Below are 56,516 nucleotides of genomic sequence, written 5' to 3'. Positions count from 1 at the left end.
GCATTGGCGAGAAGAATGTTACCTTCGACTTCGCCAAGGCCAAATGGGCGGAGAAGAATGGCGATCGCTGGTTGATCGCCGAGACGACGAAGGAAGAACTGGAGGCCCAGCCGGACTTCAACCGCAAGGCTTATGATCCGGCGCCGGCCGCAGCCACCACGGCTTCGAACACTGCTCCGGCAACTACCACCCCTGCCGTGACCTCGTCCGACACCACGGCCGACAAGGAGGCCAAACCGGCTCAGCCGGCCCAGACGACGGCTGAGACCAAGCCCGCGGCGCCGGCTGCGAATACGACGGCTGAGAACAAGCCGGCCGATACCGGCACAGCCGCCACCGACACGACCAAGACAGCCTCGATCGACAAATCGACGTTGAACGAAATGCCGATGGGCAACATCAGAGTCGACGACCTGAAGGGCACCACGGTATACGGCGCCAACGATGTCGAGATCGGCGAGATTGGCGATGTCGTGCTGACGCCCGACAACAAGCCGGATGCGGTGGTTATCGATGTCGGCGGTTTCCTCGGCATCGGCGAGAAGGAAGTCGCCCTCGGCATGGATAAGCTGAAGTTCATGACCGACAAGGACGGCAACAAGTATCTCTACACCAACTTCACCAAGGAGCAGTTGGAGGCGCAGGCAGCCTACGACAAGAGCTCCTATGCCGCAAACCGCGACAAGCAGAGGATGGTCCTGCAGTAAGGGACCAGGCAGCGGGCAGCAGGCAGCAGGGAATACGCGTTTCGCTATTCCCTGCTGCCTGCTGTCTTGCTCACGTGGCCGGCCACTCCGTCCTTTGTCAGCTCCGCCAGCGCGAGTGATTGGTCGAGATGGTTGGCGCGCCAGGTGAGCATCTTCTCGGCGAGTTCCACGCGCACCGGCAGATAGGCGGGGTCGTGCGCGACGTTGCTCAACTCGTCTGGATCGCTAGCCAGGTCGAAGAGAAGCGGCGGCAGGCCGCCGCCGAAATGGACATATTTGAAAGCCTCGGTGCGAAGGACGGCAAGGTTGCAGTCGCGTGATCCGATGCCGAAATGCCGCTCGGCTTCGCCGTCGGCGACCGAGCGGAAATCGAATTCCCAGTGCGCCGCGTCGCGCCAGTCGGCCGGCTCCTCGCCGTCGAGCCAGGACGCCAGCGACCTGCCGTCGAGGTGCGGTTCGGGTGCTGCGCCGATGAGGTCGAGCAAGGTCGGGAAGACGTCCACCGCCTCGGTGAAACGATCGATGGAAGCGCCGGCCGCATTTGTCCGGCGCGGATCGCGCACGATCAGCGGAATGTGGTAGCTGGCGTCGAAGAAGCCGCCTTTGCCAAGCATGAAGTGGTCGCCCATCATCTCGGCATGGTCGGAGGTGAGCACAACCACAGTGTCATCCCAACTGCCGGCCGCCTTCAGCGCTTCCCAGATGCGGCCGAGCTGCGCGTCGAGCTCGGAGATCATGCCGTAGTAAAGCGCACGGATCCGGCGGAAATTCTCCTCGCTCCAATCCCGCACCTTGCCCTCGGCGCCGGGAACGAACTTCGTCCGCTTCTGCAGGCCAAGATCGTATGCGAGGTAGGGGTGGCTTTGCGCCTCGGCCTGCCAGTTCGCCGCGCGGCGGAAAGCGGGGCCGTCGGCCGGGTCGTACATGGTGTTGTAGGGCTGCGGCACGATGAAAGGCGGGTGCGGGCTGATGAAGGAGATGTGCCCGAACCACGGCGCCGCCTGCTCCTGTTCGCCAAGCCAGCGGATGAATTCGCCGGCCAGGAAAGCCGCCGGCGTCTGGTCCTTCGAATAGACCGGCGGCGCGTTGCTTACATCATCGCCGACCTTGCCCTGCTTGCCAGCCGGACGATGGATGCCCGATATCCCGGTGCTCGTGTCGATGCCTTGCGTCCGCAGCCAGGACAGCCACTGCTTCTGATGTTCGGGCAGCAACTGCCGGACGCTGAAGCCGGGCAGCACGCCTTCATAACTCCTCAGCCGCGGATCGTCGGCCGCAAGCCGGCGCGGATCCGGCGCGACATCGGTATAACCGAACAGCGTGGGGTCATAACCCACCGCGCGTGCGGAAAGCGCGATGTTACCGTGGCGGGCGTCGAGCGGCGAGCCGTTGCGGCAGACCCGGTTGTTCATCTGATAGAGGCCGGTGTAGAGGCAGGCGCGCGCCGGCGAGCAGGGCGCCGCTCCACCGTAGTGGCGCCGGAACAGCACGCCCTCGGCCGCGAGCGCATCCACATGCGGCGTTTTCACCACCGGATGTCCCGCCGCCGACAGACAATCGCCGCGCCACTGGTCGCAGGTGATGAGAAGAACATTCGGGCGACTCACTCGGTTGTCCAAACTCTTCTCCTCAAGACGGTGCGCCCGCTCATGGAGCCGAATTTCCCGATCGGCGCAAGGAGGCAGCTTCATCAATTGGTGAACATCGGTCTTCTGGCCGTTCACTTTTGTGATACAGTCCATTCTGAGTTTGGTCGCTTTGCCGGGCCAGGCGCTATCCTCATATTGCGGTGGACAGCGGCAAGGGCCGCAGCAAGGATAGGGAAGGAGCAAGACCATGCTCAATCAGATCAAGGGCCTGCATCACGTTACCTCGATGGCAAGCGATGCGCGCCGCAACAATGAGTTCTTTACCAAGAAGCTCGGCCTGCGCCGGGTGAAGAAGACCGTCAATTTCGACGCACCGGACGTCTATCACCTCTACTATGCCGACGAGTTCGGCACGCCGGGCTCGGTGATGACCTATTTCCCGTTCCCCGACATCGGCAAGGGCCGGCATGGGGTGGGTGAGGTCGGCACCACCGTCTTCTCAGTGCCGGAAGGCACGCTCGGCTATTGGGAAAAGCGCTTCGCCGACGAGGGCGTCAGCGGTGTTGGCCGCAGCGAAAGCTTCGGCGAGAAGCGGCTTGCCTTCACGGGCCCCGACGGCGACAGTTTTGCGCTGGTCGAAGACAAGGCCGACGGCAGAGCGCCCTGGGTGAAGGGCGGCGTCCCCGTCGATGAGGCGATTCGCGGCTTCCACTCGGTCGCGCTGAGACTGAAGGACGGCGGCGCCACCGAGGAGCTGCTGAAGTTCATGGGCTATGAAGAGGTCGACAAGTCCGGCAACGTCCGCCGGATGGCGATCAAGAACGGCAACGGCGCCGACGTCGTCGACATCGAATCGCTGCCGGGCGCCGGCTTTGCCAATCTCGGCGCCGGCTCGGTGCACCATGTCGCCTTCGCGGTCGAGAATCGCGCGCGGCAGCTCGAAGTGCGCAAGGCACTTGTCGACACGGGTTACGGCGTGACGCCGGTCATCGATCGCGACTATTTCTGGGCGATCTATTTCCGCACGCCGGGCGGCGTGCTGTTCGAGGTGTCGACCAACGAGCCGGGCTTCAACCGCGACGAGGACACCGCGCATCTCGGCGAGGCGCTGAAGCTGCCGACGCAGCATCAGCATCTGAGACCCTATCTCGAACAGCATCTCCAGAAGCTGGAAGACTGACGCCATGAGCAAGGACGCCTACATCCACAAAGTGCTGCCCGGTTCGCCGGGCAGCGCGCTGTTGTTCGTCTTCCACGGCACCGGAGCTGACGAGAACCAGCTTCTGTCCTTCGGTCGCGAGCTCGCGCCTTCGGCGACGTTAGTCTCGCCGCGCGGCGATGTGTCGGAGCAAGGTGCCGCCCGTTTCTTCCGCCGCACCGGCGAAGGCGTCTACGACATGGACGACCTCGCGCGGGCGACGGCCAAGATGGCCGGCTTCGTCAAGGCGCATGTCGAGGCGGCAAAGCCCTCGGCAGTGTTCGGCCTCGGCTATTCCAACGGCGCCAACATCCTGGCCTCGGTGGTGTTCGCCGAGCCAGGACTGTTCGATGCCGCGGCGCTGATGCATCCGCTGATCCCGTTCGAGCCGCAGGTGCAGGGCAGCCTTGCCGGGCGCCGCATCCTGATCACGGCCGGCAGGCGCGACCCGATCTGCCCGCCGAACCTGACAACGCGGCTGGAGGCCTATTTGCGCGCCGACGGGGCCAATGTCACAGTGGAATGGCACGACGGCGGGCACGAGGTGCGGCCGAATGAAATCGAAGCCGCGCGGCGGCTGTTCGCCCTCACGCCCGCCAGCGAAGGAGGCGCAAAAAATGGCTGACCAACTGCCCGAGATTGAACTGGAAGATCGCGACTCCAAGGGTCGCTACCTGCTGCGCGGACCGGGCGGCGCCGAGGCCGAAATGACCTTCACCAAGATCGGCGAGCACCAGCTCATCATCGATCACACCGAGGTGCCGGATGTCTTTCGCGGCCAGGGCGCCGGGCTTCGCCTGGTAACCCGCGCCGTCGAGGACGCGCGCGCGGCGGGCAAGAAGATAATCCCGCTCTGCCCCTTCGCCAACGCCCAGTTCCGCCGCCATCCGGAATGGGCCGACGTGCTGAAGCGGTAAGCGCGGCGCTCCCTTCTCCCTTGTGGGAGAAGGTGTCGCCGAAGGCGACGGATGAGGGGAGTTCCGGGGGAAAACCGACGTCTCACTCCGCTGCAGCGCCCTAAACCGTCTCGGCGCTGCGCGCCGATCCACCGCCCGGGGGCGAGCGACGCGTCTCGCCCCGTCCTTCGGAGCCCGTAAGGGGAGAAGGAAGAGAGCCGCCCAGCCATAAATGCGAACACGCGTCTGGCATTTGCGCAGTTCGGCCATCTTGCCTAATTAGACAGATCACCTGAGATTCTCCCGCCCTGATCCGCCACCTCAAAAAGCGAATGGCCTGATGACCGAATCCGACCTCATTCCCGTTTTCGACGGCCACAACGACACGCTGCTGAGGCTCTACCAGTCGAACGAAGCGGATGTCGAAAAGCTGTTCATCGAGGGCACGCCGGGCGGTCACATCGACATGCCGCGCGCAAAAAAGGGCGGTTTTGCCGGCGGCATGTTCGCGATCTTTCCGCCGCCGATCGAAAAGACCAAGCGCAGCGCCGTGCCGCCGGCGCCGAGCGACAATGAACCACTGCCACCGGAACTGCCGCGCGCCGAGGCGGTCACTTCGACCATCGGCATGGCCTCGATCCTGTTCAGGCTGGAGCGCGCCGGCGCGCTCACCGTCTGCCGCAGCGCCGGTGATGTGCGCGAGGCGATGGCGAATGGCTCGCTCGCCGCGGTGTTCCATATCGAAGGCGTCGAGGCGATCGATCCCGAGCTTGCCATGCTCGACGTGCTCCATGCCGCCGGGCTCCGCTCGCTGGGGATCGTCTGGAGCCGGCCGAACGCCTTCGGCAACGGCGTCCCGTTCCGCTTTCCCTCGTCGCCCGATACCGGGCCGGGCCTGACCGACGCCGGCAAGGCGCTGGTCAAGGCGTGCAACCGGCTCAGGATCATGATCGACCTCTCGCATCTCAACGAGAAGGGTTTTCGCGATGTCGCCGCGCTCAGCGATGCGCCGCTGGTCGCGACCCACTCCAACGTGCATGCGATCTGCGGCCATTCGCGCAACCTCACCGACTGGCAGCTCGGCGCGATCCGCGAAACGGGCGGCATGGTGGGCCTGAACTTCGCCACCGGCTTCCTACGCGAGGACGGCCGTATGAATGCCGACACCAGCCTCGACATCATGCTGCGCCACATCGAGTCGCTGTTGCAGGCGCTGGGCGAGGACGGTGTGGGTCTCGGATCCGATTTCGACGGTGCCATGATCCCGGCGGTGATCGGCGACGTGGCAGGCCTGCCGAAGCTCCTCGACGCGCTCGCCGCTCGCGGCTTCGGGCGCGCGCTGATCGAGAAGATCGCTTTTCGGAACTGGCTGCGTGTCCTTGAAAGGACGATCGGATAAAGTGACAATCTTGGACGTTCGGAATTGGGCCAGAACGCTCCCCCAACGTCGTCATCTTAGGGCGAAGCAGGAGCGCAGCTCCGTCGCGCTGCGGGCTGACGCACCCAAGCGCTTTAGCCATTCCTTGCCGACACCGCGGTCGCGGATGATCGGCAAGGGGTCTTCATGGTCGAGCCGGGCGCAGATGCGGTAGACTTCCAGCGTCTCGGCATCCATCTCGCCGCGCTTGAAGAAGAACATCGCCGCCGCATAGCGGGTGCGGCCGGACCACATCTCGCCGAGCGGCGTGTTGACCAGCTGCCACTGCTCGGCCGCTTCCGCCTCCGCGTCCAGCCTGTCCGCATCCCCTTCCACGTCAAAAGTCCGCCGGCGGGTTGGCGGTGCGGCGATCGAGCTTGATGAACGGCCGCGGCACTACTTTCGCCCGCTTCATCAGCTTCTGGTATCGCAGCTCGCGCAAGGCGTAGATCTCGACCCAGAGGTCGTCGACGACCGTATCGCCATAAGGCCGTTGCAAGGAGGCGATGGCGATGTTGCGCTTGGCCATGGGCGACCACATCGCCGCGCTGACGAGCCCAACCTCCCGGCTCTTCTTCCAGTAGACGATGGCGTGCTCGGCCGGGAGGTTGCCTTCGATCTCCAGCCCGACCAGCACATGGCGCAGCTGCTTCTTCGCCCGCGCTTCGAAGATGGGGCGGCGGCCGTTGAAGTGGCCTTTGTCCGGATCGACCATGAAGCCGAGGCCGATCTCGTCCGGCATGCGCAGGCGGTCGGCACGGATGGCGTGCTCGGCAGTGGTGAAGTCGGCATTGGCGACGATCAGCCCGGCTTCGAGCCGCGCCCGGTTCAGCGCCGTGTAGCCGATGGCGCGGATGCCGCGCACCTCGCCCGCCGCCATCAGCCGGTCCCATAGGCTCAACGCCTTGTCCGCCGGCACGAACAGCTCGTAGCCGAGATCGCCGGTGAAGCCGGTGCGCGAGACGGTGACGGCAGCGCCGTCATGCGCGAAGTCGGCGAGGTCGAAAACCTTCAGCCGCTCGATGCCGGCAAAGCCGGCGTCGCGCAGGATGGCGAAGGAGGTTGGGCCTTGCAGCGCGAGCCCGGCGACCGCTTCGGTTTCTTCCTCGACGCTCACCTGATAGCCGATGGCACTGTCGAGCAGCCAGGGCAGATGCCGCTCCTGCGAGCACAGCCGAAAGCGCGTCGGCGACAGCCGGAACAGCGTGCCGTCATCGAGGACGGAACCCTCGTCGTCGCACCAGGCGGTGTAGTGGACGCGGCCCGGCTTCAGCCTAGTCACGTCGCGCAGCGTCACACGGTCGAGATAGGCTTCAGCGTCCGGACCCTCGATCCGGTATTTCGTCATCGGCGAGATGTCGAAGAGTGCCGCCTGGCTGCGAATGGCAAAATATTCCAGCTCCTCGTCCCAGAGCGAATGCGGCGCGCGGTAGCCGGCCCAATTGTACCAGTCGTTTGTCAGCGCCAGCGCGTCGATGCGCGGCTGGAAAGGTGTGCCAAGCCGAAGCGTGCGGAAGTGGGATTGCGCAAGGGTGCGAGCGGAATTGATTTTCACATGACGGTTCATGTCGGCCCGTAGAGCGCTGCGTTTGTGAATGGCGAAATCATCTCATGCCCTTATCGCGATGATGCGGCGTGCGGCGTTGAGGCCGGGGGCGCCGGAGATGCCGCCGCCGGGATGCGAGCCGGCGCCGGCAAGGAATAGCCCTTCGAGCGGCGTGTCGTAGCCCGACCAGCCGGAGATGGGCCGCGACATCAGCATCTGGTCGGCCTGCAACTCGCCGTGGTGCCAGTGACCGCCGGGCATGCGGTAGCGTGCCTCGATGTCGGCCGGAGTCAGCAACTCGGCATGACGCACCGTGGCGCCGATGCCAGGCGCATAGGCTTCGAGCTGCGCCATGATCGCCTTGAGGAATTGCGGCTTGCCGGCGGTCCAGCCCTGTTTCAGCGCATAGGGCGCGTACTGCACCACCGCGGACAGCACGCAGGCGCCGGAGGGTGCCAGCGAAGGATCGACCAGGCTGGGCAGCGTGATCTCCATCACCGGCTCGGGCGAGAACTCGCCATATTTCGACGGGTTGAAGGCGCCCTCGACATGGTCCGGCGAAGGCGCGATGACGAGTCGGCCCTTGTGGCCAGCGGCGTCGACGCCGGCAAATTGCGGCGGCCGGTCGAGCGCGAGATGAAGCTTCGCCGCATCGCCCTTCATGCGGATGTTCTTCATCTTGCGCACGAAACCGGTGTCGACCTCGCGCGGCCCGGCCAGATCGAGGATCGTGGTTGCGGGATTGATGGCCGAGACGACGGCTTTTGCGCGCAGCGCTTCGCCGCCCTGCGTGACGACACCGACGGCGCGGCCCTTCTCGACGACGACCTTGGCGACCGGCGAAGCCAGACGGATCGAAACCCCCGCTTGCTCGGCCGCCGAGCGGATGGCGGCAACGACCGCGCCCATGCCACCCTTGGGCTGTATCTGCGCGCCGGCGAGCCCGCCGATCTCGCCAGCGAGCCGATAGTAGAGGCCGAGCAGCGATGTCGGCGAGCGCGGACCGAGATGGCAGCCCAGTGTCGCGTCGAAAGCGAGCAGGCCTTTCAGCCTGTCGTCGGAAAGCTGCTCGTCGAGCAAGTCGTAGACGTTCATCAAGAGCACGCGCAGGAAGTCGCGCATATCCTCCTTGCCGAGCTTTTTCAGCGCCAGCGCCGTCTGGCCGAGCCCGGTCATTTCGGCGAGCGACATGCCGGCGAGGTCCGGCGGGCGGCGCGACAGGAAGGGTTTCAGCACGCCGGCGTAGCGCAACAGCTGCGCGCGCAGGTCGCGCCAAGCCGACTGCTCCGACGGGCTGGCGCCCGTCAGCGCCTCGCCATAGGCGCCGTGCAGCACCAGCGGGCCGTCTTTCGACAATGCGATCGACGGCACCAAATCGCCGCGCTCGATCTTCAGCCCGTGGCGCTCGAGCTCCAGCGTCTTCACCACATCGGGATGCAGGCGGTTGAGCAGATGAGCGACCGAGGAGACGCGAAACCCCGGCGCGAATTCCTCGGTGCGCGCCGCGCCGCCGACCTCCTTGCCGGCCTCGAGCAGCAGCACCTTGCGTCCCGATTTCGCCAGCGTGGCGGCGGCGACCAGGCCGTTGTGCCCGCCGCCGATGACGATCGCGTCCCAATTCGTTTCAGATGACGTCATGGGCCGGGCTCATATGCAGGGTTGGCTTGGCGAGATCGCGCAGGATCTCGGCGGCGGCGTTGCGTCCGGGCGCGCCCATGACGCCGCCGCCCGGATGCGCGGAGGAACCGCACATATAGAGCCCGCCGACCGGCGAACGGTATTGCGCGTAGCCCGGCACCGGGCGATTGAACAGCAGCTGGTCGAAGGTCAGTTCGCCTTGGAAGATGTTGCCTTCGGTGAGCCCGACCTCGGCCTCGATCTCGCGCGGCGTGCGCACCTCCATATGGACGATGCGGTCGCGGAAGCCGGGCGAATATTCGGCGATCTGCGCAACCACGCTCTCGGCGAAGCCGTCGCGGTCGGCGTCCGTCCAGTCTCGGCCGCCAATTTTGGGCGGCGCGTATTGCACGAAGCAGCTCATGAAATGTTTTCCCGGCGGCGCCATGGTCGGGTCGAGTGTGGTCGGGATCACCATGTCGAGGAAGGGATCGGCCGACCAGCGCCCGGCCTTCCAGTCGTCATAGGCGCGCTCCATGCGCTCGATTGAATCGGTGAAGTGCATGTCGGCGCGATAGACCGGCGAATCCTTCGGCAGAGCCGGGAATTGGGGAAGTGAATCCAGCGCGATGTTGACCTTGCCGGACGAGCCGCGGATCTTGAAGTTCCTGACCCGCCGAAGGAAGATGTCGGGCAGCTCCTTCTCCTCGACCAGCTTCAGGAAGGTGCGCTTCACGTCGGCGTTTGAGACGACGAGCTTGCCGTGGATCTCTTCGCCGCCTGCCAGCACGACGCCGTTGGCCCTGCCGTTCCTGATCAGCACGCGCTCGACCTCGGCGCCGGTGCGGATCGTGCCGCCGGAGGCCTTGAATGAGGCGGCGAGCGCCTTGGTCACGGCACCCATGCCGCCACGCGCATAGCCCCAGGCGCCCACCGAGCCATCGACCTCGCCCATATAGTGGTGGAGCAGGACATAGGCCGTGCCGGGCGACATGGGCCCAAGCGCCGTGCCGATGATGCCGGAGAGCGCAAAGTTCGCCTTGATGACGTCGGTCTCGAAATACTCGTCGAGGAAGTCGGAGATCGACATCGTCCAGAAGCGCAAGGTCAGCGCCATTTCCTCAGCAGTGAGACCGGCGAATTTCTTGCCGAGATAGAGCAGCTCGCCAAGATCGCGCGGCTTGAAGCTGGTGGGATCGGGCGCGGTGCGCATCAACAGCGGCTGGATGAAGCGGCACTGCCTTGTGACGTCGCGCGAATAGCGGTCGTAGGCCTCGGCGTCGCGCTTGGAGAAGCGGGCGAATTCGCGGCGATGCGCGTCGTGGTCGCGGTAGTTGGCGAGATAGTCGCCGTCGCGCGTGAACACCGCGCCGCCTTCATAGGAGATCACCTGCAGGCCGAAGCGCGGCAGCTCCAGATCGCGCATGATCTCGGGCCGGAACAGCGAGCAGACATAGGAGCAGTTGGAGTAGAGAAAACCCGGCGTCAGCTCGCGGCTGGTGGCCGCACCGCCGACCCAGTCGTTCTTCTCGACCACCAGCACGTCGAGCCCGGCGCGTTGCAGATAGCCGGCGTTGACCAGCCCGTTGTGGCCGCCGCCGATGACGATCGCGTCCCATGCCTTCATGTGCGCTCAACCTCCCTCTGGCCGTCCGTTGTTGGGTGCGATTTGTTCCCTGATCAGCCGAATTTGGCACGGGTCACGGTTTTTTGTCCAGCCATTTTGAATGAATGTTCAACAAATGGTGTTGCGTTTCTGCGTTGATGCGCTAGGCTTTGCCCCGCATTTCTGGTGTTCCGCTAGCGCGAAGGTGACTTCGGCATTTGAGGCTCAGTCCGATGATCGAAACGGCTAACGCAGAGCCGGAATATGACGACGCGGCCATTCGCTTCCTCGAGGCGCTCTGGGGCGATGGCTACCTCTCCCCGGGCGGCCCGGACGAAGTGGACCGCGTGGTCGAAGGCCTCTCGCTCAAGGTCAAGACGATCCTCGATCTCGGCTGCGGCGCCGGCGGCGTCACGCTGGATCTGGTCGCGCGCCATGGTGCGGCGCATGCGACCGGTTTCGATGTCGAGAGGCCGGTGATCGAGACGGCAAAGCGAAAGGCGGCTGCGCAGGGTCTCCAGGACCGCGTGAGCTTCGTCCAGGCGCCGCCGGGACCGCTGCCTTTCACCGATGCTTCCTTCGACGTCGTCTTCTCCAAGGACGCACTGTTGCATGTCCGGGACAAGGATGCCCTGTTCGCCGAGATCTTCCGCGTGCTGAAGCCCGGCGGCGTCTTCGCCGCGTCGAACTGGATGATCTCGCATGACGGCGAGCCGTCTGCGGACATGAAGGCCTATCTCGCGGCGGAAGGCTTGTCCTTTGCCATGGCTTCGCCGGCGCGCTACGCCGAAGCGATGCGTCGTGCTGGCTTCCGCGACATCAGCGTCCGCGACCGCAACGCATGGTACCGCGAGGTGGCGCGGGAGGAACTGGCGCGCCTGAAGGGGCCACTCTATCAAGCGCTCGCCGCCGCGGTCGGCGGGGGCTATGTCGACAAGAACATCCGGACCTGGGAGGCGATGCAGAAGGTGCTTGACAGTGGTGAGCACCGCCCCACTCATCTGCGCGGTTGGAAGCCGGTCGGATAGCCGGCAATGCTGGAGACCGTCACGCTCATGAAGAATGCAGAGGCCAGGGATGCCTTGCCCGAACCGGCACGAAAAGGAGAGGCCGAGAAGCGCGGCCGCAAGGCTTCGAAAGAAGTCAGGCAGCTCCAGTTGATCGAGGCGACGATCGATTCACTGGCCAAGCGCGGCTATGCGGAAACGACGACGGCCGATGTGGCCGACGGCGCGGGCCTGTCCCGCGGCATCGTCAACTTCCATTTCGAAAGCAAGGAGAAGCTGCTCGTAGCCACGCTGCAATATATGTATGACGAGTATTCGGCGCATTGGCGCGCGGCCTTGCAGAAGGCAGGCGACGATCCGGCGCGGCAGCTGCAGGCGCTGGTGTGGGCCGACTTCGATCGCTCGATCTGCAACAAGCGCAAGCTCGCCGCCTGGTGCGCCTTCTGGGGCGAGGCCAAATCGCGGCCGACCTACCAGGCGCTGAGCAGCTCGCGCGACGCTTACTACCAGCAGGTGTTCATCGATCTCTGCGCGACGCTCAAGCAAAGCGGCGGCTATGCCTATGAGCCGCAGGTCATGGCGCTGGCGCTATCGGCCATGCTCGAGGGCCTGTGGCTGCGGTTGATGATGGGCACCCAGGACACCACGCGCGAGACCGCGCTGCAGGCCGCCAACGCGTTCCTGGCCGCGGCCTTTCCGAAACACTACGGTTAACGACGGCCCGGGGTTAGCAACAGCCGGCCAGCAAGACCGGCAAGACCAAAAGAGGATGGAACAGCATGAAGAAACTCAGCCGACGCTTGACACTTACTTTGGCGCTCGCCGGCGCGCTGGCATCTTCGGCGGCAGCGTTCGCCGTTGCCGCCGACAAGGACCTCATCGTGTTCGACTGGTCCGGCTATGAGGACCCCAGCTTCCACGGCAAATATGTCGAGAAGGACGGCGACTCGCCGACCTTCGCTTTCTTCGGCGATGAGGACGAGGCATTCGAGAAGATCCGCTCCGGCTTCAAGGCCGACCTCGGACATCCGTGTTCGCAAAGCGTGGTGAAGTGGCGCGAGGCGGGGCTGTTGCAGCCGCTCGACACCTCCAAGATCGCCGGCTGGAAGGATCTCAACCCCGGCATCATGGCGATGAAGGACCTTGCCACCACCCCCGACGGCAAAGCCTGGTTCATGCCTTGGGACTGGGGTGACACGCAGCTCACCTTCAACTCCGACAAGATCGCCGAGAAGGACGTGCAGTCGCTGAAGGCCTTCGCCGATCCCAAGTATAAGGGACGCGTCTCGATCGGCGACAATGTCGACGACGCCTATGCGCTGGCCAGCCTCGCCATCGGGCTGAAGGACTGGACAAAGATGACGGACGAGCAGTTCAAGCAGGCGTCCGATTTCCTGCGCCAGGTGCACAAGAACGTGCGCTCCTACTGGACCGACACCACCGACATCGTGCAGCTGCTCTCAGGCGGCGAGGTCGATCTCGCCTGGGCCTGGAACGACGCGGCGGTGCAATCGCAGGCCGCCGGCGTGCCGATCAAGTCCAAGAAGGATACCGACGAGGGCATCTCGACCTGGGTGTGCGGCTATGTGCTGTTCAAGGACGCGCCCGGCAACATTGACAAGGCCTATGACTATCTCAATGCCGTCAACGATCCGGAAGTCGCCAAGGTGCTGGTCAAGGACTGGGGCTACGGCCAAGCCAACGCCAAGGGCATGGCCGGTGTCGACCAGGCGGTGCTCAAGGAAAAGGGCTACGACAACGTGGAAAAATGGGTCGACAAGACGCTGTTCCAGCAGCCGCTGCCTTCCGAGCTCAAGCTGAAGATGATCGCCGAGTTCGAGAAGATCAAGGCCGGCTATTGAACAGCAAGATCGAAAGAACCGACGTTGCAATCGTCGGCGCCGGCTTCACCGGCCTGTCGGCCGCGCTCGAATTGAAGCGTGCCGGCGTCGATTTCCTTGTCCTGGAAGCACGCGACCGCGTCGGCGGTCGTGTGGAAGGTATGCGAAACGGGCTTGGCGAGCTGATCGACAGCGGCGGCCAGTTCCTGTGCGAGGACATGCCGGAGCTGATGGCGCTGGCCAGGGCGCGCGGCAAGACCTTCGTCAAAACCTTTGTCGATGGCGATTTCATCACCCATCCACCGATGTCGGTCGACCAGGCCGGACAGACCTATGTGACCGCGATGGCGATCCGCGACCGCATGAACTGGATCGAGCCTGACGATCCCGCGATCGCCAGGCTGACAGTCGCCTCCTGGCTCGAACGCCAGACCGATCCGGTAGATGCCAAAGCCGCCTTCCGCTCGATGATCGAGGGACTGTGGTGCCTGGCGCTGGAAAAGGTGCCGCTCTGGTACCTGATCGACAATGATCGCCGCATCACCAACGAAGTGCCGGAACTGCAATATTCTCTGCGCGAGACCATGCAGTCGCTGGCCGCGGACCTGGCGGGCGATCTCGGTGACCGGCTGCGGCTGAACGAGCCGGCCATTCGCATCGAGCGCGGGCCGTCAGGCGTTCGTGTCGTTGCCGGCAGCGGCGCCGTCGAGGCGCGCGAGGTCCTGCTCGCCCTGCCGCCAGCGACGGCCAACAGGCTCGACTTTCGGCCTGCCTTGTCAACGGCCTTAAAGAAGGCGCTTGGCGTCTGGGAAAGCGGCGCGGTGGTCAAGATCCTCGTCCGCTATGCCAGGCCGTTCTGGCGCGAGCGCGATCTGAGCGGCATGGTGATGTGGCGCGACATGCCGGGCCTGTTTGCCTGCGATGCCAGCAGGGACGCGGAGCATGCAGCGCTCGTCGTCTTCATCGGTGGGCCGCTGGCGCTGCGCTGCCGCAAGCTGGGTGCTGCGGCGTTGCGCGCCGAGGTCATTGCGAAGCTCGCGGATGCGCTCGGTCCGGACGCGGCCGATATTCTCGATTTCAGCCAGCGCGACTGGACGCATGACCGCTGGAGCGGCGGCGCCTATAGCGATCTCATCGTCGACGTGACGGCAAGAGATGCCGAGCGCACGATTCTTGCCGGCGCGCCGCCGATCCATTTTGCGTCGTCGGAAGTGTCGCCGTCCTTCCCCGCCTATGTCGAGGGCGCGATCGTGGCCGGGCACATCGCCGCCGGGAAGATTTTGGCGCGGCTTCAGTCCGCCATCGCCACCAGGGCCTCTGGGTCGTAGGCGAGACGGATCGGCGCGCCGACCGGAATGTCGTCGGCGCCGAAATCATTGGTCTCGGTCACCGAGAGCGGCTTTTCCAGCCCCGGGATCTCGACGATCAGATGCGTGATCTCGCCGAAATAGTGGCGCTCGACCACCTTGCCGGCGACCTCGAACTTGGCCGTCGCATTGTCCCAGAGCACGCGCAGCCGCTCCGGCCGGATGCCAAGCGTCGCCGCGCCGGCGTTGCGCACGAAGGTCTTCGGCTTGTCGGTCCTCACACGCCCAAAGCTAAGCGTGTCGACAACCAAGGACACGCCGTTCTCCTCGACGATCTCGGCCTTGACGAAATTCATGCCGCCGAGGAAGTCGGCGACCTGGCGGTTGACCGGGCGCTGGTAGATTTCCTTGGGCGAGGCGACCTGCGCGACACGGCCGCCGAACATCACGGCGATGCGGTCCGACATGGCCAAAGCCTCGTACTGGTCGTGCGTGACCAGCACGAAGGTGATGCCTACCGCCTGCTGCAGCCGGCGCAACTCGACCTGCATCTGCTCGCGCAGCTTCTTGTCGAGAGCCGATAGCGGCTCGTCGAGCAGCAGCACCTTGGGACGCATGACCAGCGCGCGGGCCAGCGCCACGCGCTGACGCTGGCCGCCGGAGAGTTCGGTGGCGCGGCGCTTGCCAAGGCCGGTCAGCGACACCTGCGCCAGCGCCTCCTCGACGCGGCGCTGTTCTTCGCCGCCCTGCAGTTTCAGCCGCTTCAGCCCGTAGGCGACGTTCTGCTCGACATTGAGATGCGGGAAGATCGCGTAGCTCTGGAAGACCATGTTGGTCGGCCGCCGGTTGGCGGGAATGCCGTCCATCGGCTGGCCGTCGACCGCGATCGAGCCGCTGGTCGGCGTGTCGAAGCCGGCGATCATGCGCAAAAGCGTGGTCTTGCCGCAGCCGGACGGCCCGAGCAGCGAGAAGAACTCGCCCTCCCTGATCACGAGCGATGCATTATCCAACGCCTTGAACGCGCCGTAGCTGCGCGTGACGTCGCGGATCTCGATCATGGCGCGATCGGAAATCGTTCGCTCGGACTGGACCTGCTCAAGCATAGAGGCCTCCCTCGTTCTGGGTGCGTCTCGCCGCGCGGCGGCGCAGGATCTCGGCAACGGTCATCAGCACGAAGGACGCCGCCAACAACAAGGTACCGAGCGCCAGCACGCCGGGGAGCTTGGCCGCGAAGCGCAGCTGTCCCCAGATGTAGATCGGCAGCGTCGCCTCGGTGCCGGTGAGGAAGAAGGCGATGATGAACTCGTCGAGCGAGATGGTGAAGCAGACCAGCAGGCTGGAGATGATCGCCGGCGCCACCATCGGCAGCGTCACGCGCCGGAAGGTGCCGAAGGCGCTTTCGCCGAGATCGGCGGAGGCTTCCTCGAGGCTGCGGTCGAAGCCTTCGAAGCCGGAGGTCAGCACCGTCATCGAATAGGGAATGCAGACCAGCACATGCCCAAGCACGACCGTGAACAGCGACAGGCTCAAGCCCAGTTGCAGCATCACCAGCAGCATCGAGATGGCAACGATGACCTCGGGCAGCACCAGCGGGGCCATGATCAGCCCGTTGACGGTGCGTCGGCCGGGATAGCGGTAGCGGGTGATCGAACGGGCGGCGAGAATGCCGAACACGGTCGACAGGATAGCGGCCGAGGCGCCGACAACCAAGCTGTTCCAGGTGGCGTCGATCAGTGCCGGCGTGCGCGGCAGGTCCTGGTACCAATGCAGCGTGACGCCTGAGAGCGGGAATTTCGGCGTCGCCGCGGTGTTGATCGAGAAGATCGGCAGGAAGATCACCGGCAGATAGAGGAAGAGAATGTAGAGCGCGGCGTAGCTCGACAGCCAGCTTGGCAGGTAACGCCTGATCGCCGTCATCGCGCCAGCCTCTGCAGCGCGCGGATGACCAGCACCGCGGCGCCTGCCATCAGCGAGACGATGACCATGGTGGTGACGGAGAGTGCTGCGCCGAGCGGCCAGTTCGACGCCTTGCCGAATTGCGCCTGGATGGCGTTGGCAATCATCACGCCGTCTTTGCCGCCGACCAGCTTCGGCGTGACGTAGTCGCCGACGGTCGGGATCATGACGATCAGCGCCGCCGAGATGACGCCTGGCGCCGACAGCGGCAAGGTCACGCGCAGAAAGGAGCGCAGCGGCCCGTCGCCGAGATCGGCCGCCGCTTCGACCAGGGTGCGGTCGACCTTCTCCAGCGAAACGAAGATCGGCAGGATGGCGAAGGTCGCCCAGGCGTGGGTCAGCGTGATGATGACGGCGCTGGAATTATAGAGCAGCGCAGTCGACGGCTCGTCGATGAGCCCGAGGCCCATCAGGCCGGAATTGAGCACGCCGTTGTAGCCGAGGATCACCTTCCACGACATCACGCGCAGCAGGTAGCTGGTCCAGAACGGGATGGTGATGAGGAACAGCCAGAGGCTCTTCTGGCGGCCGCCATGGAAGGAAATGAAATAGGCGATCGGATAGGCGAGCAGCACGGTGAGCAGGCTAACCGTCAGCGAGATGTAGAGCGAGCGCCAGAGCAGGTCGCGGTAGATCGGCTCGGTCAGCGCGATCCGATAATTCTCCAGCGTGAATATGTGGTCGATGGTCAGGTAGTCCTGCGTCCAGAAGGAATGGGCTATAACAACCAGGATCGGCAGGACGAGAAGGATGAGCGCGTAAACGAAGGTCGGGCTGATCAGCGCAATGCCCTGGACGGCTTCCGACTGCAGAAGGGGACTTCGTCTGGCTCTCGCCATGCGCAGCGGGGGCGACCCTTCCGCGGCGGCGGTCATTGCAGCGCTCCGGGCGTGATTGCAGTTGCCGGCTCGGACTGTCCCGCCATACGGCCTTCCCATTGATCAGCGCCGACTGCCTGGTCCCAATTTATGTGCCCGGAGCGATCACTCCAGACTTGCCGGCTTTCTTTCATCATGAGCGCATCCGCCGATTGAAATCAAGCGCTATTTCTGCAATATTGATTGAATGGACATTCAAAATGAAGTGACGAAAAGCCGAATTTCCATGGCTTTCCGCTTCGTTTCATGTCTCTGGAAATCACCGCAACGGACCATGCGAGGCTAAGATGGCGGCTGCACGAGAGATCAAGGCGAGGGAAGTTGTCGAGCCCGGGGACGACGATGCGGTCGAGCTGGCCAAGCGCCATCTGGTCCAGCCCTGGCCCTATGCCGGTTCGGTCGGCGCCGAGGCACGGGCGCTGATCGGCGAGGGCGAGGGCATCTACATCACCGACGCATCCGGCAAGCGGCTGATCGACGGTCCGGCCGGCATGTGGTGCATCAATGTCGGGCATCGCCGCGAGGAACTGGCAAGGGTGATGTACGACCAGGCGATGGCGCTGTCCTACAACACGCCTTGGTATACGATGAATGCGCCCTCAGCCGAGCTTGCGAGACGCATCGCCGATGCCGCTCCCGGCGATCTCAGTCACACCTTCTTCACCACCGGCGGCTCGTCGGCGGTGGAGACGGCGCTGCGCTTCATGCAATTCTACAACAATGTGCGCGGCAGGCCGGAGAAGAAGCTGATCATCAGCCGCGGCGGCGCCTATCACGGCTCGACCTACCTGTCGGCTTCGCTCAACGGCCGCCCGCGCGACCGGCACTGGATGGATGGTGCCGACGAGCTGGTGATCAAGCTCTCCTCGCCCGATCCGTTCCGACGGCCGAAGGAGATGAGCATCGACGCCTTCACCGATTTCCTCGTCGACCAATTCCGCGACACGGTCGCGCGCGTCGGCGCCGGTCGCATCGGCGCCTTTGTCGGCGAACCGGTGCAAGCTTCGGGCGGCGTCGTCGTGCCGCCGGACGGATACCTGAAGCGCATCCGTGAGATCTGCCGCGAGAACGACATCCTCTATGTCTCGGACGAGGTGGTGACCGGCTTCGGACGGCTCGGCCATGTCTTTGCCTCGGGCGAGGTGTTCGGCCTCGACCCGGACATGATCACCTTCGCCAAGGGGGTTACCTCGGGGTATTTCCCGCTTGGCGGCGTGATCATCTCGGAGCGGCTGCTGGAGAAACTGCGCCGCTCCAACCATCCCGATGCGCTGTTTGGCCATGGCCTCACCTACACCAGCCATCCGATCGGCTGCGCCGTCGCGCTGAAGAACCTCGATCTTTTGGAAGAGGGCGTGCTTCAGCATGCGCGCGAGATCGCGCCCTATTTCCAGGCGCGCCTGAAAACGCTCGAGGAACTGCCGCTGGTCGGCGAGGTACGCGGCGCCGGCCTGATGGCTTGCGTCGAATGCGTCGCCGACCGCGAGAGCAAGGATCCGCTGCAGCTCGACAAGGATGTGGGAAAGCGTATCGACGCGCATTGCCATGAGCTCGGTCTCTTGGTGCGGCCGCTGATCAACATGTGCGTGATGTCGCCGCCGCTCATCATCAGCCGCGAGCAGATCGACGACATGGTCGCGATCCTGCGCGAAGGCATCTCGCGCACGATGGATGATCTGAGGAAGGAAGGCGTCTGGCGGGGGTGAGAGAGCGCCCCTCTCCCCGTTCTACGGGGAGTGTAGCCGGCGGGTGAGGGGCAGCGCCAGCTTGCGAGATTTAGTTCAGACGCTCCCTGAGGTTCGGGAGCCAGAGCCAATTGTGAGGCGCTTGCACTGCCCCGCCCTTCGGGCACCTTCTCCCCGTGTAACAGGGAGAAGGGAAGACGCTCACCCCTTCGACCGCAGCGCGTCGTTCAATCCCCACATGTCCTTTTCCTCCGGTGCGGTCTCCAAGTTCAGCACCGGCACCTGCCTGCGCAGATGGTCGTGGTGGGTGCGCACGCCATATTCGAGGTCGGAGAGGTAGAAGCCCCCGAACGCCTCGGAGAGCATGGATTCGTTCGACCAGACGGAGAGCTGGACATCCTCGTTCATGGTGTCGCGGTCGATGCGGTAGGCAAGGTAGCGCGCCGCCGCCTGCTCCCGCGTCTCGTCCTTGTAGCGATAGATCGCGCCGCGCAGCAGCGTCTCGCCGGTGGACAGCGGGAACTCCTGATAGAACTGCACCGATTCCGGCATGATCGACAGCGCGTTGTTGGGGAAGATGCCGTAATAGATCCAGGCTTTGCGCAGATGCTCCGGCAGGTGCGTCGGCTCGGGCGCTATTTTGATGTACTGGTTGACGCTCCAGCGCCGCCCGGCATGCGGGTTGTAGGTGGCGAAGGACCGCGACACGCCGTTGACGAAGGGTTCGTCGAAATAGGTCGCGCCGTAGAGGTCCTGCAGCGCCGGATGCGCCATGGCGACGTGATAGCCCTCATTGTCGACGTCGCGCACCGATTTCCAGTTGACCGGTGATTTCTGGGTCCAAATGCCCAGGCACGGCACCATGTCGGCAACATTGTAATGGGCGATCTCCGCCTCGATCGGCTTCAAGAGTTCAGCCACGGAAGGCTGCGGGCCACCGTTACGGAAGCGGATGAAGATGAAGCCCATCCAGACTTCGAGATCGAGCGGCATCAGCCCGAACTCGGTCTTGTCGAGTTCCGGGAAGGAGCGCGGACGGGCAGCCCCCCGCAGCGTGCCGTCGAGATTGTAGACCCAGCCGTGGAACGGGCAGATCAGCGCGTTCTTGCAGGTGCCCTGGCTGTCGGCGACGACGCGGCTGCCCCGATGACGGCACATGTTGTTGAAGGCACGCACGACGCCGTCCTTGCCGCGCACGATCAGCGCCCGCTCGCCGATGACGTCCATCGTCAGATAGTCGCCCGGATTTGGCACGTCGGAGACATGGCCGGCGATCTGCCAGTGATTGCGGAAGACGTATTCCTTCTCAAGCTCGAGAAGGGCGTTGGAGTGGTAACTCCACCCCGGCAAACCCCGCCGGTCCCAATCGTTGGGGATCGCCACGTCACGCAGGTGCGGGTTCATGAAAATGCTCTCGTTTTGTTGAATGCTCGTTCAATAAAAACACATTTTGCGTTAAAATGCAATGGCTTGTGAAAGTATGGAAATTTCATGCCGACCGGCTTGCAGCCATCCGAGCCGAGAAAATCCCGGAAAATCCGAGCCTTAACCAGGAGTGCAAAACGGCGGTTCCAGCTTCGGATCCGCAGTTTGTGAGGGCACCGTTTCGACGCGCTTCGCGTATCGGACGATCGCGACAGCCATGCCAATTCTGCGCCTGTGTGAGGTCGCTTACAGTCCGCCGCATCCGACAGGAGCAAAAGGAACAGAAGCGATCCCCGTTTCAGTCCTGTTACATGGGCCATCCCGCCCTATCATCCGGCTGTTACGTGGTGCGGTTAAGTTCGTTTCAAGGAAAAAAGAAAGATAACGAAGGGAACAGCCGATGTTTGCCAAAGTCCGGATCGCCGATGCCAGCCGCCGCTCTTATGGTCCCGAGCGCAATGATCGCCGTCCGAAGCTGGCGTTGCGCCAACGCGCCAGCGACCATCCGATGACGATGTTCATGCTGCTGGGCGTTGCCGCCTTCGCCAGCATGGTGCTTGCGCCAGCCGCGGGTCCCGCTTTCGCCTCGATCAATCCTCCGGCCAATGTCGTGGAGGGCGCGCCGACGACGCTCAAAACCGCGCGCCTGCCGCAGTCGCAAGTCGAATTCGCCTGCAAAGGGCAGAGCTGGGGCGCCGAGAACGCCGAATGCCTGCGTGCCATTGCCGAGCAGTCCGGTCAGCACCGGGCCCGAGCTGTGCGTATGATCGCCAATGCCGCGCCGCTGACCGACACCCCGAACGTGTTTTAGGCTCCCCTGAGCGCACCCTCCGCGCTCCAGTCAGGCTCCCGCCGCAAAGTCGGTCGGGAGCCTCTTTTTTCGAATCCGACGATATCCAGGTGAAGCCGCAGAGGGAGCAATTTCAGATGTCGGCGCCGTTGTCGGCCGCCGCGACATCGGCAACGGTCGCAAGGATGCCGCGGACGTCGAGCGTCGAGAAGGGCTTCTCCAGGATCTGCGGCCGCTGCTGCGGCGGCAGTGCCTCAATCTCGGCCTTGGCGCCGATGAGGTCGCCGGTGACCAGCACGAAACGCTGCGCCAGCCCCGGCCGTTCGGCCAGCAATTCACGGTAGATCGAGATGCCGCTGGTGCCCGGCATGCGCAGGTCGGAAAACACGATGTCCGGCGGCATGTGCCCGCTCAGAACCTCGCCGGCGGACGTCCAGCTTGGCACGAGACGCGACTTGAGCCCCATGAGCTCCAATATGTCGGACAGCGAAGCGGCGACGTCGGGCTCGTCGTCGATGATCAGCGCATGGCGCAACCCGCTCGACCGCGCCGGACCCTCGCCGTCCTTTGCCGCATTGCCGGCAATCGCCGGCAACTGGACGACGAAGCGCGCGCCGTGCGGCTGCACCTCTTCGAACCAGATGTTGCCGTTGTGGCGCTCGACGATCGATTTCGAGATCGACAGGCCGATGCCGGTACCGACGCCGACCGGCTTGGTGGTGAAGTAGGATTCGAAGATGCGTGAGCGGATCGCATCGGGAATGCCGGGTCCGTTGTCTTCGACCGAGAAGCCCGGATTGCCGCGCTCGCTGCGAAAGGTCCGCACCTTGATGCGCCGCTCGCCGGTGAAGCCGGCAAGCGCATGCTGGCTGTTGATGAGGAAGTTGGCCGCGACCTGCGTGACATGGTCGGCGTCGGCCATGGCGAGCAGCGGGCCGTTGGCGAAGTCGGTGTCGATGATGATGCCGCTGGAGCGCGCACCATAGGCGGTCACTTCGAGCGCCGAGCGCATCACCTGGTTGAGGTCGGTTTCGGCCTGCTCGGTCGGATGCAGGCGCACCATCGACAGGAAGCTCTTGACGATGCGCCCGCAGCGTTCGGCGGCCGCGCGCACCTTTTCGGCGCGCACCTTGGTCTGCGGGTCGGCCGCGAATTCATGCAGCAGGGTCGATTGCGCGACCACAACCGCCAGCGGGTTGTTGAGCTCATGCGAGACGCCGGCGAGCAGCGAGCCCATTGCCGCCATCTTTTCATTCTGGTGCAGCTTCTCGCGCTGGCGGTTGATCTCTTCTTCGGCGTGCAGCTTCTCGCGCAGGTCGCGGATCGAGCCGAAGATGAGCCGGCGGTCGGCAACCCTCATCTCCGTCGCGGTCAGCTCGATCGGAAAGATCTCGCCGGCCGCGTTCTGGGTCACTGTCTCAAGCCGCTGGCCAACCATCGGCGCGCCCCGTCCGGCCATGTACTCGGCGCCCGACGAATAACCCTTGCGGTAATAATGCGGCACGATCGTGTCGATCAGATCCTTGCCGAGGATGTCGCTACGCTTGAAGCCGAACATCTTCTCGGCGGCCGGATTGAATTCGATGATGGAGCCGGCCTCGTCGATGACGATGATGGCGTCGAGCGAAGCCTGCAGCATGGTGCGGCGGATAACCTCGCTGGCATGCGCCTCTGAGGGCGAGCGCTCGATGGCGTCGCCGATGGCGAGCGCGATGATGTGAAGCGTCGCCTCCTCTTCATCCGTCCATTCGCGTTCGGCCGCGCAGTCATTGACCGCCAGAGTGCCCCAGAGATGGCCGTGGGCGAAGACCGACACCGAAATGAAGGATTTTATGTTCTGCTTCTCGAAGTCGGCCCGCAGGAAACCATCGAGGTCGCGCGTGTGGCCGGCGAAGACCTTGCCCTGGCGCTCATCCTCCTGCAACTGCTCCAGGAGCGGATCGGAGTTGATGATCGACTGCATGATCACGGTAGGCGATGCGAGCTCGCCGCCAAAAGCAGGGTCGATCCAATAGGAGGCCACGGACTGGGCGAAGCCCTCGCCCGGCAACTCGCGCAAACGGAAGAGAATGCCGCGCTGGCAGTCCAACGAACGGCACAGTGCCTCCAGTATGCTGTCCATCTCGCGCTGCCAGTCGCCTGCTTCGCGCAAGCGGCGAACGACATGGACGGCCGCCATCGCGGCGCCCTGGCGGGAGCCGTGCATTTCTGTCCGTGCGGCCTCAGCTGTCATCGTCGAACGTCATCTCCGGGGCCATATCGGTAAACCATGAAATCCAGCACACAAGCCCGAAAATCGACAACGGTTTTCTGGGGGCATGCCGCCGGACCGGAATGCTACAGCGTCGATTGCGTATCCGGAAGGTGCGCGGCGCCGGAGTCAGTTGCCGTCGCCAGCCGGCAGCGAGAAGATGTAGCCTTCGCCGCGCACCGTGCGCAGGAATTTCGGATTGGCGGGGTCCGCCTCGATCTTCTTTCTCAGACGCATGATGCGGATGTCGACAGCGCGCGACGATTCCGGGTCTTCCACGAAGCCGATCGCCTCCGAGATCGCCGCCCGCGTCAGAAGCCGGTTGGCGCGGGTGAGGAAAACTTCCAGCACGTCGAACTCGCTCTTGGCCATCTCGATGACCGCGCCATTGGCGCCGGTCACCAGCCTGCCGTCGAAATCGGCCTGGAAGCTGCCGAAATTCATGAAGCGGCGCGTGCCGGCCTCGGTCTTCGCGGCCTGGGGGGCAACCGGCTGCGGCACGCGGCGCAGCACACTGCGGACCCTCGCCAGCACTTCGCGCAACTCATAGGGCTTGACGATGTAGTCGTCGGCGCCGAGCTCCAGGCCGACGATGCGGTCGAGCGCGGTGCCGGCGGCGGTGGCGTAGATGATGCCGATCTGCGTCTTGGAACGCAGCCAGCGGCCGAGCGACAGGCCGTCCTCGCCGGGCATGGCGATGTCGAGGATGGCGAGGTGGAAGGGTTGCGCCTCGAGCAGGCTGCGCGCCGCCGCGGCATTCTCGGCCGTGGCAACGTCATAGCCGCTGGCGCCGAGATACTCGGCAACCGCTTCCCTCAGATCCGGCTCGTCCTCGACGACAATGATGCGCGCCTTCACAATGGTCTCGCTCCCGCTTTCAGCGGAAAGTAGATTGGGTATAAACATGATGTCCAGCGCTCATCTCGAGTTGTCTGTGGCGGAGTGGAGAAAATGGCAGCACGATCCGTCGTCGCGCTTGTGTCCGTTGCCGAAGTGGTGGCCGGCGACCTGGCCGACCATCTCGAGCGTCGGGGGCACGACGTGCGTCAGGCGCGCCAGCCCTGGGAGGCGGAGTCGCTGCTTTCGGCAGGCGGCATCGACGTCGTGGTCGTCGGTGACGACGTGACCCAGGCGGAGGGGCGCGAACTGCTCAAGCGCTATAGTAGCCAAGGCGGGGGCGGCGAGGGTGGCTGCGACTTCATCCTGATCTGCCGGCCCGCCGATCTCGTCGACAAGGTGCTGGCGCTGGAGCTCGGCGCTGCCGACGTGATCGAAAGCCCGCTCAATGTGCGCGAGCTGGCGGCGCGCATCGGCCGCCTGCTGACGCGGCGCGGCCGCAACCCCCAGGAACTGATCGTGCTCGAGAATGCGACCGTCGACTTGAGGTCGGCCATGGTCATGCATCGTTCCGGCGCCGAGGATCAGCTGTCGCCGGGGCAGGTGGCGCTGTTGAGATTGTTTCTGGCGAGCCCGCGAAAGGTGCTGACGCGCGACGACATCATTGCCGCCGCGCCCGCCGAGAATGCCGACGCTTTCGACCGCTCGATCGATTCGCGCATCGTGAGGCTGCGCCGTAAGCTCGATACGGAGACCATCACCACGATCAGGGGTGCCGGTTACCGGTTCGATCCGCCGACGCCGCGCACCGACTGAGGCGAGGGCCACCAGGTCTTTTCCTCGATCTTGCATCGGATTTCCAAAACCGCTTCGCACTTTTGGATCCGACGCCGGCGCCTAGCGCACCACGAGGATCGAGGGGCCGGACGGCAATTCGGCGCTGGCGGCGATCTCGGCGTGGGCGCGCTCCTTGAGCAGCACCGTTGCAAGCGCGGCAAAGCCAAGCAGCCCCTGGGCATAAAGCAGTGCGGACAGCACCGAAGCGGCAAATTTCGTCTTCATAACTCAATCCCCAATTCGATAGTCGTCGATGCTTCAGGAAACTCCCGAAGCGCCCGCGCCGCCTACGGAGCCCCCCGCTGCGGCGCGGGCCTTCGGTCCTCTCGGCAGCAAGTAGCCGGAGGGGCCGCGCATCCCTATCAGCCGAAGACCGACCCGCCAGAGGGCCCTCAGCCGGTTGACGCGCAGGCTGGAGATGATCCAGACCGTGGCGATGAACATTGCAGTGTGCAGTGTCGAAACCTCGCCGGAATTCATGGCGCCAAGCGCCGTCACAGGGTTGCCGGCGACAGAGCCGACAGCACCGAGGATGACTGCCGAGACGCCGATCCTGAGAAACCAGGTGCGAACTTTCGATTTCCTGCCCATTTTCGTTTGCTGATGTCTGTTCCCGTGACTCGACATTGCTGCGGGCCTGTATCCGCATCATGCCGCGCAAGTCGCGCTTTGTTGCAATTCGGTTTCGAGATTCGGAGAAAGGCTTTCATATCAAAGCCATATACGCTTTGCCCGCCGGTTTCGGCCTGCTTGATATTGCCGGCAGCCGGTCTAGGGGGAGCGTGTTCTCTGGAATTAGGCCGTCAACTTAGAGAAACGAATTCGAAACATTAACGCATATTAAGCGAAATAGACCTGAAACAGGTGATCCCGATAAGACGATCCATCGAAATTGCAGCCGGCCCGACCGGCATAAGAGAGAGAGAGAGAGAGGGATCGTCATGCATACCGCCATTTCAGCCAAGCTCATCCACGTCACCGCCGCCGCGCTCACCGGCGCGGCTCTGCTCTTCGGCAGCAACGCCGCTCATGCCAACCAGCTCGTCGCCCGGGTTTCGCTGTCGCAGCAGATCATGGAAGTCACGGTCGACGGCCGGCCGACGTTCACCTGGAAAGTGTCGACGGGCGACAGGGGGCACATCACGCCGACAGGGTCATTCAAGCCGACCCGCATGCATGAGATGTGGTATTCGAAGAAATACGACAATGCGCCGATGCCGCATTCGGTCTTCTTCAGCGGCGGCTATGCGGTGCATGCGACCTATGCCATCAAGCATCTTGGCCGGCCAGCTTCGCATGGCTGCGTGCGTTTGCATCCCGATGCCGCGGCCGACTTCTATCAGCTCGTCGAGGCCTTCGGCCCGGGCAACACCAGCATCCTCATCGTAAAGTAACGGGTCAAGTAGCGGGCGGATTGCCGCCTTCAAGCCAGGTTCGACGCAATTCCGGACGGAAGGCCACGGCGAAGTCGCCGAGCAACCGTTCCACACTTTTCTTGGAATTGCTCTGGCGCCGAAGCCGTGGGGTGACCGCCTAAAAAAGAGGCCGGGATTTTCCGGCCTCTTTTTTGTTTTGGAGCAGTCCTGGATTGCTTCAGGTGGGCAGCGCCGGCATCAGCTTCGGATCGGGCTTCTCGGCGAGATGCGGCAGATCCTTGCTGGCGATGAAGGTGTAGAACATCGGCACGACGAACAGCGTGAACATCGTGCCGACCAGAATGCCGGTGAAGATGACGAGGCCCATCGAGTAGCGCGCCGCGGCGCCGGCGCCGCTGGAGATGATCAGCGGCACGACGCCGAGCGCCATCGCGGCCGTCGTCATCAGGATCGGCCGCAGGCGCACCTTGGCCGAGGCGATGATGGCATCGCGGCGCCGCATGCCATGGATTTCGCGCTGCTGGTTGGCGAATTCCACCAAAAGGATGCCGTGCTTGGTGATGAGGCCGATCAGGGTGATCAGTCCGACCTGCGTGTAGATGTTGAGCGTTCCGAGGCCGATATTGAGCGGCACGATGGCACCGAAGATCGAAAGCGGCACCGCCATCATGATGATCAGCGGATCGCGGAAGCTCTCGAACTGAGCGGCCAGAACCAAGTAGATCACGATCACGGCGGCCGCGAAGGCGATCAGGATGGTGTTGCCCTGCTCCTTTTCCTGCCGCGATTGGCCGGAATAGTCGATGAAGAACGTGTCGGGCAGCGTTTCCCTGGCGAGATCCTCCAGCACTTTCAATCCGTCGCCGGTGGTCACGCCGGGCAAGGGCAGGGCGGAGATCGTGGCCGAGTTCAGCTGGTTGAACTGCTCGATCGCTGCCGGCGAGGCGTTGGTCGAGATATGCACCACCGCCGACAGCGGCACCATCTTGCCGTCGACGCTGCGCACGAAATACTCGCCGAGCTTCGCCGGATTGTCGCGGAACTCCTGCGGCACCTGTGGGATGATGTCATAGCTGTTGGAGTCGCGATCGAACTGCGCCACTTCGGCGCCGCCGACCAGCAGCGTCAGCGTGTTGCCGATGTCGGCGATGGGCAGGTTCAGTGCCGCCGCGCGCTCGCGGTCGATGGTGACGGTCACCTGCGGGGCGTCATAGGACATCGAGTTCTGCACGACGATGAAGCGGCCGGAAGCCTGCGCCTTGTTCTTGATCTTCTCGGCCTGGTCGAAGACTTCCGAGGGATCGCCGGTCGAGCGAACCACCATCGAGATCGGCAGGCCGCCGCCCGAGCCGGGCAGCGTCGGCGGCGCGAAGACGAAAGCCTCGACGCCGGCGACCTTGGCCAAGCGACCGGTGATGTCGGTCTGGATCTCCTTCGAACTGCGCTGCCGTTCGGCCCAATCCTTGAAGGCAAAGCCGACAAAAGCGCCGTTGGTGGCGCCGCCGAAGGCGACCGCCGAGAACTGCGCCCGCGTTTCCGGAATGTCCTTAACAAGACCGAGGATCTGGTTGACGTAGGTCTCGGTGTAGTCCGAGGTAGCGTAGCGCGGGGCGGTTACGATCGAAAGCAGGAAGCCCTGGTCTTCTTCCGGCGCTAGTTCGGTCGAGGTCTTGGTGAACATGAAGCCGGTGAGCGCAACCAGCGCGACGACGATGATAAAGGTAACCGGCCTGTTTCTGAGCGAAGCGGTCACCGCCCGCTCGTAGACGCGCTCGACACGGCTGAAGGTGCCGTCGACGATGCGCTGGAAGCGGCCGTGCGCGCCGGCCTTCAAGAGGCGAGCCGACATCATCGGCGTGATGGTCACCGCAATCAGGCCGGACAGCACCACGGAGCCGGCCAACGTGACCGCGAACTCGCGGAACAGCGCGCCGGTCAGACCGCCGGTGAAGGCAAGCGGCGCAAACACGGCGGCCAGCGTAATGGTCATGGCGACGATTGCCGAGAAGATCTCGCGCATGCCGTTGAAAGCCGCCTGCATCGGCGACATGCCGTCTTCCTCCATATGGCGGTGGATGTTCTCCACCACGACAATGGCGTCGTCGACGACAAGGCCGATCGCCAGCACCATGGCAAGCAGCGACAGAAGGTTGATCGAATAGCCTACCGCAAACAGAATGAAACAGACGCCGATCAGCGACAGAGGGATGGTCACGATCGGCATCATCACCGAGCGGAAGGATCCGAGGAAGAGCAGGATGACGAGAATGACGATGGCGACAGCCTCACCGATGGTCTTGAACACCTCCTCGATCGAGGCGCTGATCTGCTCGGTGGAATCGTAGACGATCTCGATCGTCATGCCCTTCGGCAACGTATCCTGGATCACCGGCACGATCTTGTGGATCGCCTCGGCAGTCGTCAGCGGATTGGCGGCAGGCGTCGGGAAGATGGCCAGGAAGGTGCCCGGCTTGCCGTTGAAGCTCACCCTCGTGTCGGTGCTGGCGGCGCCAAGCTCGACCCGCGCCACATCGCGCAGCCGCACCACCTGGCCGTCGGTCGAGCGGATGGGGAGCTGCGCGAAGGCTTCCGGCGTCTGCAGGGTCGAGTGAACCGCGATCGAGGAAACCACATACTCGTTCTGTGTGTTGCCGGGCGCGGACAGGAAATTGGAATTGTTGATCGCAGTCAGCACGTCGGCGGCCGTGGCGCCGCGGGCGGCGAGCCTGACCGGGTCGATCCAGACCCGCATCGAATATTCCTCGGCGCCGAAGATCTGGACGTCGGCGACGCCTTCCACGGTCGAGATGCGCGGCCGCACGACGCGCTCGATGTACTCGGTCAACTGCTCCTTCGACATGTTCGGATTCTGCATCGAGATATACATCATCGCGAACTGCTGGCCGGTGCCCTTGACGATCACCGGATCCTTGGCGGCATCCGGCAAGGTGCCGCGCACGCCTTGAACCTTGGACAGCACCTCGGTCAACGCAACATCGGGGTTGGAGCCGAGCTTCATCTGCACGGTCACCGTGCTCGAAGACGGGCGGCTCGACGAGGTGACGTAGTCGATGTTTTCCGTCGAGGCGACGGCGCGCGCGATCGGCGCAGAGATGAAGCCCTGAATCAGGTCGGCGCTGGCTCCGGGATAGGCCGTGGTGATGGTGATCGCCGTCTCGTCAACCTTCGGATACTGCCGGATCGACAGGTTGAAGATGGCCTGGAAACCCAGGAGCAGGATCATGCAGGCCAGCACCGTCGAGAGGACGGGGCGGCGAATGAAGATATCGGAAAAGCTCATTGCTGAACCTGCTTGTTTGCCGATTTGCTGGGATCAACGGTGTTGTCGACCGCAACGGACATGCCGTTGAAGAGCCGGTTCTGACCGGCGGTCACGACCTGGTCGCCGGCCTTCAGGCCTTCGACGATCTCGACCATGCCGTTGTTGCGGCGGCCGAGCTTGACGAAGACCTGCGATAGAACGAGCGCCGGTTGCTGCCCGGTTTCGGCCGGCTTTTGAGCGTTCTCAGCCGGCTTCGCGGCGCTGTCGGCGGCGTTTGCCGTATCGGAGGCCGGCTTCGAGGCATCGGCTTGCGGCTTGGCTGCATCGCCGGCAGGCTTCTCCGCGCCGGACTTCTGGTCTTCCGATTTTGCTGGCGCGGCAGCGCCGGCCTCAGGGGGCTTGGGCGGCACCACCACGAAGACATAGTCGCCGTACAGGCTTGAGGTCACCGCCGTCTGCGGCACCGAGATGACGTTGCTTTCCTCCGGCAACTCGACGCGGATTTGCACGAACTGGCCCGGGGTCAGCTTGCCCTCCGGGTTGGCGACCTCGCCGCGGATCGACACCAGCCGGCTTGCCGGGTCGATCTTGGGATCGATGCCGCGGATCGAGCCGGCAAAGGACATGTCGGCAGCATTGCTGCCGATCCGCACCGTCTGGCCGATCTTCAGCAGCGGCAGCTGCTGTTCGGGCACGGTGAAGTCGACCCGCATCGTGTCCAGATCCTGGATCGTGACGACTGAGTTGCCGGGCGCCAGATACTGGCCAATGTCGATCTTCGGAATGCCGACCGTGCCGGTAAAGGGAGCTGCGAGTTGCTTTTGGTCGAGCACGGCTTGCAGCTTGTTCACTTGCGCGGCCGATGCGGTCGCCGCCGCGCGCGCGGCATCAAGCGTAGCGTCGGTGCCGACGCCACGCCGCTGCAATTCCAGCGCGCGGGTCAGCGCCGCCTGGTCGGATGCTGCCTGAGCCTTCTGTGCCACCAGATCGGCCTTCTCGACGGCATCGTCGAGCTGCAGAAGCACAGCGTCGGCCGCGACCTTCTGGTTGGCGTGGAAGAGGATGTCCTTGACGATGCCGGCCGTCTCGACGGTCAGGTCGACGCCGCGCACGGCGTTGACGGTGCCGATCGCCTCGACGCCGGGCGTCCAGTTCGAAGGCTTCGCCACGATGGTCGACACTGTCGCCGCCGGCGGTTTCATGGTGGCGAAAAACTGCTTGATCGCATTGTCACGAAACAGGTTGAAGCCGACGATTCCGGCGCACACCACGGCGAGCAGCAGTAGAATTCCGGTGATGATGAAGAAGCGCTTCACGGATAGTTCCCCTCGAGCCGGCAACCGGCAACGTCAATTGCCGGGACACATATCGACGATAAATCCCGATTTCAAATTGCGGGCGCCTTACTGTACCGTCTGGACGGTCTTGTCAATTCCACAAGGCCTAATGTAAGGGAAGGCGTGATGAAAGCTCGCAGGGCAAACTCGCGCGACAGGATACTTGCAGCGGCAGCCGACGTGGCGCGCGAGGCGGGCCCGGGAAGCCTGTCACTCGACGCCATCGCCAATCGCGCCGGCGTGTCGAAGGGCGGTCTGCTCTACAATTTCCCGACCAAGGCCAAGCTGATGCAGGGGCTGGTCGAGAATTACCTCAATGCTTTCGAGCAGGCGCTCGAAGAACGCACGGCCGAGGCAAGCGATGAAAGCGCGCTCGCGGCCTACATACGGCTCTCGGCCGATGATTGCGAGAAGCCGAAACCTTCGGCCTCCTGGATGTTCTCCGCGATCGCCGAGGATCCGGAATTCCTGACGCCGATCAAAGCCTTCAAGCGGCAGCTGTTCGAACGGCTGAAGGGGGAAACGGACGACCTCGGCTCGCTGCTGGTTTGTTTCCTCGCCATCGAGGGGCTGCGCAGTATGAATCTTTTCGATTCAGACGTGCTGTCGCAGCAGGAGCACAAGCTCCTGGTTTCCTCGCTGCTCAAGATAGCCGGATAGGTCGCAGGCTCACATCAGCGGCGGCAAAGACCGCCCTAGGACCGCCAGCTTCCTGTCGCTCGAACTGCATCACAACATTGTATCGCACCGAAATACGGGCATGGCATTGTTATGTTGCGACGCACAAACTATGTGCTTCAACAGTCCCTCCCTCCACGTGCGAGATCTGCCATGGGTTCCCTGTCTTCCAAGAATGCGCTCGTCACTGGCTCGACCAGCGGCATCGGCCTTGCAATCGCCCGCGCCTTTGCCGCCGAGGGCGCCAACGTAACCATCAACGGCCTGGGCGATGCCGCGGCGATCGAAAAGGAGCGCGCCGGCATCGAGAGGGATTTCGGCGTCAAGTGCCGCTATTCCGGCGCCAACATGATGGACGGCGGGGCGGTCACCGCCATGATCCGCGAGGCCGAGGAGGCGTTCGGCAGCCTCGACATCCTGGTCAACAATGCCGGCATCCAGCATGTCGCGCCGATCGACGAATTCCCCGACGACAAGTGGGAAGCAATCATCCGCATCAACCTGCTTGCCGCCTTCTATGCCATCAAGGCGGCGCTGCCGGGCATGAAGAGCCGCAAATGGGGCCGCATCATCAACACGGCTTCGGCCCATGCGTTGGTCGCCTCGCCGTTCAAGTCGGCCTATGTCTCTGCCAAGCACGGGATTGCAGGTCTGACCAAGACGGTGGCGCTGGAAGTCGCGCAGGATGGCATCACCGTCAATGCGATCGCGCCCGGTTATGTCTGGACGCCGCTGGTCGAGAAGCAGATCCCCGACACGATGAAGGCGCGCGGCATGACCGAGGAACAGGTCAAGCACGATGTGCTGCTTGCCGCGCAGCCGACCAAAGAGTTCGTCAGCGTTGAGGATTTGGCGGCACTGGCGCTGTTCCTGTGCTCGGATGCGGCCAAGCAGATGACCGGCACGACCCTGCCGATGGATGGCGGTTGGACGGCGCAGTAAGTGCAGCTTCCAAAGAAGGTGCGGGCCGCGCCTTCCTCGACAAGAATTCTTGACAATCGTAGGGGAGCGTTCCAGCATCCTGGCTAAGGGGTTCCCCGCGACGACCCCGTGAGGCGTCAGCCCAACGATCGCGTCCAAACTCTCTTCGTTCAGGAGGTGGACGCCATGCCGTCAACAACTCAGATCACAGTGCCACAGCTTGCCCGACTGGTCGGCCTGCCGGATGCACCTCGTCTCGTCGACGTACGCATCGACGACGACTTTCAAGCCGATCCGCGGCTGCTGCCGGCTTCTTACCGACGCGACTTCAGAACCGTCTCGACCTGGGCGGCCGACTTCTCCGGATCCAAGGTCGTGGTCATCTGCCAGCGCGGAGAGAAGCTCTCGCAAGGCGTTGCCGCGTGGCTGCGCCACGAGGGCATTCCGGCGGAATCGTTGGAAGGCGGTTTCGCGGCGTGGGCCGCCGTCAAGGCGCCGTTAGTCGCGGCCGACGCAATTCCGCCTCGCGATGGGAAGGGTCGCACCGTATGGGTCACGCGTTCCCGGCCGAAGGTCGATCGCATCGCCTGCCCCTGGCTGATCCGACGATTTGTCGATCCTGGCGCCGTGTTCCTGTTCGTCGACCCGGCCGAGGTGCCCCTGGTGGCGGATCGCTTCGCCGCGGTGCCCTTCGACATCGAAGGCGTGTTCTGGAGCCATCGCGGCGATCATTGCACCTTCGACACGATGATTGAGGAGTTCGGCCTGCGCACCGAGGCGCTCGATCGTCTGGCGCTGATCGTGCGCGGCGCGGATACAGCGCGTCTCGACCTGGTGCCGCAGGCTGCCGGGTTCCTCGCCGCGTCGCTCGGCCTGTCGCGCATGTTCCGCGACGACCTGGAACAGCTCGAAGCCGGCATGCTGCTCTATGACGCTTTCTTCCGCTGGTGCCGCGACGCCACGGACGAGACGCATAACTGGCCGGCCGGGGGTAAGCAACAATGACCGTGCTTGCCAAGGACAGCGCCGAGCAGCCGGCCGATGTCCCGGCTGTGCCGACCTTCAGTGATGCGACGCGGCTGTGGGCCAAGATCGGCCTGCTCTCTTTCGGCGGGCCGGCCGGGCAGATCGCCCTGATGCACAAGGAACTGGTCGAGGAGCGCCGCTGGATCGGCGAGGAGCGGTTCCTGCATGCTCTGAACTACTGCATGCTTCTTCCGGGTCCCGAGGCGCAGCAGCTTGCCGTCTATATCGGCTGGCTGCTGCACCGGACGGCCGGCGGCCTCGTCGCCGGGACATTGTTCGTGCTCCCGGGCGCACTGGTCATGCTTGCCCTGAGCAGTTTCTACATGCTCTACAACGACGCGCCGGTCATCGAGGCGCTGTTCTTCGGCATCAAGGCGGCGGTGCTGGCGGTCGTCGTCGAAGCGGTGATCCGCATCGGCAAGAGGGCGCTGAAGAACCGGGTCATGGTGGCCATCGCGGTGGCGGCCTTTCTTGCCATCTATGTCCTCAAGCTGCCGTTTCCACTGATCGTGCTTGCGGCGGGACTCATTGGCTGGGTCGGCAATCACTTTGCACCCGGGCTGTTTTCGGGTTCGGCGCATGGCAAGGGCAACGCCGCCGCCGACAGAGGCGGCGTGGTCGACCTGATGTTCGAGCGCGGCGAGCTCGGCCACACCGTGCCGACCAAATGGCACGCAGCCCGGACCATCGCCATCTGGCTGCCGATCTGGCTCGGACCGGTGGCGCTGATCGCCGTGCTGGCAGGGCCGGGGAGCGTATGGGCGCAGATCGGCGGCTTCTTCAGCCTGATGGCGGTCGTCACCTTCGGCGGCGCCTATGCGGTTCTTGCCTATGTCGCGCAAGCCGCGGTGACCTCGTTCGGCTGGCTTTCGCCCGGAGAAATGGTCGACGGGCTCGGACTTGCCGAGACGACGCCCGGACCGCTGATCCTGGTGCTGCAATTCGTCGGCTTCGCCGCCGCCTATCGCCATGCGGGTACGCTCAGCCCTCTGCTTGCAGGGTCGCTGGGGGCGGCGCTGACGCTCTGGGCTACCTTTGCGCCCTGCTTCTTCTGGATATTCCTCGGCGCGCCCTACATCGAGCAGCTGCGGCAGAACAAGGCGTTGTCGGCGGCGCTCGGTGCGATAACGGCAGCGGTCGTCGGCGTGGTGATGAACCTTGCGCTGTGGTTCGCGCTGCATGTCGTCTTCGGCAAAGTCGAGAGCGTCGGCTGGGGCGTCGAGGTTCCGGTCGTTTCCTCGCTCGACTGGCGCGCGGCGCTGCTGTCGGCGGCGGCGATGGTCGCCATGCTCAGGCTGAAGGCCGGCATGCTGCCGACGCTCGCGGCATCCGCGCTGGCGGGACTGGCTCTACAGGCATTGTGAATTGTTTCCAGCCGCAGCCAAGCGTGACCGAGAGCTATGTTTACAACTAACATGTCAGTATGCTACGCCTGCTCGCGGATTGATGAATGGAGAATTGCAGGTGGGTTCGCGCTTTGGTCTGTCGGTTGCGCTCACAACGCCCTTTGATGCAGCCGGGCGGATCGCCGTTCCGCTGATGACCGAGCATGCTAAGGCCTGTCTCGATGCTGGCTGCAGCAGCGTAACGCTGTTCGGCACCACCGGCGAAGGCGCTTCCGTCGGTACGGCGGAGCGGCAGGCGGTCATCGATGCCATGCTTGCGGCGGGAATACCCGCGGACCAACTCGTTGCAGGCGTGCTGGTCGATGCGGCGGAGGACGCTGCCGAGCAGTGCCGCCAGGCGTTGCAGCGCGGCGCCCGCAACATCCTTCTGGCGCCGCCGAGCTATTTCAAGAATGTCGGTGACGATGGGCTGTTCGGCTGGTTCGGCGCCGTGTTCGCCGCGCTCGGTCCGCTGGCCCGCGGCATGCTGCTCTACAACATCCCCTCGGTCACGACGGTGCAGCTGTCGCTCGACCTGATCGGCCGGCTTCGCGAGGCGTATCCGGGCGTGGTCGCCGGGGTCAAGGATTCCGGTGGAGACTGGGGCTACAGCGAAGCGCTGCTCAAGGCGCATGGCGACCTGATCATCCTCATCGGCGACGAACGGCATCTGGCTCCGGCGGTGCGGATCGGCGGCCAGGGCGCGATTTCCGGCATGGCCAATTTCGCCGCCGGCGAACTGCGCGCCATGATCGAGAGCGGACGCGACGACTCCCGCGTGGAAAGCTTCGTCCTCGAACTGCTCCGGCATCCGGTCATCCCGGCGGTGAAGGCCATGGTGGCGCGCCAGACCGGCGACGAACGCTGGCTGACGGTTCGGCCGCCGCTCGAGCCGGTAGCCTTGCAGGAACGGCAGCAGCTTGGCGCCGCTTACGACAGGCTGTTTGCGACACAGGCAGCCTGAACCGGCGAGGGCGCTGATCGGCATGGACGACACGAGCGAACCGGCAACCCTCAGGGAGAAGGCCTATGCCAGCTTCACGCGGCATCTGCTGGCCCGCGACCTCAGGCCCGGCCAGTTCGTTTCGCAGCGCGAGCTGGTCGCCTTCACCGGCCTGCCGCTCGGAGCCATCCGCGAGATCGTGCCGCGGCTCGAGGCCGAGGGGCTGCTGACCACGATACCGCAACGCGGCATGCAGATCGCGCATATCGACATCAGCCTGATCCGCGAGGCTTTCCAGTTCCGCCTGTTCATGGAGCGCGAGGCTGTCGCGCTGTTTGCCGTCAACGCGTCCGACGCCGAGATTGCGGGTCTGAGGCGCGAGCACGAGGACATGCTCGCCCAAGCGCTGGCGCAGACCCCGACCCCCGAAATGGAAGCCAAGGCCCAGAACATCGACTGGGCCATGCATGACACCTTCATCAGCGCGCTGGGCAACGAGATCATCGCCAAGGCCTATCTGGTCAATTCGGTGAAGATCCGGCTCATCCATCAGGAGCGGTTCCGCATCGACGGTCGCGTCGTGCCGGTCATGCGCGAGCATCTTGCGGTGATCGAGGCCCTGGAGAAACGCGATCCGGAGATGGCGGTTGAGGCGATCAGCCAGCACATCGACAATGCGCGCCGGCTGGCGCTGCAGATTTGAGGAAGCAAAACCGCGCCGCAATCGTGGTGGCGTAATCGACAACGACAACCGGGAGGAAGAAATGTCGTCCAATCCATTCAGTCCAACCAGAAGGCAGCTGCTCCAGGGAACCGCGGCTCTCGCCGCCACCGGCCTCGTCGGTCTTCGTCCGAGCTTCGCCGCGGGCGTCGACTGGAAGCGCTTTGCCGGCACGACGCTCGACGTCAACCTAGTCAAGAGCCCGCGCAGCGACACCATCCTGAAGAATCTCGCGGAGTTCGAGAAGCTGACCGGCATCAAGGTCAATGCCGAGGCGACACCCGAACAGCAGCAGCGCCAGAAGACGGTGATCGAGCTCAGCTCCGGCAAGCCGAGCTTCGACGTCGTGCATCTGAGCTACCATGTGCAGAAGCGCCAGTTCGAGAAGGGCGGCTGGCTGGCCGACATTTCCGGCTTCGTTGCCGATCCGGCCCTCACCGATCCAGGGCTGACCGAAAGCGACTTCGCCGAGGCGGGCATCCAGTTCGCCAAGGACGGCCAGGGCGTGCTGCGCTCGCTGCCGTTCTCGGTCGACTACTGGATCCTCTACTGGAACAAGGAGCTGTTCGACGCCAAAGGTATAAAATATCCCGAGAGCTTCGAGCAGCTGGTGGCCGCCGCTGAAGCGCTGACGGATCCCTCAAGCAACACCTTCGGTTTCGTCGCACGCGGTCTCAAGAACGCCAACACGCCGGTGTGGACGTCTCTGATGCTCGGCTACGACATGACGCCGCTCGGCAGCGACGGCAAGCTGCGCACCACCTCGCCGGAGGCGATCGAGGCTGCCGCCCTCTACCAGCGGCTGATGACCAAGGCCGCGCCTACCGGCGTCACCGGCTTCAACTGGGCCGAGGCGCAATCCGCCTTCCTGCAGGGCAAGATCGGCATGTGGTTCGATGGCGTGGGCTTCGCACCGCCGATGGAAAATCCGGAGAAGTCGCGGGTGGTCGGCAAGGTCGGCTATGGCGTCATGCCGAAGGGACCCAAGGCGCATGCCGCAGGCACGTTCGGCGACGGCATCGGTGTCACGTCCGCCAGCGCGAAGAAGGAAGCGGCCTATCTGTTCTGCCAGTGGGCGGTCTCTCCGGCCATGGGCGCGCGCCTGCTGCAGGCCGGCGCCGGCGTGCCGTTCCGCAAGTCGGTGCTGGAAGACCCCAAGGTGCGCGAAGGCGTCACCATGCCGCCGAGCTGGCTGGATGCCGTGGTCGGCTCAGGCAATATCAGCCGGCTGGCGCTGCCGGTCATCATCCCGGTCACCGAGTTCCGGGACATCTATGGCGTGGCGCTGACCAACATGATCGCCGGCGCCGATCCCGCCGACGAACTGAAGAAGGCCACCGATCAGTTCCAGCCGGTTCTCGACAGGAGCGAGCAAGGCTGATGTCCGCCATCGCCCCGGAACGCGCAGGGGTGACGACGCAAGCCGTCGAAGAGAGCCAGCCGATCCGGCTGGCTCCAAACTACTGGCCTTTCGTCATTCCTGCGCTCGTCGTCGTCGGCGCCGTGATCGTCTTTCCCTGGGCCTTCACGTTGTGGATGAGCGTCAACAGCTGGACGCTCGGCCAGTCGCGAAGCTTTGCCGGGATGGAAAATTATCTGCGCCTGGCGAGCGATCCGCGGTTCTGGGAATCGCTTTGGCATACCTTGATCTATACTTTCCTGTCGGTGGTCGCGCCGATGTTTTTCGGTACCGTCGCCGCGCTCATCTTCGACGCCAGGTTTGCCTTGCGCGGTCTGCTGCGCGGCGTCTTCGTGATGCCGATGATGGCCACACCCGTCGCCGTGGCATTGGTCTGGACCATGATGTTCCATCCGCAGCTCGGCGTGCTCAACTATCTCCTGTCGCTGGTCGGCATTCCGGCGCAGGAGTGGATCTTCAACGCCAACACCGTCATTCCTTCGCTGGTCGCGGTGGAGACCTGGCAGTGGACGCCGCTGGTGATGCTGATCGTGCTGGGTGGGCTGGCATCCGTGCCGCGCGAGCCGTTCGAAAGCGCCGAGATCGACGGCGCCAATGCCTGGCAGCAGTTCCGCTACCTCACCTTGCCGATGATCGCGCCGTTTCTGATGATCGCGGTCATCATCCGCACGATCGATGCGCTCAAGAGCTTCGATATCATCTACGCGATGACCCAAGGTGGGCCGGGCACGGCATCGGAAACAATCAACATCTATCTCTACAACACCGCCTTCTCCTATTACGACATGGGCTACGGCTCGGCCATGGCGGTGGTGTTCTTCATCGTCATCGTGGCCCTGTCCTTCATCCTCCTGATGCTGCGCCAGCGCTCGCAATGGGTCGACACGGAGGGCAAATAGGTGAGCTCGCGGCTGCTCAACAAGATAGGCCTGTTCTTCGCGGCGCTGGTGCTGGTCTCGCCGGCGATCCTGTTCTTCCTCTGGATGATCTCGCTGTCGCTGAAGTTCGAGATCGACAACGGCGCTTATCCGCCGATCCTGATCCCGGAGCGCTTCGCTTGGTCGAACTACGCAAAGGTGTTCGAGGAGAACAATTTCCTGCTCTATCTGTGGAACTCGGTGCTGGTGACCGGCACGGCGACGCTGCTGGCGCTGCTGATCGGAGTGCCGGCCGGCTATGGCATCGCCAGGCTCAAGGCGGAACGCTCGGCGATCGTCATCATGATCGCCCGCATGACGCCCGGGCTTTCCTATCTCATCCCGCTGTTCCTCCTGTTTCAGTGGCTGGGCATCCTCGGCACGCTCTGGCCGCAGATCATCATCCATCTGGTGGTGACGGTGCCGATCGTGGTCTGGGTGATGATCGGCTATTTCGAGACGACGCCGATGGAATTGGAGGAGGCCGCCAACATCGACGGCGCCAGTTCGTGGCAGGTGTTTCGCCTGGTCGCGCTGCCGATCGCCAAGCCCGGCATCGTCGTCGCCTTCATCCTGTCGATCATCTTCTCGTGGAACAACTTCGTCTTCGGCGTGGTGCTCGCCAGCCGCGAGACGCGGACATTGCCGGTCGCGGTCTACAACATGCTGTCCTACGAGCAGGTGAGCTGGGGGCCGCTCGCCGCCGCCGCGCTGGTGGTGACGCTGCCGGTGCTGGTGCTGACCATGTTCGCGCAACGGCAGATCGTCGCCGGGCTGACCGCCGGCGCGGTCAAGGGTGGCTGAGCGCCTGATCCGCCCTCATTCTTTCGGAGATACGCAATGGCATCGGTAAGCATCAACAACGTGCAGAAGGCTTTCGGAGCCACTCGGATCATCCACGATGTCAGCGTCGATATCGCCGATGGCGAGTTCGTCATCCTGGTCGGACCGTCGGGCTGCGGAAAGTCGACGCTGCTGCGCATGATCGCGGGGCTGGAAACGATCTCGGCCGGAAAGATCGCAATCGGCGAGCGCACCGTGAACAACCTCAGGGCACGGGACCGCAACATCGCGATGGTGTTCCAGAACTACGCGCTCTACCCGCACATGACGGCGGCGGACAATATGGGCTTCGCGCTCAAGATCAAGAAAGCCGATCCGGCCGATACCGCGAGCCGGGTGAAGCGGGCAGCCGGCATTCTCGGCCTGGAAAAGCTGCTCGACCGCTATCCGCGCCAGCTTTCCGGCGGCCAGCGCCAGCGCGTCGCCATGGGCCGCGCCATCGTGCGCGACCCGCAGGTGTTTCTGTTCGACGAGCCGCTCTCCAATCTCGACGCCAAATTGCGCGTGCAGATGCGCGGCGAGATCAAGGCGCTGCATCAGCGGCTCGGCACCACCACCATCTATGTCACGCACGACCAGATCGAGGCGATGACCATGGCCGACAAGATCGTCGTGCTGCACGACGGTCTGGTCGAGCAAATCGGCGCGCCGCTCGATCTCTACGACCGGCCGGCCAATCTGTTCGTTGCCGGCTTCATCGGCTCGCCGGCCATGAACTTCATCCACGGCCACATCGAGGAGGGCATCTTCCGCAGTGCCGGTGGGCTGACGTTGCCGCTACCGCAAGGCATCCGGCCGAGCGAAGCCGCGGGAAGGGAACTGGTCTACGGCATTCGTCCCGAGCATATCCGGGCGACCGGCCAGGGTCTCTCCGGCACAGTCACGCTCATGGAGGCGACCGGCTCGGAAATCTTCGCCACGGTCGACTGCGGCGGAGAGGTGATCTCCTGCCTTTTCCGCGAGCGGCTAGCGCTGAAGCAAGGCGAGAGCGTGCGGATCGAGATCGACCGCGCCTCGGCGCATCTGTTCGACGCCAAAACCGGCCGGCGCATCTGATTGCCCTGCCCGCGCTCTCACCGCGGCGGCCAGGGTGTGCTTGAGATTCGAGCGAACGGAAAGCAACGGGAGCCCAGTTGCAAGAAAATGCAACATGGGAGCATTGCAAAAGTCAGCCAACCCTTTGATTTAGTTGGTGATCCCGACAGGAATCGAACCTGTGACCTACAGATTAGGAATCTGCCGCTCTATCCTACTGAGCTACGGGACCACGCGGCCCGACACATAAACGCTTCGGGCCGGTTCGCCAAGAGGCGTTACCGGCCGATCGGCGGCAATCGGCCGGGAAGGTCGCCTCCGTGCAAAGCGGTCAGGCGGCCAGCGCCGTCTCCACCAACCTCACCCAATAGCTCATGCCGTGCGGGATGACCTCGTCGTTGAAGTCATAGGCCGGATGGTGAAGGCCGGCGGTGTCGCCGTTGCCGATGAAGATGAAGGCGCCGGGGCGCGCTTCCAGCATGTAGGAAAAATCCTCACCGCCCATCACCGGCTGGATGGCGCGGTGGACATTCGCGTCGCCGGCGACGCCGGCGGCAATATCGCTGGCGAAGGCCGTCTCTTCCGGATGGTTGAAAGTGACGGGATAGTTGGGGTCGTAGTCGACCTCGATCGTCGCGCCGAAGGCTGATGCCAGGCCAGCGCAAATGGCGCGGATTTTCTCCTCCGCTTTCCTGGCCACTTCCTTTTTCAGCGTGCGCACCGTGCCCGCGATCTCGGCTTTTTCCGGTATGACGTTGTAGGCATCGCCGGCATGGAATTTGGTCACCGACACGACGACGGCCTCGACCGGATCGGTGCTGCGTGAAGCAATGGTTTGCAAAGCGCTCACCAAGTGGCTGGTAATTACGATCGGGTCGATCGTGGCATGCGGCATCGCCGCATGGCCGCCATGCCCCTTGACGGTGATGGTGAATTCGGCGGTCGCCGCCATGATCGGGCCGGGCTTGATGGCGAACTCGCCGACGGGCAGGCCGGGCATGTTATGCATGCCGAACACCTTCGAGATGCCGAAGCGTTCCATCATGCCGTCCTTGACCATTTCGTTGCCGCCGCCGCCGCCTTCCTCGGCGGGCTGGAAGATCACCGCCACGGAGCCGACGAAATTGCGCGTTTCGGCGAGGTATTTGGCTGCGCCGAGCAGCATGGCGGTGTGGCCGTCATGGCCGCAGGCATGCATTTTGCCGGGAACGCTCGACGCGTAAGGCTTGCCGGTGATCTCGTTGATCGGCAAAGCGTCCATGTCGGCGCGCAGGCCGATGGCCGGACCCTCGCCCTTACGGCCGCGGATGATGCCGACGACGCCGGTTTTGCCGAGGCCGGTCACAACCTCGTCGCAACCGAAAGCCTGCAGCTTGTCGGTGACGAAGGCGGCGGTCTGGAAAACGTCGAAGTTCAGTTCCGGCGTCTGGTGCAGATGGCGCCGCCAGCCCGCGACTTCTTCCTGCATTTCCGCGGCACGGTTGAGAATTGGCATAATCGTTCCATTTCTTTGTTGGGGCAGGCAATTCAGGGCCGCTGCCCGGCAAGTGTGATCGTCTGGCGCTTTGCCATTTTGACGTCACATAGGGTAAATAGCACCGCATAATGCGGCCCGGAGTCGAGGGTCGGTCCGCAGTATGCTGGCCATCGCGCAGCGAAATCTTACGGAGCCAGCGGCAACTACGGCAAGAGGCGATTTCGGAATTGATCATGCGGCAAAGGCATTTCCTCAACCTATTGCTTGCGGGGGCGCTGGCGCTGCCGATGCTTTCCGGCACTGCGCGCGCCAATCCGGTGGTGCTGTTCGACCTGAAGAGCGGCAAGGTGCTGGAGCATCAGGACGCCTTCAAGCGCTGGTACCCGGCCTCGCTGAGCAAGCTGATGACGGCCTATGTGACGTTCCGGGCGATCGCCGCCGGCGAGGTGGCGCTCGATTCGCCGATCAAGGTGACGAAACATTCGGCCGGCGAGCCGCCGAGCAAGATGGGCTTCAAGCCCGGATCGGTCATGCGGCTCGACAATGCGCTGAAGATGATGCTGGTCAAGTCGGCCAACGACATCGCCATGGCCGTCGGCGAGAACATCGGCGGATCGCAGGCCGCCTTCGCCGACCGCATGAATGCCGAGGCCGCCAGGCTCGGCATGGTCGGAACGCATTTCGTCAACCCGAATGGGCTGTTCTCGCCGGACCAGTACACGACCGCGCGCGACCTTGCCGTCCTGGTGACGGCGCTTCGCAACGACTTCCCGCAATATGCGCCGTGGTTCTCCATCGAGGGCCTTGCCGTCGGTAAGAAGGCGATCCCGAACTACAATCTGCTGATCGGGCGCTATCCCGGCGCCGACGGGATGAAAACCGGCTTCGTCTGCTCCTCGGGCTTCAACATGATCGGCTCGGCGACGCGCGATGGCCGCACACTGGTTGCCGTGGTGCTCGGCGAAAAATCCGCCATCAGCCGCGCCGAAGCGGCGGCGAAGCTGCTCGACCAGGGTTTTGACGCTCCGGCGGCCGGGTCGACGACGCTCGCGGCGCTCAAGCCCTATGGCGACACGCTGTCGCCCAACGACCTGCAGGACGACATCTGCAAGAAGAAGCCGAAGGAACAGCAGTCGGAGGCAGCGCCTGCCGTCGCCGCCAAGGACAAGGCCAAATCGCCCTATCAGGTGAAACTCGATCACCCGACGCTGATCGCGGTCGGCCTTGGCGGGGCCACCGGGCCGGCGCCCAAGGCTTTCGTCGACCAGACCGATCAGAACTATGCCGATGTGCCGCTGCCCAGTTGGCGGCCCGACAAGCCTCTGCCGGCCGGCGCCACACCCGCCGCAACCGCTGCCGCTGCAGCGCAGGGGGATCAGCCGGCCAAGGCGGCAAACTCGCCGTGACCGGGCGCAGCGGCTTTCCCATACCCGTCTCGGTGCTCACCGGCTTTCTCGGGGCCGGCAAGACGACGCTGCTCAACCGGTTGCTCAAGGATCCGGCGCTTGCCGACACTGCCGTCATCATCAACGAGTTCGGCGAGGTGGCGATCGACCATCTGCTCGTCGAGCAAGCCTCAGACGGCATCATCCAGCTTTCCGACGGCTGCCTTTGCTGCACGGTGCGCGGCGAACTCGTCGATACGCTGGCCGACCTCGTCGACCGGCTGCAGACCGGACGCATCGCCAGGCTGGCGCGCGTCGTGGTCGAAACCACCGGCCTTGCCGATCCTGCACCGGTGCTGCAGTCGATCATGGCGCATCCGGCGCTGGTGCAGGCTTTCCGGCTCGACGGCGTCATCACGCTGGTCGACGGCGTCAACGGGGCGGCCACGCTCGATAACCATGTCGAAGCGGTGAAGCAGGCGGCCGTCGCCGACCGCATCGTGCTGACCAAGACCGATCTCGCCGAGGCAAGCGACGTCGAGGCCCTGCGGGCGCGACTTCATCAGATAAATCCGAGCGCGGTCCTGCTCGACCTCAATGGTCCCGCTACCGGGGCAGCGTCGCTTTTCGATTGCGGCCTCTACAATCCCGAGACCAAGAGCGCCGACGTGCGGCGCTGGCTCGGAGAGGAGGCGGCGCATCATCATCATCACCATGATGACGGTCATGAACACGGCTCCCATCATCATGATCACCGCCACGACGGCCGCGTGCGCTCCCACTCGCTCGTCCATGACGGGCCGGTGCCGTTCTCGGCGATCGAGATGTTCCTCGATTTGTTGCGCTCGACGCATGGCGAGAAACTGCTGCGCATGAAGGGCGTCATCGAACTTCAGGAGGATCCGTCGCGGCCGCTGGTGATCCACGGCGTGCAGAAGATCCTGCATCCGCCGGCCAGGCTGCCGTCGTGGCCCGACGGACAGCGCGGCACGCGGCTGGTGCTGATCACGCTCGACATGCCGGAAGATTATGTCCAGCGGCTGTTTTCCGCCTTCACCAACAAGCCGTCGATCGACACGCCCGACCGGGCGGCGCTCGAGGCCAATCCGCTGGCGATCGCCGGGCTGTAGCTGCAGAGGTCCGATTGGCCTATGCCGCGCCGCCGCGCTCGACCAGGAAGCGATGGCCGCCGTCGACCGCCGCCGTCTCGATCAATTGGTGGCCGGCATCGGCGCAGAAGGCCGGAATGTCGATCACGGCCAGCGGGTCGGTGGTTTCCAGCCACAGACGGCTGCCAGGCCGCATCGCGGCCAGACGCTTGCGCGCCTTCAGCACCGGCAGCGGGCAGTTCAGCCCCTTCAGATCGTAGGTAGCGGCGGATCCGGCCAAGATCGAGAAATCTCAGCCGCCGAACATGCCGAGCAGTTTCTTCTTCAGCTTCGAGACCGTGCCTTCGTCGGCACTTGCCGCCTGCTGCGTTTCCGGCGCCGGTTGCGCGGAAGCCGCCTCGACGCCCGCGGTGACCACCGGCTGCTGAGCCGCCTGCTTGGCGGCTTCCTTTTCGGCCAGAGCCTGCGCCTTGGCGGCTGCCTTTTCAGCCTGCGCTTGCGCCTTCGCGGCCTTGGCCGCCTCGATCGCCGCAAGCCGCTGCTCCTCGGCCTTGCGCTTGGCCTCCTTCTCCGCGTCGAGCGCGGCCATCTTGCGGCCGAGCGGGGAATCGATGCGGCCCATGCGCGTCGTCTCGGTTACCGAGCCGTCGGCATTCATCGACGGCGGGTCGATCGGCACGCGCTCGCCGCGGGCGCGGCGCTTGGACCAGTCGGAAACGATGCTGGCTTCCTTGATGCCGGCGATGGCCGGCTTAGGCGGTAGTATGCTTCCCTTGACCGCGGCGTTGAACGCGGCGTCGTAGCGCTTTTCGTAGTCGGCGTAGGCCGTTTTCAACGAATCAGGCTGCGTCATTGCCGGGCAGGGGCCTGTCGGGTCGAAAGTGGCGCCTTCGGGCGCTGCCTGATTGAAGACGTAGCGCTTCTCGCAGACGTCGACTTTCGGCGGCACCTTGGTGATCTCGAAATTGTCGTAGCCGACCTTCAGCATCTTCCAGAACTCGTAGTTCGGGTCGTTGCGGTAGCGCGCCATGTTGGCGGCGGTCATGCGGAACGGGAAGGCCTGGATCTGGAACTCGGTCTGGCCGCCCTGGAAGGCATCGCGGCCGAAAGCATAGATCTGCTCGATCTGGGCATCGGTCATCGAATAGCAGCCGGACGAGGAGCAGGCGCCGTGCACCATCAAATTGGAGCCGGTGCGGCCGTTGGCCCTGTCATAGGCGTTGGGATAGCCGATGTTGAAGGACAGATGGTAGTTCGAGCGCGGGTTCATCTGCGACGGACGCACCGTGTAGAAGCCTTCCGGCGCCTGGCGGTCGCCCTCGGTGTATTTGGGGCCGAGCTTGCCCGACCATTTGCAGATGTCGTAGCTGGCGACGAGATCGTAGCGGCCGTTGGTCTTGGCCTTCCAGATCTCCAGCTTGCCTTCTTCCTTGAAGATGCGCGCCATCACCGAGGAGGTGCGCACCATACCCTTGGCCTTCATGTCGGCGAGGATCTTATCCGGCAGGGGCTTGTTGGCCTCCGGCGCAAAATCCTTCATCGACGAATCATTGCAGCCGGCGATGCCTATCGCGGCGACAAGGACTCCGGTGCGGGCAAGCTTGGCAAACATCGATACGGCTTTGTCTTTTCTCTCAGGCCAACGGCCTCGGCATGGCCGGCCCGCAGGCTCAACACCAATGGACCGTAAGCCCGTTAACCTTGAAAATTCCTTACCGCAAGCAATAGCCAACCCCTCGCGGATATTTTCATTGAGCCGAATGCGGCGGCATTTTTGTGGCGAAATTGTTAATCGCCGCCATAGTTGCGGCGAACGGCCGAATTAAACGGGTGGCGCTGGGGCAGACTCACGTGCTTTGTTTTCATGCATGTCGTTTTCGCAAAACCACTGCACAGTTTTGCGCGACATGCATCAAAGGCTGCGGCCCATCGCTAAATATTTCTCGCGGCGCTGCTCGCGGAAATCGGTGTTGGCGCCGGCGAAGTCCTTCATCGTCTTGGCGATCAGATCGCCGGTGGCGGCAATCACCGTTTCCGGCGCACGCTGGGCGCCGCCCATCGGCTCGGGAACGATGGCATCGATGATCTTCATTTCGAGAAGATCCTGGGCGGTGATCTTCATGTTGGTCGCCGCGTCCTTGGAACGGGTGGTGTCGCGCCAAAGAATAGAGGCCGCGCCCTCGGGCGAGATCACCGAATAGATGGCATGCTCAAGCATGTAGACGCGGTTGGCGGTGGCGATCGCGATGGCGCCGCCGGAGCCGCCTTCGCCGATGACCACCGAGATCGACGGCACTTTGAGCGCTAGGCAGGCTGAGGTCGAGCGCGCAATGGCCTCGGCCTGACCGCGTTCCTCGGCGCCGACGCCGGGATAGGCGCCGGCGGTGTCGACCAGCGTCAAAAGCGGGATCTTGAAGCGGTCGGCAAGCTCCATCAGCCGAACCGCCTTGCGGTATCCCTCGGGCCGTACCGAACCAAAATTGTGCTTGATGCGGCTTGCCGTGTCGGAGCCCTTCTCCTGGCCGATCACCGCCACCGGCTCGCCGCGGAAACGGGCAAAACCGCCGACGATCGCCTGGTCGTCGCCGAAATTGCGGTCACCGGCCAACGGCGTGAAATCGCTGAACAAGCCCTTGATGTAGTCGAGGCAGTGCGGCCGGTCCGGATGGCGGGCCACCTGGACCTTCTGCCAAGGGGTGAGCGCCTTGTAGAGATCGCGCAGCGCATCGCGCGAACGCTTCTCCAGCCTGCCGATCTCGTCGGCGACATCGACCGCCTCGCCGTTCTCCGCGAGCTTCTTCAGCTCAAGGATCTTGAGTTCCAGATCCTGCACCGGCTTTTCGAAATCGAGGTAATTATACATGCTGGGGCGGACCGATCCGTCGGAAGGCAATGGCTGGCGGAACCCTGGAAATGCTGGCTCCGGGCGGTGGAACGTCGCCCTCACATAGCGGTATGAAGCCTAGTCGGCAAGCGGATGATGATCGTTGACCAGCCGCACCAGCCGCTCCTCCAGCACATGAGTGTAGATCTGCGTGGTGGAGATATCGGCGTGGCCAAGCAGTTGCTGCACGGCCCTGAGATCCGCACCGTTCTGCAGGAGGTGGCTGGCGAAGGCGTGGCGCAGGACATGCGGCGAGATCTTGGTCGAGGCGATGCCGGCCCGCGCCGCCAAGCCTTTGAGATCGCGTGCGAAAACCTGCCGGGAGAGATGACCGCTGTCGGAAGAGGCTGGGAACAGGAACGGGCTGTCGGCGTAGGCCGGCACCCCCGCCCTGGCGGCAAGCCACGCCCGCATCGCGGCGCGCGCCTTGGCCGACAGCGGCACCATGCGCTCCTTGTCGCCCTTGCCGCGCACCATGAAGAAACGGTCGTCGCGCAGCGCCACCGTCACCGGCAGACCGACAAGCTCGGAAACGCGCAGGCCCGTGGCATAGAGCACCTCGACCAGCGCGTGCAGGCGCAGCGCCGCCAACCGGTCGCCGTCGGGCGCGGCCCCGCCCGCCTCCTCGGCCGCGCGGTCGACCAGGCGGCCCGTCTCAGCCTCGGTCATGGTCTTCGGCAGCGGCCGGCCCTTCTTCGGGCTGTCCAGCGTGCCGGTCGGGTCGTCGCCGCGCAGGCCCTCGGCATAGAGGAATTTGAAGAATTGGCGGATCGCCGACAATTTGCGCGCCTGCGAGGTCGGCGCGAAGCCACGCGCCGCGATGTCGTCCAGATAGGCGCGGATGTCGGCGGCTGCCGCTCCGGCCAGGCCGCCACCGATAGCTTCGGAGGCGTCTTCGAGGTCGCGTCGGTAGGAGGAAAGCGTGTTCTCGGCCGCACCCCGCTCGGCGCTCATCATCTCCAGAAAGGCTTCGATGCGGGCCGCGCTGTTCATTTGGCCGGGTCAGTTCTTCTTCGGATTGAGCTTTTCCGCGGGAATGCGCACGCTCATTTCGGCCTTTTTCGGCTCCACGAACATCGCCAGCGCGAACATCGCGCCATAAGCGACGCCTGCAAGAACCGCCAGCGTCACGACAAAGCGAAACAATGTCGGCATTCAGTCTTCGCCCGTCTTCTTGTTCTGCGATTCCAAACCCTGTGCCCTTATGGGACGCCATTCCGGCCAATTCAAGGACGAAGGGCTCGGGCAGAGGATTTGTCGAGGAAGCTTCTCGACGGAAGAGGGGCGATCTGGCCCGCCTGCGGCGGCCTGCTTGACGCAAACGGGCTTTTGATGTCGATACGGCGCAAAGAGGGTTCCGCATGAACGCGCTGCCAGCAAATCCGCCGGACGAAGGCCGTGTCGCGCTGCTCGAGCGGCTCGGCAGCCGCTCGATCGTCTTCGTCGGCCTGATGGGCGCCGGCAAGACCGCAATCGGCCGCAAGGTGGCGACAATGCTTTCCCTGCCCTTCATCGACAGCGACCAGGAGATCGAGAGCGTATCGCGCATGACCGTGCCGGAGCTGTTCGAGCGTTACGGCGAACCTGAGTTCCGGGCGCTGGAGCAGCGGGTCATCTTGCGTCTGCTCGAAAACGGCCCGCAGGTGCTTTCGACCGGCGGCGGCGCCTTCATGAACGCGCAGACGCGCGAGGCGATCGATGCGCATGGCGTCTCGGTCTGGCTGAAGGCCGATCTCGATCTCCTGATGGAGCGGGTTTCGAAGAAGCAGAACCGGCCGCTGTTGAAGAATCCGGATCCGCGCGGCGTGCTGGAGAAGCTGATGGGCGAGCGCTACCCGGTCTATGCCACCGCCGACCTCACGGTTTCGACCCGCGACGACCGCAAGGAAGTCATCGCCAGCGAGGTGGTATGCGCGCTTTGCGCTTACCTTGGGATCGCGCCAATCGCCACCAGTGACGACGAGGTGGAGCCTTGAGCCATAGCGAACCGGTGAAGGTCGAGGTCGGACTCGGCGACCGTGCCTATGACATACTTATCGGGCCCGGCCTGCTTTCCGGCTCAGGAACCGAAATCGCAGGCCGCCTTCCCGGCACGCGTGCGGCCATCGTCACCGACGAGAACGTCGCCGCAGCGCATCTCGAAACGCTGCAGGCCGGCCTGGAAAAAGGCGGCATCGAGGCCGCCGTCATCACCCTGCCGGCCGGTGAAAAGACCAAGAGCTTCACCCACCTCGAAGAGGTCGTCGACGGCGTGCTCGCCGCCAAGCTCGAACGGCGCGATGTCGTCGTGGCACTTGGCGGCGGCGTCATCGGCGATCTTGCCGGCTTCGCCGCCGGCATCGTGCGGCGCGGGATGAACTTCGTGCAGGTGCCGACATCGCTGCTGGCGCAGGTCGATTCTTCCGTCGGCGGCAAGACGGGCATCAACAGCGCGCGCGGCAAGAACCTGGTCGGGGTCTTCAACCAGCCAAAACTGGTGCTTGCCGACACCGGTGTGCTCGACACTTTGCCGATCCGCGAATTCCGCGCCGGCTATGCCGAACTCGCCAAATACGGGCTAATCGACCGTCCCGGCTTCTTCGCCTGGCTGGAGGAGAACTGGCAAAAGGTGTTCGCCGGCGGCCCGGAGCGGACCGAAGCCATCGCCGAGGCTTGCCGCGCCAAGGCCGATGTGGTCGCCCGCGACGAGTTCGAGACCGGCGACCGCGCGCTGCTCAATCTCGGCCACACATTCGGCCATGCGCTCGAAGCCGCCACGAATTATGACGGTGCCCGTCTCGTCCATGGGGAGGGGGTCGCCATCGGCATGGCGCTGGCGCACCGCTTCTCGGCGCGTCTCAATCTAGCGAGCCCGGACGACGCGGAGCGCGTCGAGGCGCACCTTCGCGCCGTCGGCCTGCCCTGGCGGATGGCCGACATAGCGGGCCAACTGCCGGATGCCGAGACGCTGCTTGGCTTCATCACCCAGGACAAGAAGGTGTCGCGCGGCGCGCTTACCTTCATCCTGACGCGCGGCGTCGGCCAGGCCTTTATCGCCAAGGACGTGCCGCCCTCCGAAGTGCTGTCCTTCCTCAAGGCGAGCCATCCCGGATGATCGACTTCGGCTGGATCGCCGCAGCCGTCTTTGCCGCCGTGATCGTGCTGGCGTTTCTCTTGCGCACGCGGCTCTTCGCGGCGCTCGGCTACAGTCTGCGGCCGATCGAACCGACGGAGCCCGAGCAGGATGAGCCGGACGAGAACGGCGACGAGACCCGCCGCAGCGGGCAGGCGCGCGAGGATCGCAACCGGCTGGGCGCGCTTTTCGAACTCGAGGAGCTCGAGGTTTCGGACGTGATGGTCCACCGCACCAACATGCGCTCGGTCAACGCCGACGATCCGCCGGAAATGGTGGTGCGCGAGATTCTGCAGAGCCCGCATACCCGCATGCCGCTCTGGAAAGGCTCGCTCGACAACATCGTCGGCGTGCTGCATGCCAAGGATCTGCTGCGGGCGCTCAACGAGGTCGGCAACGACTTTTCCAAGATCGACGTAACAAAGATCGCGTCGAAGCCATGGTTCGTGCCCGACACCACCACCTTGCAGGATCAGCTCAACGCCTTCCTGCGGCGCAAGGCGCATTTCGCCATCGTCGTCGACGAGTATGGCGAGATGGAAGGGCTGGTGACGCTGGAAGACATCATCGAGGAGATCGTCGGCGAGATCGCGGACGAGCACGATGTCGACATGCAAGGCGTCAAGCAGGAGGCCGACGGCTCGGTCGTCGTCGACGGCACGGTGGCGATTCGCGACCTCAATCGGGCGCTCGACTGGGATCTGCCGGACGAGGAGGCGACGACGATCGCCGGCCTAGTCATCCACGAGACGCAGACGATCCCAGATGAGAAGCAGGCCTTCACCTTCCACGGCAAGCGTTTCGTGGTGATGAAGCGCGACAAGAACCGCATAGCAAGGTTGAGGATCCGGCCCGCCGGCGAAGGTTAGGGTGTGCCGATCTTCAGGTGAGACCGGCCTGCAAAGGGCGGCTTCCTGCGTCTCCGGTGCTCAAAGTTCCTTGGTCGAGCGCTCGCTGAGCACGGCGCCGGTTTCGGCATCCATTGCCGCCAGGCTGACGTCATAACCCCAAAGGCTCCGGATGTGGCGCAAGGTCGCGTCGCGGCTTTCGTCCTCTAGCTGGATGCCGTCCTTGACCTTGTGCTGCAGTCGCAAATGCCGGTCTCCCAGAAGATCCACGTCGACCACCTGGATGTCGGGCCGGCTCGCCCCCACATCGTAGCTTCGGGCCAGCGCGGACCGTATCTTGCTGTAGCCGCGCTCATTATGGATCGAGGCGACCTCGTAATGCGGCTCGTCGGCGCCGTCGGCCAGCACGAAGAGCCGCCATTTCCGGATCAAAGCGGGGCTCAGATACTGGCGGATGAAGGATTCGTCACGGTGATTGGCCCAGGCATCGAGCAAGGTGTCGCGCCAGTCGCCACGGCCGGCGATGTCCGGAAACCAGTCGCGGTCCTCCGCGGTCGGCTCGGTCGAGATGCGCTGGATGTCCTGCATCATGCCGAGGCCCAGCGCATAGGGATTGATCCCGGAATAACGCGGATCGTCATAGGCCGGCTGGAAAACCACGTTCGAATGGTTTCGCAATATCTCGAGCATGGCGCCTTCGCTAATGCGGCCGCGATCGAAAAGCATGTTCATCAGGGTGTAGTGGACGAAGGTGGCACAGCCTTCGTTCATCACCTGGGTTTGCCGCTGCGGGTAAAAATATTGCGCAATCACCCGCACGATCCTGATGATCTCGCGCTGCCAGGGCTCAAGCACCAGGCTGTTCTTCTCGAGGAAGTAGAGCAGGTTTTCCTCGGGCAGATTGAGCGACTTCTTCCGCTCGGCCAAGCTTTCGTCCCCTACTTCCGGCTTGTTCTTGTCCTGCGCGGTCGGCAGCGTGCGCCACAGATCATTGTAGGAACGCTCCTCATATTCGAGGCGCTCGCGAAGGCCTTCGCGCTGCTGTTCCGACGACAGCTTCGGCGGCCGATGGTAGCGGAACACGCCTTGCTCCATCAGCGCGTGGGCGGCATCGAGCACCGCCTCGACGGCCTGCAGTCCGTGCCGTTCCTCGCATCGGGCGATGTAGCCCTTGGCGAAGTCCAGATAGCTCAGGATGCCTCCGGCGTCCGTCCATTGCCGGAAGAGATGATTGTTTTTGAAGAAATGGTTGTGGCCAAGCGCGGCATGGGCGGTCACCAGGGCCTGCAAGGCCATGGTGTTTTCTTCCATGAGGTAGACGATGCAAGGGTTGGAGTTGATGACCAGTTCATAGGCCAGACCGCGCGCGCCCTTGCGGTAGAGAAGCTCGTTGTAGAGGAAATGCTTGCCGAACGACCAATGCCGATACATCAGCGGCATGCCGACCGAGGAATAAGCGTCGAGCATCTGCTCGGAGGAAATGACCTCCATCTGCACCGGATAGATGTCGAGGTGAAGCTCTTCGACCCCGATCGCCTCGATCTCGTCGTAAACCCGAGAGAGTTTCGCAAAATCCCAGTCCGACCCGGAAAATAACAGTTCGGATTTGCGCGCCTGATTGACCATCGGCCTATGTCCCATCCGCCCGCGTTCTCACGCGCTCTTGCGCAGACTAGGCTGCCTTGCGAAGAGCTCGCGAAAGACCGGATAGATATCGGCGGGAGCCGCGATGCGCCTCATCTGGAAATTCGGCCACTTTCCGTCGACCGCGTTGTAGGCACGCCAGAGCGACGTTCCGTTCTCGGTGGAGCCGAAAATGTGGCTTTCGCGTTCGTCGATGATTTCCACATAGGCGAAATACTGGCAGAGGCGCATGAGCTTGCGGTCGAGGAGTTCTATGCAGCGCTCGGAATCGGTGGCGAAGTTGTCACCGTCGGAAGCCTGAGCGGCATAGATATTCCATTCCGCGACCGGATAGCGCTGCTCTATGATGCGATGCATTTCCTCGAGCGCCGTCGAGACGACGGTACCGCCGCTCTCGGTGTGGTAGAAGAAGGTGTGCTCATCCACCTCCTTGGCCTCATGGGTGTGGCGGATGAAAACGATGTCCGTCCTTTCGTAGCGCCGCGTCAGGAACAGATGCAGCAGCACGAAAAACCGTTTGGCCAGATCCTTCTCGCGCTCTCCCATCGATCCCGACACGTCCATCAGGCAAAACATAACGGCGCTGGCATTCGGCACCGGCTGGGGGTCGAAGCGGTTGAACCGAATGTCGACCGGATCGACATAGGCGATCCGCCTGCGCCGGCGTTCAAGCCGATCAACTTCCTCGCGCAGAGCAGCGATGCGTTCGCGCGTTGCCTCGGTTGGCGGCTTCGCTTCCAACTCGGCGATCTGCGTTGAGATGGCGTCCAGCTCCGCCTGCTTGGGACGCCTGAGCGCGATGCGGCGGCCGTGGCTGTTTCGCATGGTGCGTCCGACATTGACGTTGGTCGGCGCCCCGCTTGCCGTGAAGCCCGCCCGTCTTGGCTTGAAGCTCAGTATCTGCTTGAGATTGAGCTTGACCAGATCGGGCAGTTCGAGATCTTCGAAGAAGAGGTCGAGCACTTCCTCGCGCGACAGCACGAAGCGAAAGTCGTCCTCGGATTGCTTGGTTCCCGGCGCCGAAGAGCCAGTGCCGCCGCCGCCAGGCTTGGGTATCAGATCACCGGGACTGAACGATTTGTTGCCGGGCAGTATGTGCTGGCGCTGCCCACTGTCCCTGGCGTCGCTGAAGGTCGGTTCGCTGGTGCCTTTCCGGGGCATCGGCACGGCATGCTCGCGGTCGACCTCGGCGATACGGCCTGTCCGGACATGGTCGCGGATGCTGCGCTTGAGCTCTTCCCGAGCGCGCTTGAGGAAGCGCTGGCGATTGCTCAGGCTCTTGTCCTTCGGATTCAGGCGGCGGTCGATGAAGATCGGCATGCGAACCCTTCGGGCTTTGCTCAGCCAGCCTTGTTCACGCGCATGTACCAGTCGACCAGCCGGCGCACCTGCCGCTGAGTGTAGCCGCGCTCCACCATCCGCTGCACGAATTCGTTGTGCCGCTTCTCGGTGACGCTGTCCTGCTTGGAGCCGAAGCTGATCACCGGCAACAAATCCTCGACCTGACCGAACATGCGCTTCTCGATCACTTCGCGAAGCTTTTCATAGCTCGTCCAGGACGGATTGCGGCCATGGTTGCGCGCCCGGGCGCGCAAGGTGAACTTGACCACCTCGTTGCGAAAATCCTTGGGATTGGCGATGCCGGCCGGCTTTTCAACCTGCGACAATTCCTTGTCCAGGACCTCGCGATTGAGGATCTGGCCGGTATCGGGATCCTTGTAGTCCTGATCCTCGATCCAGGCATCGGCATAGGCGATGTAGCGATCGAAAAGGTTCTGGCCGTACTCGCTATACGATTCCAGGTAAGCCTTCTGGATCTCGTGGCCGATGAACTCGGCGTAGCGCGCTGCAAGTTCCGATTTGATGAACTCAAGGTACGCGGCTTCGGTTTCCTTCGGGAATTGCTCGCGTTTGATCGCCTCCTCGAGGATGTACATCAAGTGCACGGGATCGGCTGCGACCTCCTTGGTGTCGTAGTTGAAAGTCTGCGACAGAATCTTGAAGGCGAAGCGCGTGCTGACCCCGGTCATGCCTTCGTCGACGCCGGCGGCATCGCGATATTCCTGGACCGACTTCGCCTTCGGGTCGATCTCCTTGAGGTTCTCGCCGTCATAGGCGCGCATCTTGGTGTAGAGCGGCGAGTTCTCGTGCTCGGCAAGCCGGGTCGAGACGGTGAAACGGCTGAGGATGTCCAGCACTTCGGGCGCGCAGGGACTGTTCGCCAGATCGCTCTCGCGCAAAAGTTTCTCGTAAATCTGTCTCTCTTCGGTGATGCGAAGGCAATACGGAACCTTGACCACAAGGATGCGGTCGAGGAAGGCCTCATTGTTCTTGTTGTTCTTGAATTGCTGCCATTCCGATTCGTTGGAATGGGCAACGACGATGCCCTGATAGGGGAAGGAGCCGAAATTCTCGGTGCCGTTGTAGCTGCCTTCCTGGGTTGCCGTCAGCAACGGGTGCAGGACCTTGATGGGCGCCTTGAACATCTCGACGAACTCGAGCAGGCCCTGCGTCGTCCGGTTCAAGCCGCCGCTGTAGGAGTAGGCATCCGGATCGGATTGGCTGAAATGTTCCAACTGCCTGATGTCGACCTTGCCGACCAGAGCCGAGACATCCTGGTTGTTCTCGTCGCCGGGCTCAGTCTTGGCGATGGCGATCTGACGCAGACGCGATGGCGACAGCTTGACCACGCTGAATTTGGAAATGTCGCCGGACAGTTCGTCGAGCCGTTTGGCCGCCCAAGGCGAGATGAGCCCATTCAGGCGGCGGCGGGCTATCCCGT

General features: G+C 63.9%; 52 protein-coding genes and 1 tRNA gene (2 of these 53 running past the window's edge). 28 read left to right on the top strand and 25 right to left on the bottom strand.

Annotation, left to right across the window (positions count from 1 at the left end):
• On the top strand, positions 1-707 hold the 3' portion of the coding sequence (locus P9217_RS25590) for a PRC-barrel domain-containing protein (protein WP_278087964.1). It extends 676 nt beyond the left edge of the window; only the last 707 of its 1,383 coding nucleotides appear in the window; the start codon falls outside the window, past its left edge; the stop codon is at positions 705-707.
• 44 nt (positions 708-751) lie between these two features.
• Here the strand turns inward: P9217_RS25590 and P9217_RS25585 are convergent, their stop codons facing one another.
• Positions 752-2,314: an alkaline phosphatase family protein gene (locus P9217_RS25585; RefSeq protein ID WP_278087965.1), complete on the bottom strand. Its 1,563-nt coding sequence runs from the start codon at positions 2,312-2,314 to the stop codon at positions 752-754.
• A 229-nt stretch (positions 2,315-2,543) separates the two neighbouring features.
• On the opposite strand from P9217_RS25585, the gene P9217_RS25580 reads away from it, so the two are divergent.
• From P9217_RS25580 to P9217_RS25565, 4 genes are all read left to right on the top strand, one after another.
• A complete protein-coding gene (locus P9217_RS25580; RefSeq protein WP_278053361.1) occupies positions 2,544-3,476 on the top strand; it encodes a VOC family protein in 933 nt (310 codons plus the stop codon).
• Positions 3,477-3,480: 4 nt separating this feature from the next.
• Positions 3,481-4,119 (top strand): alpha/beta hydrolase, encoded by a 639-nt coding sequence (locus tag P9217_RS25575; RefSeq protein WP_278087966.1) that lies wholly within the window; start codon positions 3,481-3,483, stop codon positions 4,117-4,119.
• Positions 4,112-4,411 (top strand): GNAT family N-acetyltransferase, encoded by a 300-nt coding sequence (locus tag P9217_RS25570; protein WP_278087967.1) that lies wholly within the window; start codon positions 4,112-4,114, stop codon positions 4,409-4,411. Before P9217_RS25575 ends, P9217_RS25570 begins: the two co-directional genes overlap by 8 nt.
• Positions 4,412-4,730: 319 nt before the next feature.
• On the top strand, positions 4,731-5,789 hold the full coding sequence (locus P9217_RS25565) for a dipeptidase (RefSeq protein ID WP_278087968.1): 1,059 nt from the start codon (positions 4,731-4,733) through the stop codon (positions 5,787-5,789).
• 51 nt (positions 5,790-5,840) lie between these two features.
• Here P9217_RS25565 and P9217_RS25560 read toward each other — a convergent pair whose 3' ends face one another.
• The 4 genes from P9217_RS25560 to P9217_RS25545 form a co-directional block, all read right to left on the bottom strand.
• Positions 5,841-6,062, bottom strand: coding sequence for a hypothetical protein (locus P9217_RS25560; RefSeq protein ID WP_278088026.1), 222 nt, complete (start codon positions 6,060-6,062; stop codon positions 5,841-5,843).
• A gap of 82 nt (positions 6,063-6,144) precedes the next feature.
• Entirely contained in the window at positions 6,145-7,374 is a 1,230-nt protein-coding gene (locus P9217_RS25555) for an aminomethyltransferase family protein (RefSeq protein ID WP_278087969.1), read from the bottom strand.
• Positions 7,375-7,416: 42 nt separating this feature from the next.
• Complete coding sequence (locus P9217_RS25550; protein WP_278087970.1) at positions 7,417-8,991, bottom strand: NAD(P)/FAD-dependent oxidoreductase; 1,575 nt, start codon at positions 8,989-8,991, stop codon at positions 7,417-7,419.
• Positions 8,978-10,597, bottom strand: a complete 1,620-nt coding sequence (locus P9217_RS25545) for an NAD(P)/FAD-dependent oxidoreductase (protein ID WP_278087971.1) — start codon at positions 10,595-10,597, stop codon at positions 8,978-8,980. The genes P9217_RS25550 and P9217_RS25545 overlap by 14 nt, the downstream gene beginning before the upstream one ends.
• A 212-nt stretch (positions 10,598-10,809) precedes the next feature.
• On the opposite strand from P9217_RS25545, the gene P9217_RS25540 reads away from it, so the two are divergent.
• The 4 genes from P9217_RS25540 to P9217_RS25525 all read left to right on the top strand — a co-directional run bounded on the left by P9217_RS25540 (position 10,810) and on the right by P9217_RS25525 (position 14,752).
• Entirely contained in the window at positions 10,810-11,604 is a 795-nt protein-coding gene (locus P9217_RS25540; RefSeq protein ID WP_067319251.1) for a class I SAM-dependent methyltransferase, read from the top strand.
• Between the two features lie 6 nt (positions 11,605-11,610).
• Positions 11,611-12,297: a transcriptional regulator BetI gene (gene betI, locus P9217_RS25535; RefSeq protein WP_278087972.1), complete on the top strand. Its 687-nt coding sequence runs from the start codon at positions 11,611-11,613 to the stop codon at positions 12,295-12,297.
• A 65-nt stretch (positions 12,298-12,362) separates the two neighbouring features.
• Positions 12,363-13,445 (top strand): ABC transporter substrate-binding protein, encoded by a 1,083-nt coding sequence (locus tag P9217_RS25530; RefSeq protein ID WP_067001264.1) that lies wholly within the window; start codon positions 12,363-12,365, stop codon positions 13,443-13,445.
• Positions 13,442-14,752 carry a flavin monoamine oxidase family protein gene (locus P9217_RS25525; RefSeq protein ID WP_278087973.1) on the top strand — a complete coding sequence of 437 codons (1,311 nt, stop codon included), beginning with the start codon at positions 13,442-13,444 and terminating at the stop codon, positions 14,750-14,752. The genes P9217_RS25530 and P9217_RS25525 overlap by 4 nt, the downstream gene beginning before the upstream one ends.
• On the opposite strand, the gene P9217_RS25520 is transcribed toward P9217_RS25525, so the two are convergent.
• The 3 genes from P9217_RS25520 to P9217_RS25510 are packed head-to-tail and all read right to left on the bottom strand — an operon-like array spanning position 14,716 to position 17,562.
• Positions 14,716-15,789, bottom strand: coding sequence for an ABC transporter ATP-binding protein (locus P9217_RS25520; protein WP_278088027.1), 1,074 nt, complete (start codon positions 15,787-15,789; stop codon positions 14,716-14,718). The two genes, P9217_RS25525 and P9217_RS25520, sit on opposite strands and share 37 nt — an antisense overlap.
• A gap of 37 nt (positions 15,790-15,826) precedes the next feature.
• A complete protein-coding gene (locus P9217_RS25515; protein WP_095799857.1) occupies positions 15,827-16,648 on the bottom strand; it encodes an ABC transporter permease in 822 nt (273 codons plus the stop codon).
• Positions 16,645-17,562 carry an ABC transporter permease gene (locus P9217_RS25510; protein ID WP_278087974.1) on the bottom strand — a complete coding sequence of 306 codons (918 nt, stop codon included), beginning with the start codon at positions 17,560-17,562 and terminating at the stop codon, positions 16,645-16,647. Before P9217_RS25510 ends, P9217_RS25515 begins: the two co-directional genes overlap by 4 nt.
• Positions 17,563-17,852: 290 nt before the next feature.
• Between P9217_RS25510 and P9217_RS25505 the strand changes: the two genes are divergently transcribed.
• Positions 17,853-19,271 (top strand): aminotransferase, encoded by a 1,419-nt coding sequence (locus P9217_RS25505; RefSeq protein WP_127324910.1) that lies wholly within the window; start codon positions 17,853-17,855, stop codon positions 19,269-19,271.
• Positions 19,272-19,451: 180 nt separating this feature from the next.
• Here P9217_RS25505 and P9217_RS25500 read toward each other — a convergent pair whose 3' ends face one another.
• The gene (locus P9217_RS25500; RefSeq protein ID WP_066990508.1) at positions 19,452-20,654 is read right to left on the bottom strand and encodes an aromatic ring-hydroxylating dioxygenase subunit alpha; all 1,203 of its coding nucleotides are present in this window, start codon (positions 20,652-20,654) and stop codon (positions 19,452-19,454) included.
• A gap of 421 nt (positions 20,655-21,075) precedes the next feature.
• Here P9217_RS25500 and P9217_RS25495 point away from each other — a divergent pair, with 421 nt between their 5' ends.
• The gene (locus P9217_RS25495) at positions 21,076-21,486 is read left to right on the top strand and encodes a hypothetical protein (RefSeq protein WP_095799859.1); all 411 of its coding nucleotides are present in this window, start codon (positions 21,076-21,078) and stop codon (positions 21,484-21,486) included.
• A 112-nt stretch (positions 21,487-21,598) separates the two neighbouring features.
• On the opposite strand, the gene P9217_RS25490 is transcribed toward P9217_RS25495, so the two are convergent.
• Together P9217_RS25490 and P9217_RS25485 are read right to left on the bottom strand one after the other, a co-directional pair.
• Positions 21,599-23,698 (bottom strand): hybrid sensor histidine kinase/response regulator, encoded by a 2,100-nt coding sequence (locus P9217_RS25490; RefSeq protein ID WP_278087976.1) that lies wholly within the window; start codon positions 23,696-23,698, stop codon positions 21,599-21,601.
• A gap of 147 nt (positions 23,699-23,845) precedes the next feature.
• A complete protein-coding gene (locus P9217_RS25485) occupies positions 23,846-24,574 on the bottom strand; it encodes a response regulator transcription factor (RefSeq protein WP_067319230.1) in 729 nt (242 codons plus the stop codon).
• A gap of 93 nt (positions 24,575-24,667) precedes the next feature.
• Here P9217_RS25485 and P9217_RS25480 point away from each other — a divergent pair, with 93 nt between their 5' ends.
• Positions 24,668-25,369, top strand: coding sequence for a response regulator transcription factor (locus P9217_RS25480; protein ID WP_066990432.1), 702 nt, complete (start codon positions 24,668-24,670; stop codon positions 25,367-25,369).
• Between the two features lie 81 nt (positions 25,370-25,450).
• Here P9217_RS25480 and P9217_RS25475 read toward each other — a convergent pair whose 3' ends face one another.
• Entirely contained in the window at positions 25,451-25,615 is a 165-nt protein-coding gene (locus P9217_RS25475; protein WP_082953640.1) for a hypothetical protein, read from the bottom strand.
• Positions 25,616-25,648: 33 nt separating this feature from the next.
• Positions 25,649-25,981 carry a hypothetical protein gene (locus P9217_RS25470; RefSeq protein ID WP_095799860.1) on the bottom strand — a complete coding sequence of 111 codons (333 nt, stop codon included), beginning with the start codon at positions 25,979-25,981 and terminating at the stop codon, positions 25,649-25,651.
• A gap of 350 nt (positions 25,982-26,331) precedes the next feature.
• Here P9217_RS25470 and P9217_RS25465 point away from each other — a divergent pair, with 350 nt between their 5' ends.
• Complete coding sequence (locus tag P9217_RS25465) at positions 26,332-26,784, top strand: L,D-transpeptidase (protein ID WP_066990426.1); 453 nt, start codon at positions 26,332-26,334, stop codon at positions 26,782-26,784.
• 199 nt (positions 26,785-26,983) lie between these two features.
• On the opposite strand, the gene P9217_RS25460 is transcribed toward P9217_RS25465, so the two are convergent.
• Together P9217_RS25460 and P9217_RS25455 are read right to left on the bottom strand one after the other, a co-directional pair.
• Complete coding sequence (locus tag P9217_RS25460) at positions 26,984-30,067, bottom strand: efflux RND transporter permease subunit (RefSeq protein ID WP_095799861.1); 3,084 nt, start codon at positions 30,065-30,067, stop codon at positions 26,984-26,986.
• Complete coding sequence (locus P9217_RS25455) at positions 30,064-31,365, bottom strand: efflux RND transporter periplasmic adaptor subunit (RefSeq protein WP_278087977.1); 1,302 nt, start codon at positions 31,363-31,365, stop codon at positions 30,064-30,066. The genes P9217_RS25460 and P9217_RS25455 overlap by 4 nt, the downstream gene beginning before the upstream one ends.
• Positions 31,366-31,512: 147 nt before the next feature.
• Here P9217_RS25455 and P9217_RS25450 point away from each other — a divergent pair, with 147 nt between their 5' ends.
• From P9217_RS25450 to ugpC, 10 genes are all read left to right on the top strand, one after another.
• Entirely contained in the window at positions 31,513-32,046 is a 534-nt protein-coding gene (locus P9217_RS25450; RefSeq protein ID WP_066990416.1) for a TetR/AcrR family transcriptional regulator, read from the top strand.
• 171 nt (positions 32,047-32,217) lie between these two features.
• The gene (locus P9217_RS25445; protein WP_278087978.1) at positions 32,218-33,006 is read left to right on the top strand and encodes a 3-hydroxybutyrate dehydrogenase; all 789 of its coding nucleotides are present in this window, start codon (positions 32,218-32,220) and stop codon (positions 33,004-33,006) included.
• Between the two features lie 165 nt (positions 33,007-33,171).
• Entirely contained in the window at positions 33,172-33,990 is an 819-nt protein-coding gene (locus tag P9217_RS25440; RefSeq protein WP_095799864.1) for a sulfurtransferase/chromate resistance protein, read from the top strand.
• Complete coding sequence (gene chrA, locus P9217_RS25435) at positions 33,987-35,375, top strand: chromate efflux transporter (RefSeq protein ID WP_127247144.1); 1,389 nt, start codon at positions 33,987-33,989, stop codon at positions 35,373-35,375. The genes P9217_RS25440 and chrA overlap by 4 nt, the downstream gene beginning before the upstream one ends.
• Positions 35,376-35,475: 100 nt before the next feature.
• The gene (locus P9217_RS25430; RefSeq protein ID WP_127247143.1) at positions 35,476-36,360 is read left to right on the top strand and encodes a dihydrodipicolinate synthase family protein; all 885 of its coding nucleotides are present in this window, start codon (positions 35,476-35,478) and stop codon (positions 36,358-36,360) included.
• 22 nt (positions 36,361-36,382) lie between these two features.
• A complete protein-coding gene (locus tag P9217_RS25425; RefSeq protein WP_127247142.1) occupies positions 36,383-37,042 on the top strand; it encodes a GntR family transcriptional regulator in 660 nt (219 codons plus the stop codon).
• A gap of 61 nt (positions 37,043-37,103) precedes the next feature.
• Positions 37,104-38,441: a sugar ABC transporter substrate-binding protein gene (locus P9217_RS25420; protein WP_127247141.1), complete on the top strand. Its 1,338-nt coding sequence runs from the start codon at positions 37,104-37,106 to the stop codon at positions 38,439-38,441.
• The gene (locus P9217_RS25415) at positions 38,441-39,379 is read left to right on the top strand and encodes a sugar ABC transporter permease (protein WP_095799868.1); all 939 of its coding nucleotides are present in this window, start codon (positions 38,441-38,443) and stop codon (positions 39,377-39,379) included. Before P9217_RS25420 ends, P9217_RS25415 begins: the two co-directional genes overlap by 1 nt.
• Positions 39,380-40,201, top strand: a complete 822-nt coding sequence (locus P9217_RS25410) for a carbohydrate ABC transporter permease (RefSeq protein ID WP_082953638.1) — start codon at positions 39,380-39,382, stop codon at positions 40,199-40,201.
• A 36-nt stretch (positions 40,202-40,237) separates the two neighbouring features.
• Positions 40,238-41,296 (top strand): sn-glycerol-3-phosphate ABC transporter ATP-binding protein UgpC, encoded by a 1,059-nt coding sequence (ugpC, locus tag P9217_RS25405; protein ID WP_278087979.1) that lies wholly within the window; start codon positions 40,238-40,240, stop codon positions 41,294-41,296.
• Between the two features lie 134 nt (positions 41,297-41,430).
• Here ugpC and P9217_RS25400 read toward each other — a convergent pair.
• Both P9217_RS25400 and P9217_RS25395 read right to left on the bottom strand, forming a co-directional pair.
• Positions 41,431-41,507 (bottom strand) — tRNA-Arg (locus P9217_RS25400).
• A gap of 99 nt (positions 41,508-41,606) precedes the next feature.
• The gene (locus P9217_RS25395) at positions 41,607-42,770 is read right to left on the bottom strand and encodes a M20 aminoacylase family protein (protein WP_278087980.1); all 1,164 of its coding nucleotides are present in this window, start codon (positions 42,768-42,770) and stop codon (positions 41,607-41,609) included.
• Between the two features lie 215 nt (positions 42,771-42,985).
• Here P9217_RS25395 and P9217_RS25390 point away from each other — a divergent pair, with 215 nt between their 5' ends.
• Both P9217_RS25390 and P9217_RS25385 read left to right on the top strand, forming a co-directional pair.
• A complete protein-coding gene (locus P9217_RS25390; protein ID WP_278087981.1) occupies positions 42,986-44,158 on the top strand; it encodes a D-alanyl-D-alanine carboxypeptidase family protein in 1,173 nt (390 codons plus the stop codon).
• Positions 44,155-45,267, top strand: coding sequence for a GTP-binding protein (locus P9217_RS25385; RefSeq protein ID WP_278087982.1), 1,113 nt, complete (start codon positions 44,155-44,157; stop codon positions 45,265-45,267). Before P9217_RS25390 ends, P9217_RS25385 begins: the two co-directional genes overlap by 4 nt.
• Before the next feature lie 19 nt (positions 45,268-45,286).
• Here the strand turns inward: P9217_RS25385 and P9217_RS25380 are convergent, their stop codons facing one another.
• From P9217_RS25380 to P9217_RS25360, 5 genes are all read right to left on the bottom strand, one after another.
• Positions 45,287-45,526 (bottom strand): sulfurtransferase TusA family protein, encoded by a 240-nt coding sequence (locus P9217_RS25380; protein WP_066990371.1) that lies wholly within the window; start codon positions 45,524-45,526, stop codon positions 45,287-45,289.
• Between the two features lie 12 nt (positions 45,527-45,538).
• Entirely contained in the window at positions 45,539-46,858 is a 1,320-nt protein-coding gene (locus tag P9217_RS25375; protein WP_127215955.1) for a murein L,D-transpeptidase family protein, read from the bottom strand.
• A gap of 300 nt (positions 46,859-47,158) precedes the next feature.
• On the bottom strand, positions 47,159-48,109 hold the full coding sequence (locus tag P9217_RS25370; RefSeq protein WP_067319192.1) for an acetyl-CoA carboxylase carboxyltransferase subunit alpha: 951 nt from the start codon (positions 48,107-48,109) through the stop codon (positions 47,159-47,161).
• A gap of 99 nt (positions 48,110-48,208) precedes the next feature.
• The gene (locus P9217_RS25365; RefSeq protein WP_127403979.1) at positions 48,209-49,123 is read right to left on the bottom strand and encodes a site-specific tyrosine recombinase XerD; all 915 of its coding nucleotides are present in this window, start codon (positions 49,121-49,123) and stop codon (positions 48,209-48,211) included.
• A 9-nt stretch (positions 49,124-49,132) separates the two neighbouring features.
• On the bottom strand, positions 49,133-49,285 hold the full coding sequence (locus P9217_RS25360; protein WP_066990358.1) for a histidine kinase: 153 nt from the start codon (positions 49,283-49,285) through the stop codon (positions 49,133-49,135).
• Between the two features lie 206 nt (positions 49,286-49,491).
• Here P9217_RS25360 and P9217_RS25355 point away from each other — a divergent pair, with 206 nt between their 5' ends.
• Genes P9217_RS25355 through P9217_RS25345 form a run of 3 tightly spaced genes read left to right on the top strand, consistent with a single transcriptional unit; the run spans position 49,492 to position 52,111 of the window.
• Positions 49,492-50,106 carry a shikimate kinase gene (locus P9217_RS25355; protein ID WP_127217381.1) on the top strand — a complete coding sequence of 205 codons (615 nt, stop codon included), beginning with the start codon at positions 49,492-49,494 and terminating at the stop codon, positions 50,104-50,106.
• On the top strand, positions 50,103-51,224 hold the full coding sequence (gene aroB / locus P9217_RS25350; protein ID WP_067319186.1) for a 3-dehydroquinate synthase: 1,122 nt from the start codon (positions 50,103-50,105) through the stop codon (positions 51,222-51,224). Before P9217_RS25355 ends, aroB begins: the two co-directional genes overlap by 4 nt.
• Positions 51,221-52,111 carry a transporter associated domain-containing protein gene (locus tag P9217_RS25345; RefSeq protein WP_278087983.1) on the top strand — a complete coding sequence of 297 codons (891 nt, stop codon included), beginning with the start codon at positions 51,221-51,223 and terminating at the stop codon, positions 52,109-52,111. Before aroB ends, P9217_RS25345 begins: the two co-directional genes overlap by 4 nt.
• Positions 52,112-52,171: 60 nt before the next feature.
• On the opposite strand, the gene P9217_RS25340 is transcribed toward P9217_RS25345, so the two are convergent.
• The 3 genes in view from P9217_RS25340 to P9217_RS25330 are tightly spaced (at most 27 nt apart) and all read right to left on the bottom strand, a layout consistent with a single transcriptional unit that may run on beyond the window.
• A complete protein-coding gene (locus tag P9217_RS25340) occupies positions 52,172-53,716 on the bottom strand; it encodes a SpoVR family protein (protein WP_278087984.1) in 1,545 nt (514 codons plus the stop codon).
• 27 nt (positions 53,717-53,743) lie between these two features.
• Positions 53,744-55,054 (bottom strand): YeaH/YhbH family protein, encoded by a 1,311-nt coding sequence (locus tag P9217_RS25335; protein ID WP_066990345.1) that lies wholly within the window; start codon positions 55,052-55,054, stop codon positions 53,744-53,746.
• Positions 55,055-55,074: 20 nt separating this feature from the next.
• Positions 55,075-56,516 carry the 3' portion of a PrkA family serine protein kinase gene (locus P9217_RS25330; protein ID WP_066990342.1) on the bottom strand. It continues 508 nt past the right edge of the window, so only the last 1,442 of its 1,950 coding nucleotides appear in the window; its start codon lies off the right edge, out of view; it ends in the stop codon at positions 55,075-55,077.

It is taken from the genome of Mesorhizobium sp. WSM4989 (genome assembly GCF_029625795.1).
Lineage (GTDB): Bacteria > Pseudomonadota > Alphaproteobacteria > Rhizobiales > Rhizobiaceae > Mesorhizobium.
The sequence above is the reverse complement of the archived record's forward strand: the minus strand, read 5'-3'. Positions and strand labels throughout refer to the sequence as shown.

Bases quoted from the DNA above. Each gene is read 5' to 3' on its own strand.
- P9217_RS25580 (WP_278053361.1), top strand. From the start codon at position 2,544: ATGCTCAATCAGATCAAGGGCCTGCATCACGTTACCTCGATGGCAAGC.
- P9217_RS25575 (WP_278087966.1), top strand. From the start codon at position 3,481: ATGAGCAAGGACGCCTACATCCACAAAGTGCTGCCCGGTTCGCCGGGC.
- P9217_RS25570 (WP_278087967.1), top strand. From the start codon at position 4,112: ATGGCTGACCAACTGCCCGAGATTGAACTGGAAGATCGCGACTCCAAG.
- P9217_RS25565 (WP_278087968.1), top strand. From the start codon at position 4,731: ATGACCGAATCCGACCTCATTCCCGTTTTCGACGGCCACAACGACACG.
- P9217_RS25560 (WP_278088026.1), bottom strand. From the start codon at position 6,062: ATGTGGTCCGGCCGCACCCGCTATGCGGCGGCGATGTTCTTCTTCAAG.
- P9217_RS25555 (WP_278087969.1), bottom strand. From the start codon at position 7,374: ATGAACCGTCATGTGAAAATCAATTCCGCTCGCACCCTTGCGCAATCC.
- P9217_RS25550 (WP_278087970.1), bottom strand. From the start codon at position 8,991: ATGACGTCATCTGAAACGAATTGGGACGCGATCGTCATCGGCGGCGGG.
- P9217_RS25545 (WP_278087971.1), bottom strand. From the start codon at position 10,597: ATGAAGGCATGGGACGCGATCGTCATCGGCGGCGGCCACAACGGGCTG.
- P9217_RS25540 (WP_067319251.1), top strand. From the start codon at position 10,810: ATGATCGAAACGGCTAACGCAGAGCCGGAATATGACGACGCGGCCATT.
- betI (WP_278087972.1), top strand. From the start codon at position 11,611: ATGCTGGAGACCGTCACGCTCATGAAGAATGCAGAGGCCAGGGATGCC.
- P9217_RS25530 (WP_067001264.1), top strand. From the start codon at position 12,363: ATGAAGAAACTCAGCCGACGCTTGACACTTACTTTGGCGCTCGCCGGC.
- P9217_RS25520 (WP_278088027.1), bottom strand. From the start codon at position 15,789: ATGATCGAGATCCGCGACGTCACGCGCAGCTACGGCGCGTTCAAGGCG.
- P9217_RS25515 (WP_095799857.1), bottom strand. From the start codon at position 16,648: ATGACGGCGATCAGGCGTTACCTGCCAAGCTGGCTGTCGAGCTACGCC.
- P9217_RS25510 (WP_278087974.1), bottom strand. From the start codon at position 17,562: ATGACCGCCGCCGCGGAAGGGTCGCCCCCGCTGCGCATGGCGAGAGCC.
- P9217_RS25505 (WP_127324910.1), top strand. From the start codon at position 17,853: ATGGCGGCTGCACGAGAGATCAAGGCGAGGGAAGTTGTCGAGCCCGGG.
- P9217_RS25500 (WP_066990508.1), bottom strand. From the start codon at position 20,654: ATGAACCCGCACCTGCGTGACGTGGCGATCCCCAACGATTGGGACCGG.
- P9217_RS25495 (WP_095799859.1), top strand. From the start codon at position 21,076: ATGTTTGCCAAAGTCCGGATCGCCGATGCCAGCCGCCGCTCTTATGGT.
- P9217_RS25490 (WP_278087976.1), bottom strand. From the start codon at position 23,698: ATGACAGCTGAGGCCGCACGGACAGAAATGCACGGCTCCCGCCAGGGC.
- P9217_RS25480 (WP_066990432.1), top strand. From the start codon at position 24,668: ATGGCAGCACGATCCGTCGTCGCGCTTGTGTCCGTTGCCGAAGTGGTG.
- P9217_RS25475 (WP_082953640.1), bottom strand. From the start codon at position 25,615: ATGAAGACGAAATTTGCCGCTTCGGTGCTGTCCGCACTGCTTTATGCC.
- P9217_RS25470 (WP_095799860.1), bottom strand. From the start codon at position 25,981: ATGGGCAGGAAATCGAAAGTTCGCACCTGGTTTCTCAGGATCGGCGTC.
- P9217_RS25465 (WP_066990426.1), top strand. From the start codon at position 26,332: ATGCATACCGCCATTTCAGCCAAGCTCATCCACGTCACCGCCGCCGCG.
- P9217_RS25460 (WP_095799861.1), bottom strand. From the start codon at position 30,067: ATGAGCTTTTCCGATATCTTCATTCGCCGCCCCGTCCTCTCGACGGTG.
- P9217_RS25450 (WP_066990416.1), top strand. From the start codon at position 31,513: ATGAAAGCTCGCAGGGCAAACTCGCGCGACAGGATACTTGCAGCGGCA.
- P9217_RS25445 (WP_278087978.1), top strand. From the start codon at position 32,218: ATGGGTTCCCTGTCTTCCAAGAATGCGCTCGTCACTGGCTCGACCAGC.
- P9217_RS25440 (WP_095799864.1), top strand. From the start codon at position 33,172: ATGCCGTCAACAACTCAGATCACAGTGCCACAGCTTGCCCGACTGGTC.
- chrA (WP_127247144.1), top strand. From the start codon at position 33,987: ATGACCGTGCTTGCCAAGGACAGCGCCGAGCAGCCGGCCGATGTCCCG.
- P9217_RS25425 (WP_127247142.1), top strand. From the start codon at position 36,383: ATGGACGACACGAGCGAACCGGCAACCCTCAGGGAGAAGGCCTATGCC.
- P9217_RS25420 (WP_127247141.1), top strand. From the start codon at position 37,104: ATGTCGTCCAATCCATTCAGTCCAACCAGAAGGCAGCTGCTCCAGGGA.
- P9217_RS25415 (WP_095799868.1), top strand. From the start codon at position 38,441: ATGTCCGCCATCGCCCCGGAACGCGCAGGGGTGACGACGCAAGCCGTC.
- ugpC (WP_278087979.1), top strand. From the start codon at position 40,238: ATGGCATCGGTAAGCATCAACAACGTGCAGAAGGCTTTCGGAGCCACT.
- P9217_RS25395 (WP_278087980.1), bottom strand. From the start codon at position 42,770: ATGCCAATTCTCAACCGTGCCGCGGAAATGCAGGAAGAAGTCGCGGGC.
- P9217_RS25390 (WP_278087981.1), top strand. From the start codon at position 42,986: ATGCGGCAAAGGCATTTCCTCAACCTATTGCTTGCGGGGGCGCTGGCG.
- P9217_RS25375 (WP_127215955.1), bottom strand. From the start codon at position 46,858: ATGTTTGCCAAGCTTGCCCGCACCGGAGTCCTTGTCGCCGCGATAGGC.
- P9217_RS25370 (WP_067319192.1), bottom strand. From the start codon at position 48,109: ATGTATAATTACCTCGATTTCGAAAAGCCGGTGCAGGATCTGGAACTC.
- P9217_RS25365 (WP_127403979.1), bottom strand. From the start codon at position 49,123: ATGAACAGCGCGGCCCGCATCGAAGCCTTTCTGGAGATGATGAGCGCC.
- P9217_RS25360 (WP_066990358.1), bottom strand. From the start codon at position 49,285: ATGCCGACATTGTTTCGCTTTGTCGTGACGCTGGCGGTTCTTGCAGGC.
- P9217_RS25355 (WP_127217381.1), top strand. From the start codon at position 49,492: ATGAACGCGCTGCCAGCAAATCCGCCGGACGAAGGCCGTGTCGCGCTG.
- P9217_RS25345 (WP_278087983.1), top strand. From the start codon at position 51,221: ATGATCGACTTCGGCTGGATCGCCGCAGCCGTCTTTGCCGCCGTGATC.
- P9217_RS25340 (WP_278087984.1), bottom strand. From the start codon at position 53,716: ATGGTCAATCAGGCGCGCAAATCCGAACTGTTATTTTCCGGGTCGGAC.
- P9217_RS25335 (WP_066990345.1), bottom strand. From the start codon at position 55,054: ATGCCGATCTTCATCGACCGCCGCCTGAATCCGAAGGACAAGAGCCTG.